The 57,671-nt window shown below is 38.8% G+C and carries 59 protein-coding genes and 1 pseudogene (1 of these 60 running past the window's edge); 48 read left to right on the top strand and 12 right to left on the bottom strand.

Translation table 11 applies throughout. From position 1 onward, the window contains the following. The 32 genes from J576_RS14740 to J576_RS14585 form a co-directional block, all read left to right on the top strand. Positions 1-904, top strand: the 3' portion of a protein-coding gene (locus tag J576_RS14740) for a minor capsid protein (RefSeq protein WP_033855665.1). Its footprint begins 200 nt before the window's first position; only the last 904 of its 1,104 coding nucleotides appear in the window; its start codon lies beyond the left edge, outside the window; its stop codon occupies positions 902-904. A gap of 8 nt (positions 905-912) precedes the next feature. Beyond that, positions 913-1,341, top strand: coding sequence for a hypothetical protein (locus tag J576_RS14735; RefSeq protein ID WP_005135095.1), 429 nt, complete (start codon positions 913-915; stop codon positions 1,339-1,341). Between the two features lie 98 nt (positions 1,342-1,439). Next, a complete protein-coding gene (locus tag J576_RS14730; RefSeq protein ID WP_000004361.1) occupies positions 1,440-1,682 on the top strand; it encodes a hypothetical protein in 243 nt (80 codons plus the stop codon). 217 nt (positions 1,683-1,899) lie between these two features. Further along, complete coding sequence (locus tag J576_RS14725; protein ID WP_001139861.1) at positions 1,900-2,091, top strand: hypothetical protein; 192 nt, start codon at positions 1,900-1,902, stop codon at positions 2,089-2,091. 113 nt (positions 2,092-2,204) lie between these two features. Continuing rightward, positions 2,205-2,972 (top strand): DUF6651 domain-containing protein, encoded by a 768-nt coding sequence (locus tag J576_RS14720; protein WP_033855664.1) that lies wholly within the window; start codon positions 2,205-2,207, stop codon positions 2,970-2,972. A gap of 27 nt (positions 2,973-2,999) precedes the next feature. Then, on the top strand, positions 3,000-3,956 hold the full coding sequence (locus J576_RS14715; RefSeq protein WP_000214189.1) for a major capsid protein: 957 nt from the start codon (positions 3,000-3,002) through the stop codon (positions 3,954-3,956). Positions 3,957-4,022: 66 nt separating this feature from the next. Next, complete coding sequence (locus tag J576_RS14710; protein ID WP_033855663.1) at positions 4,023-4,688, top strand: Ish1 domain-containing protein; 666 nt, start codon at positions 4,023-4,025, stop codon at positions 4,686-4,688. Between the two features lie 4 nt (positions 4,689-4,692). Then, positions 4,693-5,082, top strand: a complete 390-nt coding sequence (locus J576_RS14705) for a VHS/ENTH/ANTH domain-containing protein (RefSeq protein WP_033855662.1) — start codon at positions 4,693-4,695, stop codon at positions 5,080-5,082. Next, complete coding sequence (locus J576_RS14700; RefSeq protein ID WP_068967804.1) at positions 5,039-5,452, top strand: glutamate 5-kinase; 414 nt, start codon at positions 5,039-5,041, stop codon at positions 5,450-5,452. The genes J576_RS14705 and J576_RS14700 overlap by 44 nt, the downstream gene beginning before the upstream one ends. Before the next feature lie 8 nt (positions 5,453-5,460). Then, positions 5,461-5,874: a hypothetical protein gene (locus J576_RS14695; protein WP_033855660.1), complete on the top strand. Its 414-nt coding sequence runs from the start codon at positions 5,461-5,463 to the stop codon at positions 5,872-5,874. Further along, on the top strand, positions 5,840-6,208 hold the full coding sequence (locus J576_RS14690) for a hypothetical protein (RefSeq protein WP_004736755.1): 369 nt from the start codon (positions 5,840-5,842) through the stop codon (positions 6,206-6,208). Before J576_RS14695 ends, J576_RS14690 begins: the two co-directional genes overlap by 35 nt. Further along, positions 6,209-6,607 carry a hypothetical protein gene (locus tag J576_RS14685; RefSeq protein WP_001251835.1) on the top strand — a complete coding sequence of 133 codons (399 nt, stop codon included), beginning with the start codon at positions 6,209-6,211 and terminating at the stop codon, positions 6,605-6,607. Positions 6,608-6,724: 117 nt separating this feature from the next. Beyond that, complete coding sequence (locus tag J576_RS14680; RefSeq protein ID WP_000094303.1) at positions 6,725-7,654, top strand: phage tail tube protein; 930 nt, start codon at positions 6,725-6,727, stop codon at positions 7,652-7,654. A 51-nt stretch (positions 7,655-7,705) separates the two neighbouring features. Further along, positions 7,706-8,239: a phage-derived protein YdaY family protein gene (locus J576_RS14675; RefSeq protein ID WP_001185625.1), complete on the top strand. Its 534-nt coding sequence runs from the start codon at positions 7,706-7,708 to the stop codon at positions 8,237-8,239. A 570-nt stretch (positions 8,240-8,809) separates the two neighbouring features. Then, entirely contained in the window at positions 8,810-8,989 is a 180-nt protein-coding gene (locus tag J576_RS14670; RefSeq protein ID WP_000564460.1) for a hypothetical protein, read from the top strand. Then, positions 8,956-9,393 (top strand): hypothetical protein, encoded by a 438-nt coding sequence (locus tag J576_RS14665; protein WP_000503551.1) that lies wholly within the window; start codon positions 8,956-8,958, stop codon positions 9,391-9,393. Before J576_RS14670 ends, J576_RS14665 begins: the two co-directional genes overlap by 34 nt. Positions 9,394-9,483: 90 nt before the next feature. Then, entirely contained in the window at positions 9,484-10,008 is a 525-nt protein-coding gene (locus tag J576_RS14660) for a DUF4468 domain-containing protein (protein ID WP_000734557.1), read from the top strand. A 61-nt stretch (positions 10,009-10,069) separates the two neighbouring features. Beyond that, on the top strand, positions 10,070-14,236 hold the full coding sequence (locus tag J576_RS14655; RefSeq protein ID WP_033855677.1) for a tape measure protein: 4,167 nt from the start codon (positions 10,070-10,072) through the stop codon (positions 14,234-14,236). 87 nt (positions 14,237-14,323) lie between these two features. Next, positions 14,324-14,596: a hypothetical protein gene (locus tag J576_RS14650; protein ID WP_000536302.1), complete on the top strand. Its 273-nt coding sequence runs from the start codon at positions 14,324-14,326 to the stop codon at positions 14,594-14,596. Between the two features lie 57 nt (positions 14,597-14,653). Continuing rightward, a complete protein-coding gene (locus J576_RS14645; protein WP_031965414.1) occupies positions 14,654-14,980 on the top strand; it encodes a hypothetical protein in 327 nt (108 codons plus the stop codon). A gap of 9 nt (positions 14,981-14,989) precedes the next feature. After that, on the top strand, positions 14,990-15,355 hold the full coding sequence (locus J576_RS14640; RefSeq protein ID WP_033855659.1) for a hypothetical protein: 366 nt from the start codon (positions 14,990-14,992) through the stop codon (positions 15,353-15,355). Then, entirely contained in the window at positions 15,342-15,683 is a 342-nt protein-coding gene (locus tag J576_RS14635; protein ID WP_023188281.1) for a phage tail protein, read from the top strand. The genes J576_RS14640 and J576_RS14635 overlap by 14 nt, the downstream gene beginning before the upstream one ends. A gap of 75 nt (positions 15,684-15,758) precedes the next feature. Next, positions 15,759-16,082 carry a GrlR family regulatory protein gene (locus J576_RS14630; RefSeq protein WP_001204598.1) on the top strand — a complete coding sequence of 108 codons (324 nt, stop codon included), beginning with the start codon at positions 15,759-15,761 and terminating at the stop codon, positions 16,080-16,082. Positions 16,083-16,409: 327 nt separating this feature from the next. Further along, positions 16,410-17,585, top strand: coding sequence for a pyocin knob domain-containing protein (locus J576_RS14625; protein ID WP_033855658.1), 1,176 nt, complete (start codon positions 16,410-16,412; stop codon positions 17,583-17,585). Further along, positions 17,572-18,378 (top strand): phage minor tail protein L, encoded by an 807-nt coding sequence (locus tag J576_RS14620; protein WP_033855657.1) that lies wholly within the window; start codon positions 17,572-17,574, stop codon positions 18,376-18,378. Before J576_RS14625 ends, J576_RS14620 begins: the two co-directional genes overlap by 14 nt. 6 nt (positions 18,379-18,384) lie before the next feature. Beyond that, positions 18,385-19,140 carry a C40 family peptidase gene (locus tag J576_RS14615; protein WP_033855656.1) on the top strand — a complete coding sequence of 252 codons (756 nt, stop codon included), beginning with the start codon at positions 18,385-18,387 and terminating at the stop codon, positions 19,138-19,140. Continuing rightward, positions 19,124-19,789 carry a tail assembly protein gene (locus J576_RS14610; RefSeq protein ID WP_033855655.1) on the top strand — a complete coding sequence of 222 codons (666 nt, stop codon included), beginning with the start codon at positions 19,124-19,126 and terminating at the stop codon, positions 19,787-19,789. Before J576_RS14615 ends, J576_RS14610 begins: the two co-directional genes overlap by 17 nt. Positions 19,790-19,845: 56 nt before the next feature. Continuing rightward, positions 19,846-23,796 (top strand): TipJ family phage tail tip protein, encoded by a 3,951-nt coding sequence (locus tag J576_RS14605; protein ID WP_081404072.1) that lies wholly within the window; start codon positions 19,846-19,848, stop codon positions 23,794-23,796. Positions 23,797-23,808: 12 nt separating this feature from the next. Beyond that, positions 23,809-24,168 carry a hypothetical protein gene (locus J576_RS14600; RefSeq protein ID WP_033855654.1) on the top strand — a complete coding sequence of 120 codons (360 nt, stop codon included), beginning with the start codon at positions 23,809-23,811 and terminating at the stop codon, positions 24,166-24,168. Beyond that, complete coding sequence (locus J576_RS14595) at positions 24,161-25,000, top strand: hypothetical protein (RefSeq protein WP_033855653.1); 840 nt, start codon at positions 24,161-24,163, stop codon at positions 24,998-25,000. Before J576_RS14600 ends, J576_RS14595 begins: the two co-directional genes overlap by 8 nt. A 135-nt stretch (positions 25,001-25,135) precedes the next feature. Then, the gene (locus J576_RS14590) at positions 25,136-25,525 is read left to right on the top strand and encodes a hypothetical protein (protein ID WP_000433918.1); all 390 of its coding nucleotides are present in this window, start codon (positions 25,136-25,138) and stop codon (positions 25,523-25,525) included. Positions 25,526-25,566: 41 nt separating this feature from the next. Continuing rightward, the gene (locus J576_RS14585; protein WP_033855675.1) at positions 25,567-26,112 is read left to right on the top strand and encodes a glycoside hydrolase family 108 protein; all 546 of its coding nucleotides are present in this window, start codon (positions 25,567-25,569) and stop codon (positions 26,110-26,112) included. Positions 26,113-26,369: 257 nt separating this feature from the next. Here the strand turns inward: J576_RS14585 and J576_RS14580 are convergent, their stop codons facing one another. The 5 genes from J576_RS14580 to alaS all read right to left on the bottom strand — a co-directional run bounded on the left by J576_RS14580 (position 26,370) and on the right by alaS (position 33,261). Continuing rightward, the gene (locus tag J576_RS14580) at positions 26,370-27,128 is read right to left on the bottom strand and encodes a hypothetical protein (RefSeq protein WP_227505502.1); all 759 of its coding nucleotides are present in this window, start codon (positions 27,126-27,128) and stop codon (positions 26,370-26,372) included. Between the two features lie 46 nt (positions 27,129-27,174). Next, positions 27,175-28,473 carry a Y-family DNA polymerase gene (locus J576_RS14575; RefSeq protein WP_033855651.1) on the bottom strand — a complete coding sequence of 433 codons (1,299 nt, stop codon included), beginning with the start codon at positions 28,471-28,473 and terminating at the stop codon, positions 27,175-27,177. A gap of 3 nt (positions 28,474-28,476) precedes the next feature. Further along, positions 28,477-28,971, bottom strand: a complete 495-nt coding sequence (locus J576_RS14570; RefSeq protein WP_033855650.1) for a LexA family protein — start codon at positions 28,969-28,971, stop codon at positions 28,477-28,479. 161 nt (positions 28,972-29,132) lie between these two features. Continuing rightward, positions 29,133-30,338, bottom strand: coding sequence for a tyrosine-type recombinase/integrase (locus J576_RS14565; RefSeq protein ID WP_033855649.1), 1,206 nt, complete (start codon positions 30,336-30,338; stop codon positions 29,133-29,135). 286 nt (positions 30,339-30,624) lie between these two features. After that, complete coding sequence (alaS, locus tag J576_RS14560; RefSeq protein WP_025467901.1) at positions 30,625-33,261, bottom strand: alanine--tRNA ligase; 2,637 nt, start codon at positions 33,259-33,261, stop codon at positions 30,625-30,627. A 269-nt stretch (positions 33,262-33,530) separates the two neighbouring features. Here alaS and J576_RS14555 point away from each other — a divergent pair, with 269 nt between their 5' ends. From J576_RS14555 to J576_RS14535, 5 genes are all read left to right on the top strand, one after another. After that, a complete protein-coding gene (locus tag J576_RS14555; RefSeq protein WP_002156872.1) occupies positions 33,531-34,550 on the top strand; it encodes a type I glyceraldehyde-3-phosphate dehydrogenase in 1,020 nt (339 codons plus the stop codon). A gap of 311 nt (positions 34,551-34,861) precedes the next feature. Beyond that, positions 34,862-36,028 carry an ATP phosphoribosyltransferase regulatory subunit gene (locus J576_RS14550; protein ID WP_002156868.1) on the top strand — a complete coding sequence of 389 codons (1,167 nt, stop codon included), beginning with the start codon at positions 34,862-34,864 and terminating at the stop codon, positions 36,026-36,028. Between the two features lie 63 nt (positions 36,029-36,091). Next, complete coding sequence (locus tag J576_RS14545; protein WP_002156866.1) at positions 36,092-37,411, top strand: adenylosuccinate synthase; 1,320 nt, start codon at positions 36,092-36,094, stop codon at positions 37,409-37,411. 127 nt (positions 37,412-37,538) lie between these two features. Beyond that, entirely contained in the window at positions 37,539-37,856 is a 318-nt protein-coding gene (locus J576_RS14540; RefSeq protein ID WP_002156849.1) for a hypothetical protein, read from the top strand. 116 nt (positions 37,857-37,972) lie between these two features. Continuing rightward, positions 37,973-38,755: a M48 family metallopeptidase gene (locus J576_RS14535; RefSeq protein ID WP_017393664.1), complete on the top strand. Its 783-nt coding sequence runs from the start codon at positions 37,973-37,975 to the stop codon at positions 38,753-38,755. A 58-nt stretch (positions 38,756-38,813) separates the two neighbouring features. Here the strand turns inward: J576_RS14535 and J576_RS14530 are convergent, their stop codons facing one another. After that, complete coding sequence (locus tag J576_RS14530) at positions 38,814-39,863, bottom strand: NADP(H)-dependent aldo-keto reductase (RefSeq protein ID WP_002156814.1); 1,050 nt, start codon at positions 39,861-39,863, stop codon at positions 38,814-38,816. Between the two features lie 160 nt (positions 39,864-40,023). Beyond that, positions 40,024-40,731 (bottom strand): cAMP-activated global transcriptional regulator CRP, encoded by a 708-nt coding sequence (crp, locus tag J576_RS14525; RefSeq protein ID WP_002156798.1) that lies wholly within the window; start codon positions 40,729-40,731, stop codon positions 40,024-40,026. A 440-nt stretch (positions 40,732-41,171) separates the two neighbouring features. Between crp and J576_RS14520 the strand changes: the two genes are divergently transcribed. Both J576_RS14520 and J576_RS14515 read left to right on the top strand, forming a co-directional pair. Then, the gene (locus tag J576_RS14520) at positions 41,172-41,594 is read left to right on the top strand and encodes an OsmC family protein (protein ID WP_001195082.1); all 423 of its coding nucleotides are present in this window, start codon (positions 41,172-41,174) and stop codon (positions 41,592-41,594) included. Between the two features lie 92 nt (positions 41,595-41,686). Then, on the top strand, positions 41,687-42,112 hold the full coding sequence (locus tag J576_RS14515) for a GNAT family N-acetyltransferase (protein WP_002156834.1): 426 nt from the start codon (positions 41,687-41,689) through the stop codon (positions 42,110-42,112). Here J576_RS14515 and J576_RS14510 read toward each other — a convergent pair. Continuing rightward, entirely contained in the window at positions 42,109-42,915 is an 807-nt protein-coding gene (locus tag J576_RS14510; protein WP_025467902.1) for a peptidoglycan DD-metalloendopeptidase family protein, read from the bottom strand. The genes J576_RS14515 and J576_RS14510 overlap by 4 nt on opposite strands. Positions 42,916-43,214: 299 nt before the next feature. Between J576_RS14510 and clpB the strand changes: the two genes are divergently transcribed. Next, positions 43,215-45,794, top strand: a complete 2,580-nt coding sequence (gene clpB / locus J576_RS14505; protein ID WP_002156879.1) for an ATP-dependent chaperone ClpB — start codon at positions 43,215-43,217, stop codon at positions 45,792-45,794. A gap of 56 nt (positions 45,795-45,850) precedes the next feature. On the opposite strand, the gene J576_RS14500 is transcribed toward clpB, so the two are convergent. Beyond that, positions 45,851-46,339: a CinA family protein gene (locus tag J576_RS14500; protein ID WP_002156877.1), complete on the bottom strand. Its 489-nt coding sequence runs from the start codon at positions 46,337-46,339 to the stop codon at positions 45,851-45,853. A 268-nt stretch (positions 46,340-46,607) separates the two neighbouring features. Between J576_RS14500 and J576_RS14495 the strand changes: the two genes are divergently transcribed. Next, positions 46,608-47,024, top strand: a complete 417-nt coding sequence (locus J576_RS14495; protein ID WP_002156835.1) for a hypothetical protein — start codon at positions 46,608-46,610, stop codon at positions 47,022-47,024. 24 nt (positions 47,025-47,048) lie between these two features. Here the strand turns inward: J576_RS14495 and rlmKL are convergent, their stop codons facing one another. Further along, entirely contained in the window at positions 47,049-49,253 is a 2,205-nt protein-coding gene (rlmKL, locus tag J576_RS14490) for a bifunctional 23S rRNA (guanine(2069)-N(7))-methyltransferase RlmK/23S rRNA (guanine(2445)-N(2))-methyltransferase RlmL (RefSeq protein WP_025467905.1), read from the bottom strand. Between the two features lie 228 nt (positions 49,254-49,481). On the opposite strand from rlmKL, the gene J576_RS14485 reads away from it, so the two are divergent. The 5 genes from J576_RS14485 (at position 49,482) to J576_RS14465 (ending at position 54,729) form a co-directional block, all read left to right on the top strand. Further along, positions 49,482-49,826 carry a hypothetical protein gene (locus J576_RS14485; protein ID WP_002156855.1) on the top strand — a complete coding sequence of 115 codons (345 nt, stop codon included), beginning with the start codon at positions 49,482-49,484 and terminating at the stop codon, positions 49,824-49,826. Between the two features lie 123 nt (positions 49,827-49,949). Next, complete coding sequence (locus J576_RS14480; RefSeq protein ID WP_002156826.1) at positions 49,950-50,966, top strand: aspartate carbamoyltransferase catalytic subunit; 1,017 nt, start codon at positions 49,950-49,952, stop codon at positions 50,964-50,966. Positions 50,967-50,978: 12 nt separating this feature from the next. Next, positions 50,979-52,214: a dihydroorotase gene (locus J576_RS14475; protein ID WP_002156831.1), complete on the top strand. Its 1,236-nt coding sequence runs from the start codon at positions 50,979-50,981 to the stop codon at positions 52,212-52,214. A 213-nt stretch (positions 52,215-52,427) separates the two neighbouring features. Continuing rightward, positions 52,428-53,846 carry an OmpA family protein gene (locus J576_RS14470; RefSeq protein ID WP_002156815.1) on the top strand — a complete coding sequence of 473 codons (1,419 nt, stop codon included), beginning with the start codon at positions 52,428-52,430 and terminating at the stop codon, positions 53,844-53,846. 103 nt (positions 53,847-53,949) lie between these two features. Next, a complete protein-coding gene (locus J576_RS14465; protein ID WP_002156829.1) occupies positions 53,950-54,729 on the top strand; it encodes a Rossmann-like and DUF2520 domain-containing protein in 780 nt (259 codons plus the stop codon). Between the two features lie 14 nt (positions 54,730-54,743). Here J576_RS14465 and J576_RS14460 read toward each other — a convergent pair whose 3' ends face one another. Then, positions 54,744-55,370, bottom strand: coding sequence for a glutathione S-transferase family protein (locus tag J576_RS14460; RefSeq protein ID WP_002051077.1), 627 nt, complete (start codon positions 55,368-55,370; stop codon positions 54,744-54,746). A gap of 216 nt (positions 55,371-55,586) precedes the next feature. On the opposite strand from J576_RS14460, the gene J576_RS14455 reads away from it, so the two are divergent. Then, complete coding sequence (locus tag J576_RS14455) at positions 55,587-56,348, top strand: hypothetical protein (protein WP_033855648.1); 762 nt, start codon at positions 55,587-55,589, stop codon at positions 56,346-56,348. Positions 56,349-56,645: 297 nt separating this feature from the next. Beyond that, positions 56,646-57,395, top strand: a complete 750-nt coding sequence (locus tag J576_RS14450; protein WP_033855647.1) for a hypothetical protein — start codon at positions 56,646-56,648, stop codon at positions 57,393-57,395. Between the two features lie 37 nt (positions 57,396-57,432). On the opposite strand, the pseudogene J576_RS14445 reads toward J576_RS14450, so the two are convergent. Continuing rightward, positions 57,433-57,671 (bottom strand): annotated as a pseudogene (locus J576_RS14445) (IS5/IS1182 family transposase); the annotation flags it as partial.

The raw sequence follows: 57,671 nt of genomic DNA, 5'->3' as shown, positions 1-57,671 counted from the left end.
TTCAAATTTAAGGGAAATTAGGGATTTGATTGCCCAATGGTTTGCCAGTGTTAATTTAGCATTACCTGAAGCTTTTGCCGTTTCTGCTACGGCGCTGGCTGTTTATGAGGCCAATTACGTAGCTAAGCTCTATGGAGCAAAAATTAATAAGCCTGATGGGGAAAAACTATTCTTATCCGCTAAAAAAGTTCCGTTGGCAGGTGGCGCTCTTGTCGATGATCTGCTTTCAAGAATTGCTGAAAGTGCCCGTCAAAAGGTTGAGTATGCAATTCGAGATGGTATTAATTCAGGCAAAACTAACCAAGAAATTGTTCAGCGTATTCGAGGGAGCAAACGGCTTAACTATGAAGATGGGATCTTAAATGGTACCAAAACTGATATTGAGCGAACGGTAAGAACTGTGCGAAGTCATGTAGCTAATCAAGCCTATCTAAATAGCTTCAACCAAATTGGCTTTGAATATGTCCGATTTGTTAGCGTTTTAGATGGACGAACTTCTAAGCTTTGCGCTTCATTAGATGGTTCAGTGTGGGAAATAAATGATCCGGCAAAGCGAGTGCCGCCGTTACATCCTAACTGTCGCAGTATCTTGGTTCCGGTCGAGAAGGACGGTCAACTTGTTGGCGAACGGCCATTTGTAATGGACGAACGTAGAGTTAAAGACATCCCCAAAGAAGAGCGAAGCCAGTTAATAGGACAGTTAGATGCCAATACCACTTTTAAAGAATTCTTTAAAAAGACAGATGATTTCTTTCAAAAAGAGTGGCTAGGGCCGAAGCGTTACAAGCTCTATAAGGAAGGAAAATTTGATTTTGAAAAGTTCTTTGATCCTGAAGGCCGTTTCTATAGCTTAGATGATTTGAGAAAGTTGGATGAAAAAGCTTTTAAAAAGTTGGGTCTGTAATTTTTCTTATGTTATATTTTTTAAAACATCAGAATTTATACAATATGAAAACAATAGCTTTTGTATGTCTAACCCTAATTTCCATCACTTGTTTAGCTGAACCAAGTCAAAAATATCTTAAAGAATATGATCGATTGTCTGAAGCTTTGGAGTCAGCAATGGCAAATGCATATTCTTTTGATCCTACAACTGGTCAAGTAAAACAGGCTACTCAAGATTTAGAAGCTAAAAATAATTTATGTAGAGCTGCCCAGGCGAAACTAAACCTCACCACGTTTTTAAAAGACAATTTAGAGGAATCTAAAGAGCTTTATAAATCTATTGATGGTGCAGAGACTCTAGATAAAAATTATCTTAGTGGACAACAGCAGGAACAACAAAATCTCGTTTCAAATTTGAAAAAAGACCTTGTTGGAACTGGATTTAACTGTGAGTAATTATTGCCGATTACAGGTAATTCTAAACTCACTTAAGACACAATTTTCACCTATATAAGCGCCCAAACAGCGCTTTTGTCATTTATGGAGTTTGGCTTATGAGTGAATCAAAAGTTAGGCATTTAGTACTTAAAAGAGTTTCAGATAAATCTTCTCATCTTGCTCTTTGTGACGAGGAAACAGGTATTCCATTAGCTGGATTAACCGCTGTAAAAATGAATTGTAGTGTTTTTGAGGGTCCAGCGACTATCACGGCAACATTTGATGTAGGTGGTCCTCAAGGCATCCGCTTAGTTGGTGATGAACCTAGACAAAAGGTTTGGGGTGCAAAGGAAACGTAGCGAAAGGTACTACAAATGCCTGAAAAGCAAATCAATATGTCAGATGCTCAATATATTCTGAGCACAAAATGAATTCTGGTGCCATTTCTTCAAATTAAGGTTTCAAGCCATGGCAATTTATGGTTTTACTTTTGAAAGATTAAAAGCAATTGCACTCATCAAATAGAACTTAATTTTTAACCATAGCACCTTCGGGTGCTTTTTTTGCGAGAAGAAAATGCCAAGCCCTATTATCCAATATTTCCAATATGAACATTTACCTGAACATTTGCAGCAAGTTAGTAAGCCAATTGGTGATTTAGCTCGGCAAATGGATGAGCAACTTCCTGACGGGCCTGAAAAATCCACAGGATTAAGAAAGCTACTTGAAGCAAAAGATGCATTTGTACGCCAAGCTTTAAGTAAATAATCATTTATAGAAATGAAGCGTCCTAAAGGGCGCTTTTTTATTGCCTGCCGAAAGCGGATGCTAACGGCGAATCCGGGCGGATGCCCATTTTGTATATATAGGTTGGATGACCAATGAAACTTAAAACAGTAACAATCGACGGTAAAGTTTATGCGGAAGTAGACGGTGATAAGCCGATCTATATTCATGATGACGGCAAAGAAATGCCACATGATGCACCACACTCGGTAGCAACAATTGCACGCTTAAACAATGAAGCTAAAACACATCGTGAAGCCAAAGAAGCAGCCGAAAAAGCATTAAAAGCTTTTGATGGAATCGAAGACCCAGCGGCAGCTAAAAAGGCATTACAAACAATCCAAAATCTCGACGATAAAAAGCTGGTGGATGCCGGTGAAGTTGAGAAAGTTAAAGCTGAAGCTATCAAAGCAGTTGAGGAAAAATATGCCCCGATTGTTGCGCAACGTGATGCTCTAGAAGCCTCTTTACATAAAGAACTAATCGGCGGTGGTTTTGCTCGTTCTAAGTACATTCAAGACAACATTGCAGTACCTGTGGATATGGTGCAAGCGACCTTTGGCCATCACTTCAAAATCGAAGAGGGCAAGGTGGTTGCATACGATCAGAACGGTGAAAAGATTTATTCACGTGTACGTCCCGGTGAACTTGCAAATGTTGATGAAGCTTTAGAGTCATTGGTTGGTGGATACCAGCATAAAGACTTAATTCTTAAAGGTGGTAAAGGAACTGGTGGCGGTTTTCAAGGTGGGGGCAAAGGTGGAGCACCTACTGGAATGAAACGCAGTGAAATGTCTGTTTCTCAGAAAGCAGATTACATCAAAGAACATGGCAATGATGCCTTCCTAAAACTACCGAACTAATCATTAAATATTTGGAGATAAGTAGTTATGACTACGACAGTTAATTCCGACATGATCATCTACAACCAACTGGCTCAAACAGCGTATTTAGAACGTTTACAAGACAATTTGAATGTCTTTAATGAAGCTTCCAATGGTGCGATTATTTATCGTAATGAAATCATTCAAGGTGACTTCAATAAAAATGCATTCTACAAAGTTGGTGGTAGCATTAAACATCGTGATGTGAACTCCAATGCAAAAGTAACTCCGGAAAAAATCGGTGCAGGTGAGTCTGTAGGTGTAAAAATTCCATATAAATATGGCCCTTATGCATCTACTGAAGAGGCATTTAAGCGCCGTGCTCGTACACCAGAAGAATTTGCTATGGTTGTTGGTTACGATCTTGCTGATGCATTGGTTGCTGGTCGTTTAGAGTACAGCCTAGCTTCTTTAAAAGCTGCTATTTCTAGTAATCCCGATATGGTTGCGAAAGGAAGTATCGTTGTTGATGGCCGCAAAGCATTAACTCGTGGTATGCGAAAGTTTGGTGATAAGTTTGGCCGAATTGGCTTATGGGTGATGAACTCAGATACATATTTCGATATTGTCGATGATGCTATCACTAAGCAAATTTACGGTGAATCTGAAATCGTTATCTATGGTGGTTTACCAGGAACCTTAGGAAAGCCGGTATTGGTGACGGATGCTGTAGGTGATAACGATGCTTTTGGCTTGCAGTATGGTGCTGTAACAGTAACTGAATCACAAGTACCGGGCTTCCGAGCTTATGACATCAATGATGAAGAAAACTTAGCAATCGGTATGCGTGCTGAAGGTGCATTTAACCTAGATATTCTTGGTTATAGTTGGGATACATCGAAAGGTGAAAATCCTGATCTTACATTACTTGGTTCAAGTGCTAACTGGATTAAATATGCAACCAGCAACAAAATGACAGCAGGTACCTTACTTGATTTATCAGGTACAGCGACAACTGGTTAAAACCTAAAAATTAAAACCGTAAGAGGGCTAATAAGCCCTCTTTTTTATTATTAAGAGAAAAGCGCCATGAAGATTATCTATACACGCATTGCAGCACTGGCTGCATTAGAGACGGGCATTATTGCTAACCCTGACTATTATGAAACCCCAAATCTGAAAGCAAAAGAAGTAATTATTTACGGTGATTACCCGAAAATCCAAAATGATTACGAAGCTCTGGATATTCCAGTTGAAGTTCGTAAGTTGGAAGAGCCACAAAAAACGACTATGGCCACGGTAAATGTCGAGGTAGGAGTCATCCCTGAACTTCAAGCTGTGATTAATGATGCAAAAGCTGAATGTGAAAAGGTTATTGAAGAAAACGGGCAACTTAAACAGAAAATCGAAATCTTGGAACAAGCTAGTGGTGATAGTTCGGAGTTAATTTCTGAAAACTCACGTTTAAAAGATGCTGTACTCCAAGCTGACAATGCTGCTAAAGCGGCTGAAGGAAAGGTAGTAAGCATTCAAGCAGAGTTTGAGGCTTTTAAAAATGATGTTGCTGCTATGCAAGCGCGTATAGCTGAATTGGATGCTGGAAAGGCAGCAGAAAATCCAGCAACGGATACGGCGACAAATGATTTTGAAAATTGGTCAAATGATCAATTAAAAGAGTTTTTGGCCAGTAAAGATATTGGCTACAAACCATCTGCAACCAAAGCAGAACTCCTTAAATTAATCCCGAAGGAATAATGAAATGAGCTTTATTACTGTAGATGACGCAAATTCAATTTTGGGCAGCGATTTTGCACCAGACAGTGATAAAGCTCGTCTGGTTCAACTTGCAAATGTTTGGATGAAAAACAAAATAGGTTTTGTGCCAGATCCAATTGATCCACTTCTTAAAGATGCTGCATGTGAAATTATCAAAGGAATTCTGGCCAAAGTAATTTATAACGGCAAAGAGCAGTTGCTTAAACGAAAGAAAGTTAAAGCTGATTCAGTCGAATCTGAAAAAGAGTATCAAGAAGGTACTGAAGCGATTTCTAGCTTTGAACAGATAGCAATTGATTATATTGATTCGCTTGATTTGAAAGATCCAAATGCAAGTTTTAATGGCTTTGGCATACCACTTTACAGGGCATGATATGGGCTTACGTGACGAAATTCAGGCAGACATTGCTGAAGCATTTAATGATGATTTGGCGGACGCCGTTCATACCTTTACATGTGAGCGGGTTGTAAGCACAAAGTGGAATCCTAAAACGAATACTTCTGAAAATGTAATTGAGCATTATAAAGGGAGAGGCGTTTTGTTTGGTTCGTATAACCAATATGAGATTTTAACACTTGGAGTATTGGCAACAGATAAAAAAGCTATTGTGCTGCAGAATGAAGTTACCAAAGAGCCAATGATTGATGATGAATGGAGTACGGCGCAAGGTACCTTTCGAATCATGCATATTAAACAGGACCCAATTGGTGCAAGTTGGAAATGTCAGCTTCGAAAAGTATAGGGACTTAAATGATTAATCTTGATTATGTTCCTGAGTGGTACATTTCACCGTTTCAACATGTCAAATATGCACTTGCTAGAAATCAAATACATATGGATTTGTTATTTGAAGATATGGGCAAAGCTGATCAATTTTTAGATATGGGGGCAGATGCTCAGGTTAGTTCTTATTCAGACGGCGCTTATGCAATTGTCCAAATTGGTGATACAGCGGATAAGGACCAAATACAAGTTTATGGATTGCTTTTACATGAGGCTGTTCATATCTGGCAAATAGTAAAACGGCGAATGGGTGAGCGCGAGCCGAGTGTAGAGTTTGAAGCGTATTCGATTCAAGCGATCGCTCAAGACCTTTTTGAAATGTTCGAAGCAAGTGAGGTTAAAAAACATGGGGTGGAAGGGAGCAAGGCCGAGCAGCTTTAGTTTTGAAGTTGAGAAACAGGCAGATGAGCATGTAAAAAAAATCACCATGGATACAGTGCAATCACTCGTTGTTTCAAGTCCTGTCGATACAGGTGCTTATCGAGCTTCACATATTGTTTCTATTGGATCTGGTGATTACGGTGTGCGAGAGCCTTCTACTAATGCATTGCAAGATGCTGCGATTCAAGCTGTGAAATTTAAACTTGGTAGTTTGATCTATATTCAAAACAACCAGCCCTATGCTGAGCGCTTAGAGAATGGTTGGTCTGATCAAGCTCCGTTGGGTATCTACAGCACAACGTTTACTTACATTACTCAAAAGTATGGTGGCTAAATGGCAATGACTTTAGAGGAAGCTAGGCAAGCAATAGTCGACCGTATGATGAGCTTCACAGGAATTTCTCAAGACAGAATTAAATATCCAAATGCTCCAGGCTTTACGGTACCAACTAAAGGTTTATGGTGTAGTTTGACAATTAAATGGGGGCCAAGTTTCATTGCTGGATTAGCTGATAAGCCTTGCACTCGCCGCACAGGAAATATCCTGATCCAATGCTTTGCAAGACCGAATACTGGAGACGAGGAAATAACTGTATTAAGTGTTGAATTGCTTTCCCATTTTGAATATTTCAGATTCGAGCATTTAGAATGTTTTCAGGGTCAAACAATAGATGCAGGTAAAGATGGAGATTTTGTGCAGCAGAATGTGACCATTGGATTTACAGTCAATTGATATGAAAGATAGTTACTTAAATTAAATCACACCGCCCAAAAGGCGGTTTTTTTACGCCAAAAATTTAACGGCCACCTTCGGGTGGCTTTTTTTATGCCTAGTTAGGAGTAATAAGCCATGTCGAGTGGTGCGCGTCAGATAACGCAAATTGCAAGAGAAACAACGGTAGGTGTAACACCGACACCGTTTGCTCGGACTACATTTGAATTTACAGATAACGGCTTGGATGCAACAGTTTCTAAAGAAGAGTCAAAGTCTATCACTAGCGGGCGCATTGCTCGCTCATCAATGATTACAGGCGCAGAATATGCCGGTGAATTAAAGTGTGAGGCAAAATATAGCCAACTTGTGCAAGATTTAATGGCAGCGGCAGCCTTTAATAGCTGGTCATCCAATGTCCTTACTTTTGGTGGGGCACTTCGCCAAACATTCTCAGTACTTCGCGGCTTTGAAGACGTAAATGATTACCACGTTTTCCGAGGTTGTCATGTAAATACCTTTAGTATTGAAATTCCTGAAGCAGGCTTAATTTCGATGGCATTTGGCCTAATGGCTTTAGGTCGAACTAACTTCTCAACACCACCCGCTGGGGCAGTAACTCCAGCAGATAACAGTCCTAAGCTATCTAATGTTTCTGTTGGTGAAATCTTACTTGATGGGGTATCTCAAGCAGGTATCTCTTGCTTGACGCAATTCTCATTCAAATGGGATAACACTATGAAGTTGCAAAAATGCTTAGGTGAAGGAATCAATGCTAGAGCTATTTTAGAAACACTAGCAGCCGGCACAGGTTCATTTACTGCTGCATGGTCACGAAATACTTCAGACATGTACGAAAAACAGTTCACCAACACTTCAATTTCATTGAAGGTCCCAATTACAGACACTTTGGGTAATTCTTACGAAATTTTTATTCCTAAAGCTGAAATTACAGCACCATTACCGAGTGGTGGAAACAGCGACATTTTAAATGCTTCATTTGAATATAAGGTAGTTGAAGAATCGCCAATCATTACCCGTATTCCAGCACCAAACCCAAATCCTTAATTTAATTTTACTGATGGCAGCCTTTATGGCTGCTTTTTTTTGGAGTAGAAAATGGCTTTAAAAGTAACCATTCAAACAAGCAAAACTGTCAGTAAATGGCGAGAATATACAGACACGGAAGGAAATGTACTGGCTGAGTTTAAAATTCGCGGAAATGGATACAAACCATATCAAGTTGCCTTAGAGCGTGCGAGTAATCAGATTAACTCTAAAGGTTTTGATGTCAGTAAGGCAGGAAAAGATGACAAGCTTTACCACGAATTACTTCTCGAAGCTGCTGCATGTCATCTAATAGAAGACTGGAAAGGCGTAGTTTTTGAAGAAAAGATTGACGGCGGTGAAGTGGTTGAAACTGAACCTGAGTATTCACCTGAAAATGCAGTAAAGCTTTTAAATATGGGGGATATCGGCATTTCTATTTGGCTATATGTAAAGCAAGAAGCTGAAGATATCCAGAAAGAAGCAGATGCATTCAGGAATGAAGTGGTGGGAAAGTCACAGCCCTCTACAACTGGTGCAAGTTCAACTCAGAAGAAGAAGCGAGCGACTACAACGCGAAGCAAGCAGCGATCGCAAAAGCCTTAAATCTTCAAGCTGCCAAGGTCATTGAGAAACCCGAGTATTCTTATACATCAAATGCGATTCTTTCTGCTTATAACGTTATTTCACGGTCTAGACGATATGAGCAAGGTATTCCGCTGTCTTTGGATATTTCGGCTATCTCAGCATACTGTGAGCAGTATGAATTGCCAGTCGATAGAGACATCTTTAATGATTGTATTTTTGCTATAGATAACTTGTTTTTAGATGAGTCACAAAAGAAGTTTAAGGTGAAGAAATAAAACGTTTAAGGTTTTATTTCTTAAAACAAAATCGAGTGCGGGGTATTTTAAGAAATGCACAATATACCGCACTTTTAGCATAGTTTTTCTAAAATTCTTAAAAGTTACCTTTTTTAAGTTGTTGAATTATAATAATTTAAAATTAAAGGTTAAGGGTTTAAGAATGTAATTTCTAATTGACATAGATGTCATTAAGAAATATTATATTTTCAATAGTAAATGTTATTAGCCTTAGTTTGAATTGAAAGTATTGCTAATAATGATATTACTTTTATTTTAGAATTATTTATCTAATCCGTATTTGGAGATTTTCATGATCGATTGCGCTGTGGTTCATCCCGCAACAATCCATGCGGACAAAAATCATCATTTAGGTGTTGATATTCAGCATCTTATTGCCCTAACTAAGCAAAAATCGTATAAAATGCCTTCAGGATTAACTCGTGAAGAAAGAAGAGCATGGGCGAAGAAAGTTCAACAAACGACGGATTAGAAAAATCCACTTCTAACACTGACTCAATAAAGCCTTTTTACACTGCAATACTTAGTGATGAGTTTTTGTATTATTACGATAATGTTTTCACTGATGAAAAATTAGACTTGATTGATGATTTTTTAGAACATTATGAACAGAATGGCTTAACAGGTTGGAAGGGTAAAATTTCACCTTCTTGGAAAGTTCCTGAGTGTTACCAAGATCATAAAGAAAGAGCTAAATATGCTCAGGAGATGGATCTTTGGCATGCTCATATTGGTTTACCATCTTGGCAAACCAGAAAAGGTGCAAATTATTCTACATCTGATCAGGTTTTACATTTTCAAAGAACTAGTAAAACTGAAATCTTTGTTTTATCAATTAGTAAGCACAATCCAATGGATTTGCCTGATATTGAATGATAGAAACCACCTTCGGGTGGTTTTGCTTTATGTGACATTTAGTAACCAGTTTGTTAAAGTTAGTACACTTTATAACAAACGGTGAAATTCATGAAAAAATTATTGGCAACTGGATTATTGAGTTTGGGATTAGTTGGGTGTGCTACTACCCCTCAGCAACCATCAGAACCTGTAAAGTTTGAAAAGGTTTATCAAATAGATGGATTAAAGCAAGGCCAAATTTATGATGGCGCACGTCAATGGTTTGCAACAGCTTTTCGCTCAGCAAATGCAGTAATTCAGTACGAAGATAAGACTACGGGTTCAATTATTGGCAAAGGTAATATGCCATACCGTTGTTCTGGGTTTGCTGATTGTATGACTGTTACTGCTGGTGATCGAGTAGATTTCACAGTGCGCGTAGATACAAAAGATGGGAAAATGAAAGTAAGTTACGATAATCTTACTCACTATAAACCAGCACAGGTAATTAGCGGAGTTCGCTATAGTGAAACCAATCGTACTATTACCGAAAATTATCCATCAGCTAAAATAATTATGGATGAATTAAATAAATCATCTGATCAAATGGCTGAAAAGATCAAAACTCAACAAAAAGTTAATGCTGATTGGTAAAGCAACTTTATTCACAAACCCACTCATTGAGTGGGTTTTTTATTGCCTAGAGGAAAGTAAGATGGCACAAGAATCTCGTTTAGTAATTGTCATAGATTCAAAAAATGCTGAACGTAATGCGCGTAATCTAGGCAATGAATTAGATAGCATTGAGCGCAAGGGAGACTTTGCCACGAAGTCTATGGATGGTTTGTCTGTCGCTACGCGTCAGCTTGCTGGATATATGGCTGGATTAGTTACTGTAAGTGCTGCAATTTCTAAGATGGACACTTACACAGGGCTTCAGAACCGCCTTAAGTTAGTGACTAACAACCAAGTTGAGCTAAATAAGGCTACTGAGGACACTTTCCGAATTGCTCAAAAGACATATTCAGCTTGGGATTCTGTATTGCAGGTGTATCAACGTTTTAGTGATAATGCAAAAACACTTAATCTCACAATGGATGACACTGCTCGTTTAACTGAAACAGTGTCTAAAGCTGTTGCTATCAGTGGTGCAAGTGCACAAGCCGCAGATGCTGCTTTGGTTCAATTTGGGCAGGCCTTGGCAAGTGGAACGTTGCGTGGAGAAGAACTTAATTCTGTAATGGAGCAAACCCCAGCATTAGCTAAAGCAATTGCTCAGGGTATGGGTATTACTGTAGGCGAATTACGGTCAGTAGCTGCAGAAGGAAAAATTACTTCTCAAGAGATTGTAAAAGCACTTAGAAATGTAGAAAAAGATGTAGATGCACTTTTTGCAAAAACCGATATCACTATTGGACAGTCTTTGACGCTGCTCAACAACGAGATTACTAAATTTGTTGGGGAGTCAGGAAAGGGCTCAGGTGCAGCACAAGTTTTAGCGGGCAACATTCAGACTTTAGCCGGAAACCTAGATGTTTTAACTTCTGCAATGATGGTTGGTGGTGCTTATTGGCTTGGAACCTACATTCCTGCAATTTATGCCTCAGGTGTTGCTGTAGCTGCAAAAATTAAGGAATTAGCTGCTCAAACAGTTACGCAATATGCTGCAATTCAAGCCGAGCGCGCAGCTGCAGCTCAACAAGTAATTAGCACTCAAACAGTTGTTGCAAATACTCAAGCAACTTTAGCTGCTATTGCGGCTGAGAAAGCTCTAGAAGTACAGCGCCTTAAATCTCAAATTACTGAAAAAGGCAGAACAGCGACATTAACTCGTATGGCTGAGTTAAAGAAAATTGAGGCTCAAGTTACTAGAGAGTTGGCAGTAGCGGAAGGTGCACTGGCAACAGCACAAGCTAGATCGGCAGCGGCAGGGGCGGCAAGTGTAGGGATAGGATCACGGCTTTTAGGTTTACTTGGTGGTCCAGTTGGTATTGGGATTACAGTAGCAAGTTTAGCAGCTGGATATTTATTAATGCGAGACAACACAGCTGAAGCTAATAAAAAGCTTGAAGAACAAGCAAAAGTTGCTGAGAGAACAGATGAGGCTTTAAAAAAATTAGCTGGCAATGATAAGACAAAAGCTGTTAATGATCTAACAGCTGCATTTAATGCCCAGAATGAAGCATTAGAGAAATCGTCACGTTCTGTTGCATCTGCATTAATTGATATCGAAAACTATGCTCGTGGCAATTGGGAAGTTGAAAAAATTTCTCAAGAGGCACGTAAAGGTACTATCAGCTATACAGAAGCCATAGAACGCTTAAATAAAATTAAGTTGCCTACAGATCTATATGAAAATCTTAAAAAGCAAGCTGCCCAATATGATCAAAATTCAGTTAAAGCAGCTCAATCTGCTGACAAGTTAAAAATCTTCGGTGTTGAAGTAACTTTAACCGGTAATAAAGCCCAGAATGCAGCAGCTCAGCATCAACAGCAAGCGGATGCTTTGGGGAATACTGCTAGTGAGGCTGAAAAGGCAACAAAGGCTTTACAAGATTATCAAGCCAAGCAAAAAGATAGCGTTATTGACTCAATCTATAAATCAGGATGGCTTGATAAAGGTTACACCGTTGCTCAAGCTAATGCCATTTTAGAACTGCAAAAAGCTAAAGGAATGAGTGCGATTTTGTCTAAAGATGAAATTGATAGCGCACTTAGAAATCTCAAGATCATCGAAGAACAACAGGAGCGAGAAGATAAATTAACTGAAGCTAAAAGAAAGCAAACCAAAGAGTCTGCCAAACAAGCTGTTCTACTTGCAGGGAATAATGAGCGAGTGAGAAATATGCTTCGTGTATATCAGGCTTTCCGTAATGCTGGATTGGGAGATAAGCAAGCACGAGTAATAACAGCTCAAGTTGGGCGCGAGAATGATTTTAGAAATGAGGCAATGTTTGGTAGCCATAAGGATGAAAATAATGGTTATACAAATACTGGATTTATTTCTTGGCAAAAGACTCGCTCAACTAAACTCATGCAGTCCTTACAGGGACAAGGTGTTTTAGATAAAAATGGAAAAATCCAGCAAACCCAAGATGCTTTAGATGCGCAAGCTAAGTTTTTATTGCAAGAGGTTATGACTAATAAAAGTTATAGCAAATCTAAAGCCGCTCTTCTTAATGATGATTTAGACTATCGAAGTTTAGAAAAAATCGTGGGGAAAAATTTTATCGGGTGGGATTATGAAGGGAAAAAGCTTGGCAAAGATAAAGCTTCACAGCATTTAGCCAAACAAGACTCTTACTATAATCAGCTTAGTAAAATTTTAGGAGATAACCCCGAAGCAGCCTCAAAAGCAATCGGCGATCTTTCGAAGTTCGAAGATGAAGCATATAAGGCACGCGCTAAAACTCTTGAGGAAGTTAAACAGCTACAGGCAACATATGACTCAGAAACAGTTGCTAGAAGCAAAAGACGAGAGGAGGAAATCAACAAAGCAACCATTTTAGGTCAATCAAATTTAATCCCAAAAATTAATGAGCGTTTTGATGCTGAAGATAAATTAGCTCAAAAACAATTTGATTTTGAAGTAAATGGTTATAAGTGGACTGAAGAACAAAAGCTTGATTACACATATGAAACCAATTCATTACGTCTGGTTGCTGAGGGGAAATTAACAGAAGAACAGCGCAAAATTGCGATTGATTCGTTTAAGTTACAGCAGCAACAAGAATTAGGTTTACTAAAACTTGCTCAAGAGCAACGTCTTTTTCAGGCTAAACAAGCTCTACTGACAGAAACCCAAGCCATGCAGGAACGTTACAGACTCGAACGGGAGGAAATTCTTAAGAATACCAAGCTTTCTATAGAAGAGCGGCAAAAGCTAATCGCATTATCTAAAGCCAATCAGGATAAAGAGACACGCGATAAAGTGAATAATGCTGTTCAAAACTGGGATGGTATTCAGGCGAGTATCACTGGTAATAGTGGACAATTCGCTTTAGAACAGGAGCGCTTTAGCCGTTATGATGCTTCTCAAAAAGTATTTGATAGCCAGCTTGCTGATATTGAAACTCAGGAACAAGATCCAAATGCAAATATGGTAGCTCTAAATGCACAACGTGAACAAATCATGAAGGAACACTTTGAGCGTTTGAAATTGATTGAATCTACTTATCAAAATGATTCAATGAATCTCCAGTTGGGTTATGGAGCTAGTGTCACAGGGGCATTGGCTGGCATGTTTAAAAATATGCTTGGTGAGTCATCAAGTGCATACCGCATTCTTTATGAAAGTCAGCGGGCATTCGCATTGGCGCAGGCTGGAATGAACATGTGGAAAGCTGCTTCAGATGCTTACGCAAATGAGCCAGGTACTTGGTACCAAAAAGCGGCAGCAGCAGCGATCGCGACAATTAAATCAGGTACATTTGTATCTCTCATCCAAGCTGCAACCCCGCAAGGATTTGCGGATGGCGGTTATACCGGTAATGGTCTTAAACACACTCCAGCAGGGATTGTGCATAAAGGCGAAGTCGTATGGTCGCAAGAAGATATCAAACGCTGGGGTGGTGTTAGCGTTGTTGAAAGCATGCGTCAAAGTAAACCAAGTGGTTATGCAAATGGAGGTTATGTTTCTAATAATACTAGTGAAGCTATAGCAACACGACGGGAGGCACGACAATTTGATGCGATTAATTCAAATCAAACACAAAGCAGTTCGAGTCAAGTTCCAATCAATGTTTATGTAACAGTTAATCCGGATGGATCAAGCAAAACTGATACCCAAAATGACTCTAAGCAGCTTGGGCAATTGATCGGCAATGCGGTAAGAACGATTATCCGGCAAGAGCAGCGACAAGGCGGTTTATTGGCTAAATAGTGCCATAAATGGAAAATTATTAATTAATTGATTTTTCTATTTAAAGTGAGTTAAAAGTTAGTTCCCATTAACCAATAAGGAGGAGATATGGGAACTGATGTTAACCCAGTGGCATGGGAAAACGCTGAAATTACTGCTTACGCATTAATTAGGAACCCTAATAGTAAAAACTTACTGGATTATTATCTAGAGTTTGGTTCGTATTTAGATAAAAAACATGGTGAATTCTCTGTTAGTAGCGGAGAAAAACCGGTATTTAGGTTAGGAGATAGGTCATTTATTCTAAATGATTTAAATCAACCGTATTTAGAATCTCTAACTAGAATTCTTTACGAACTTTTCTACAAACACCAATTCTAAGTGTTTATAGAAACAAAACCCCGCTCTTGGCGGGGTTTTGTTTTATAAGGAGGAAATATGAAAGCAATTCAATTTAAGAAAACAGGCCAATACACTGGTAATCATGATGAAGTAACACGTTTACTGGGCGGCACAGTAACCTATGTTGGTCAACGTGGAAGAGAGGCAAATAAGACTTATGAACGAGATGGGGAAACTTTCCCTATCCAATTCGATAATTGGCTTGTAGATATTGATGGTGTAATTTTTGTTTTGAGCGAAAAGCAATATGAAGCTCTTAAATCGGTGGCTCATAAGCATATAGGGTTAGGTGAGGCGATTGCGCGGCATGTCAATGAGTACTTAAGTCAACAACAGCGACAAGGCGGTTTATTATCAAAGTAACCCACTCGAATGAGTGGGTTTTTTAATGGGAGTACAAAAGTGAAAAAGTACATTATGACTTTTCTGCTTGCTTTACTGATTGCTGTAGTTTTCTACATAAGTGCAAATTTAATTGATTTTAATCTAATTGAATATGCAACGGGTTTCGTCTTTGGATTGTCATTCACCCTCATTTTTCAAAAGGAATCTAAGAGTACTAAAATTGCTGACTTAATGGACAAGCAATTAAAAGAATGGAGAGTTCGTGAAAGTAGGCGGGCAGGTTTATTCGCTCCAGATCAAGATACGAAGGATCTAGAAAGTTGCAAAAAACGTTTTAAAGATAGTCCGGTAAGTATGAAAGTTGAGTGGTCAAAAAATCATGAGCAACCTTAAATTCACTTTCGAATGCGACTTAGACGGAAATAGTAATACTCAGCGCTTTAATACGTTATCAAGCAAATTTGGTGACGGTTATGAACAAAACATTGCTGTAGGTATCAATAACCGATCTGGTGAATGGACTTATCAAAGAACGGCTTATAAAGCCGAAATTATGCAAATCAAAGCATTCTTTGATGACCATAAAGGAGCTGACTCGTTTCTTTGGGATTCGCCTTTAGACGGTGAGGTTCGAGTTAAAACAGGTGAATATCAACCACGCTGTTTGGGCGGTGATGTTTGGCAAATCTCAACAACATTCACCCAAGTTTTTTACCCCTGATGACTCTTAACTTTTGACCATCAATGCCCTACTATCAAATGGCTGAATTTTCAGCGATTAATGCATGAGGTTAAAATGAGAGACGGAATTTACTTTGTGAAATTCAAAAGCACTATCCAAGATTTTGGTGAGGGTACGGTGGTGGTAAAAGATGGAGTGGTCAATGGTGGAGATTATGGATTTACATACCGTGGCAGGGTTGAAAACAATCTTCTCAAATTAAATGCAAAACAACATGATAGGAATGTTGTATCTGTATTTGGTGATATCAGTGATTACGAATTAATTTTAGAGGTTAAACCTACTGATACTGGCTATGATTTAGTTGGTAATACTGAAGCAATACCAGGTGTGGTTATTCAAGTAAAAGCTAAATTTATTGGTGATCAATTAGCTTAAATTATCCATTCTCAACAAAAGGACGCATTTGCGTCCTTTTTTATCATCCAAAGGAAATCAAAATGAAGCATTTTTCAACCGATATATTCATTAAGCTATGTGTAAAATATACAGGTAAAAGCAAGCAAGATCTTGCTAAAAAGTGGGGGCTTTACTACTTCTTGACCCGATCAAAAACAAAAGCCTATTGGTATACAATTTTCTCCTAATGTCGTGACCTCATGCAAGAAACTACGGCATGCACACAAGACGGAGTTGTGCCCGTCACCTAATTCTTAATAATTTTCATGCCCCACTCGCTGGGGCTTTTTTTATGCGAGTAAGAAAATGACAATTCAAACAGTAAATCTAGGTACGGCACCGACTGGCGCAGGTGGTGATACATTCCGCTCTACTGGCGCAAAAATAAATGAAAACTTTACGAATAACAACCATGCAGCTAGTCGTTATGTTGGGACTGCTGCTGGGAATGTGATGGAGGTTGGCGCTTTTGGAGTTGGAAAGTCAATCCGATTAGGTAGTCAAAAATTATCAACATTGAGAGGAAGTGGTAATGCCTTCTATTGGCAAAATAATGGTAATAATATTTCAAGTGCTGGAGACTACCCTGACAACAATTCTCAGGCAATTATTAGTTTAGATATTAACGACTCAACTGATGCTTGTGCGCAATTAAGCATAACGCATAACTCCGATTTTTATGTCAGGTCTGTAAACTGGAATGTAAATACGTTTCAGCCGTGGCGTAAAATCTTGTCATCAAAAAATACAACTGTGGATGCAAATGGTTTCATTAAGTCAGCATCACCAGTTGTTAAATTGTTTGCAGATAAAATTGAACCTAACGATGAAGCTGCTGAGCAACCCCTCTCTTTTGAGAAATTAGGCATTGGTCATTACCTTGTTAAAGGATCATCCGGTTTTGCTAAAGAAGGCTGGTGGATTGAAATTCCGACCGATACTCATGGCAATAAAATTTGTGCGGTTGAATATCAAACACTTAATAACGGTGATCTTGAAATTAAGACATTCAAGAAAAAGCTAAATGATGAAGGCGATATTGTTGCGAATCTCGATGCACCAATCGATATTCCGAACAATGCAAATGGTGAGCCGCGATGGATCGACATTCGATTAAACAGCATTAAAAAGACAATCGTTAGAAAAATTCCAAGAACAGAAAAACAACCGCGTATGGTCCAGCAAGTAAAATATGCTCCGCAGCTGACTTATATCACTAAATACGAAGATTTATTTGATGATGAAGGAAAAGCTGTAATTGTGGATGGCAAGAACTATAAAAAGCCAGTAACCCACATTCAAACTGATCAAAACGGCACACCCATCCTATCAAATCAACCAGTCATTAATGAAAATGGTGAGCCAGTTTTTGAATGGGTTCAAGCAGTTGATAGTGAAGGAAATCCTGTTTTTGATGAGGTGCCAGTCTTAGACAAAGATGGAAATCCAATCTATGACGAGGTGACTTATGACCCTGAATAGTGATTTCCAGAAGCTGTATGTAGATGGATTAATCCATTTGTATGAACTAGATGCCAGCTCACTTGGAGCTGGCATTTTACGTTTTCATGGTCATATTTCTTATGAAGACTGGGAAAAAATTTACTCATCAATTGGTTCCGAAGGTTTAATTGGTGCCGACTCTGGCAGTATTGGAAAGATTTTTGATACCGGTGATCAAAAAGTTTGGAACCGCAATATTATCTGGCAGGGTCAAGTTTTTGAGCCTATGGCTTTGGAAGTATCTGGGCTTGAAATGCGTTCAGATGGTAAAGCTTCAGCGCCAACTTTAAGCATGGCCAACAATATCAACGGCATTCAAAATGCTGTGTCTGCTTACTGTTTGCAGTTTAAAGACTTTGCTGGTGCAAAACTTAAAGTTATTATCACTCTTGCTAAATACTTAGATGCTGAAAACTTCACAGCAGGTAATCCAACTGCATCGAATGAATCAAAAGAGCAAATCTGGTACATCGAGCAAAAGACATCTGAAAATGCACAACAAGTAACTTTTGAACTTTCTAACCCGATTGATTTTGAAGGTTTGAAAATCCCAGTTCGACAAATTACTTCACTTTGTCATTGGTGCATGGTCGGGAAGTATCGGGGCGAAGAATGTGGTTACACAGGTGTAGCAATGTTCACTGATAAAGATGAGCCAACTGATAATCCAGCACTTGATCGATGCGGTGGACTTCTGCGGTCTTGCCGTATGCGCTTCGGTGAAAATAAACCGCTGCCATTTGGTGGTTTCCCGGCTTCAAGTTTATTGTGAGGTTTTATGAAACTTACAGCGAAACTAAAAAAAGCAATCATGGCGCATGCTGATGAATGCTATCCACACGAGTGCTGTGGGGTGATTATTGATAAGCAATATATTCCTTGTCGCAATATTTCTAAAAACTCTGATCAATTCGAAATCCATCCAGAAGATTTAGCTATAGCAGAAGACCAGGGCGAGATATTAGCGTATGTGCATTCACACCCTGACGGAACTACAAGAGCCTCAGAACTAGACTTAATTCAGATTGAGTTACATCAAAAGCCGTGGGTAATTTGTTCATATCCGGATCTGGATTTTCAAGTTTATGAACCTTGTGGTTATCGTGCTCCATTGGTCGGAAGAAACTATATTCACCATTATCAGGATTGTTATGCATTGGTTTGTGATTTTTATGACCGCGAACTTGGTATTAAATTGCCAGACTTTGAACGAAAAGATGGCTGGTGGGAAGATAAAGATCATCCATCACTTTACCTTGAAAATTACAAAAAAGCAGGTTTCTTTGAAGTTGATAAACCAGAATATGGCGATATGTTGGTTTGTCGGGTTGGACGTACCGAGCATCCTAATCATGCAGTTATATGGCTGGGTGATAATGGACAGCTTAAATCGGAGCAAACTGAGCAATGCATAGGTTCAAGCTTAATTCTGCATCATCCATATAACCGAAAGTCAGTACGCGAAATTTATGGCCAACAGTGGAAAGATCGCACGGTAAAAATTTTGAGGCATCGAGATGTTAAAAACAATTAAGTTGTACGGCATCTTGGGCCAAAAGTTTGGTCGTGAATTTAAGCTCGATGTCGCAAATACACGTGAAGCCATGCGTGCATTATCTGTTCAGATCGCTGGCTTTGAACACTTTATGTTGCATGCACATGAGCAGGGCCTACGCTTTGCCGTGTTTTTAAAATCAAAGAACTCAAGTAATAAGCGAGGCAAAAAACGCCCTGCGATTTATGACCATGAAACTAAGCGCCTAATCACTGGTGACAATATCGGTGAAGAACAGCTTGATATGAATACTGAAGCTGAGATTATTCATATTGTTCCACGTGTAGTTGGTGCAGGCGGTAATGGAATATTACAGACTGTATTGGGTGCTGTGATGGTCGTGGTGGGGGTTTTAGTAACTGTAGGCACATTGGGCGGTGGAGCACCACTCGGTGCTGCATTGATTGGCTCAGGTATTGGAATGATGCTTGGTGGAGTGGCCATGATGCTTATGCCAAAGGTTGATACTACTCAAGATCAAAACCAAGATGGAAACAGAGCGAATAAAGGCTTTGGCGGTGCAGTTACCACAGTTGCACAAGGTAATCCTGTTCCAATTCTTTATGGTCAACGGGAAATCGGTGGCTTCATTATCAGTGCTGGTCAATATCCTGAAGATCAGATGTAAATTTTAATTATTTAACAGGCGCTTTCTAGCGCCTTTTTTATTGCGTGAGATTTCTTATGAATGCAGTAGTAGGCGCAAAAAAAGGCAGTAAAAAACAACGGCAACCTGTCATTTCACCAGATTCTGCTCAATCGAAAACTTTTATCAAGGTTCTATATGGTTTAGCTGAAGGCGAGATTGAAGGTTTAGCTAATGGGCTTCAGTCAATTTATTTAGAAGAAACTCCACTTCAGAATGCAGATGGAAGCCTTAACTTTGAAAATGTAAAAGTTGATTTTAGAAATGGTACTAATGATCAGGAATACATTGAAGGTTTTCCTGCAGTAGAAAATGAAACTGCTATCGATGTGGAGCTGAAGTCTGAAACACCGTGGGTCCGCGCTTTTAGTAATCTTGATCTTGACGCAGTTCGTCTGCGCTTAAAATGGGGACCTTTACGTACTCAGAACGCTACAAATGGTGACGTATCTGGCGTAACAATCGAATACGCAATTGATTTACAGATTGATGGTGGTGTCTGGACTGAAGTACTAAAAACCAAAATTTCAGATAAAACATCTGCAAATTATGAACGTGCTCATCGGATTGATTTGCCTCGTGCAGACTCTGGCTGGCTTGTTCGTGTTCGTAGACTTACACCCAATACAACTTCTGAATATATCAGCGACAAGATGTATATTGCAGCTGTTACAGAAGTGATCGATGCGAAATTACGTTACCCAAACACAGCATTATTGGGCCTTCAGTATGATGCTGAGACTTTTGGAAACGTAGCAAAAGTTGCTATGGATACAAAGGGTAGGCTCCTAAAAGTTCCTACTAATTACAATCCAGCAACACGGCAATATGTTGGGATGTGGGACGGTACTTTCAAAGAGGCTTATTCTAACAACCCTGCATGGATCTATTACGACATCTGTACAGTTGATCGCTATGCGCTAGGTGACCGCTTAACTCCACTTATGGTTGATAAGTGGTCATTGTACCGATTAGCACAATACTGTGACGAAATGGTACCAGACGGTCTAGGCGGCCAAGAACCACGCTTTACTTGTAATGTTTATCTTCAGAGTGCAGAAGGTGCCTTTGAGATTTTAACTAAGTTAGCTGGTGTATTTCGTGCCATCACATTTTGGGATGGCAATAGCATTATTTGTGATGCGGATATTCCCCAAGATACTTACTTTACATATACCCGTGCCAATGTCATTGATGGCAATTTTGAATACTCAGGAACCCGTGCGCGTGATCGCCATAATGTTGTAAAAATTGCGTGGGATAACCCAGCTAATCACTACAAAACCGAATATGAGTTTGTTCGTGATGAGAAAGCAATTGCTGAAGCGGGCCAAGTTCGTATTCTTGAGCTTGACGCATGGGGATGCACTTCGCGTGGGCAAGCGCAGCGAGCAGGCTGGTGGGCATTAAAGTCTGAGCAACTTGAAACACGTACAGTGTCTTTCAAAGTTGGGCTAGATGGCCATATTCCGTTGCCGGGGAAAGTTATTGAAGTTGCTGACCCTTTATTTGCAGGTCGTGCAAATGGTGGTCGTGTATCTAAAATATCAGCAGATCGTAAAAGCATTACCCTAGATCGTGACGACGTTGTGGCAGTTGCTGGTGACCGACTGATTATTAATGGCGAGGATGGCAAAGCTCAAACGCGAATAGTTCAATCGATCTCTGGTCGAGTGGTAACTGTTACTCATGAATTTGATGCTATTGCCACACAAAACGTCTGGGTGATTGATGCTCAAGACTTGGCAACAATGAAGTTTCGAGTGATTTCTATTACCCAAGATGAGCATCATCAATTTTCAGTGACTGCACTTCAATATAACCCAGCCAAGTTTGATGCCATTGATAAGGGTGCTTATTTTGATGAGGTTCCGATTTCGATTGTGAACCCAACAATTCAGGATCCTGTAACTGATGTCGTTGTTACTAGTGAAAGCCGAGTTGATCAGGGCATCAATGTGGCGACCATGATAGTATCTTGGGCGCAGGCTAAGGGCGCGGTTAAATATCAAGTTGAGTGGCGTAAAGATGACGGGAGTTGGATTAAGCTTCCAATAACCGGCAACAACTCAGTCGAAGTACCAGGTATTTATGCGGGTCAATATCAAGCACGAGTAACAGCGATTTCAGCTTTTGAGATAGCTTCTTTACCAGTTTATTCAACTTTGACTGAACTCTCTGGAAAGCAAGGTTTACCGCCAAAATTGGCATTTATCCAAGCGACAGGAATCTTATTCGGTATAAAACTTGATTGGGGCTTCCCTGCAACTGGTGCTCTAGATACAGCTTATACAGAGATTCAGGTTTCACCGGATGGTACTAGCAACATTGCTCAATTGGGCTTATTCGCTTATCCAACAACGACTCATACTCTGCAAGGTTTACAGCCAAATCTGACTCAATTCTATCGTGGCCGTTTGATCGATAGGATTGGAAACATTGGATCATGGTCGGATTGGACTCATGCGACAACTTCTGCCGATGCAACAGATGTTCTTGAGCTTTTAAATGATCAAATCAGTGAGTCTCAGCTCAACCAGGATATTAAAACCAAGATTGATCATATTGAGACTATTGATGCTGAAATAGGTCCACTTAAGCAAGATATTCAGAATACGAAAGATCGGATTACACAAGAAGTCATTGATCGTCAAAACGCTATTCAGCAAGCTTCAGATGGCCTTTCACAGCAAATTATTGATGGTGATGAAAGTGTTCTTGAAGTTGTAGAAACGGTCAAGAAATCAAGTGATGATGGTCTTGCGGCGGTTCAGGAAGATATTCGTGTTGTTGCAGATGATCTTTCATTAGTTGCTGAAAAAACAGATGGTGTGTATGCACAACTGAATCCTGCATTGATTGGCTCTGAATCAGATCTAATTGGTAACGATCAAGGTTTTGCTGGCACATGGTCTGTTCAATCGGCAATGATCGAAGGAGACTTGGCACTTAGTAAGCGCATTGATACAACCGTTGTTGAAGTAAATGATTTACGTGCGTACGCTCAGCAAGAGGTTCAAGCGCGTATAGAGGGTGACAAAGTAACAGTTCAAAAGATTGATACTTATATTGCTAGCAATGATAGTGCTTTAGCCACGGTACGCCAATCTGCACAAGTCGCGGTAGATCAGTCTTCGGCAAATGCTGAAGCGATTGATTCAATTAATCTTGAGCTTGATGATAAGGCATCAACTGGTGCACTTGAGCAAGTTAAGTCTGATATTAAGAATGTAGATGACAAAGTTAATGCCCAAACTACAAGGATTGATGGAGTTTACGCGCAAATCAATCCTCCATTTATCGGGTCAGAATCTGACTTAATCGGAAATGAAGGAGGTTATGCAGGCGTATGGTCAGAGCAATCTGCTCGTATCGAAGGTGATTTGGCCCAAGCTAAACTTACTGAACAGCTTTCTGCTCAGATGAATGAGAACAATGCCGTATTCAAGCGCCAGCTCGAGGCAAATTCAAGTGCTATTTCTTCAACGATTAAAGTAACGGAAACGTTAAATACAAAAGTCGGTGAGAATAGTGCGTCTATTCAAAATGTCAGTGAAAGTGTTGATGGCATCTATGCTCAGCAGTTTACTAAGTTCGATGTAAATGGCCATGTTTCTGGTCATGGATCAATGAATGATGGTACGACTTCTACTTTCATTTTTAACTATGATTGCATCCAATTTGGCACACCTGTGGGTATTGACGGTATAGAGCCAAAGCCATTAATGACACTGCAAAACAAGCCAGTGACTTTGCCAAATGGCACTGTTATTCCGCGTGGTTTGTATGTCGATAATGGTAGTTTTGGATATATCAATGCCAATCGGATCTGGGCAGAAAACTTAAGCGTTATCACAGCAAACTTGGGTACTTTTATCTCACTTGCAGATGAAAACAAACCTAACGGTGCACGAACTGTTATTAGCGGCAAAAAGATTGAAGTCTATGACGACTTGAATCAAATCCGGGTAAAACTCGGTATTTTCTAAGGAGAAAAGTTAGTGGATGCTCAGTTCTTGGCTTCTATTGATGGAGCCCAATTAATACCATTTAAGCAATCATTGCCAATTTCTCATATGGTTGGGGAGGTAATAAATCCAACAGATATTAATTCTTATCAAGATAGAGCTTCATGGCAATTTACCATTCCTGATGGCCTGATAAAGCCTATTCTGATTGGTGAAATTAAAGGATGCCGATGTGCTTTTGAGCAAATTTCTACTTCACCTAATACTTGGAAATTTCAAGCTATGGGCTTGTGGATTCGACATAAACGGTATTCAGATTTAGATCAAAAGCAGTGGAAAGAACCCATGATTCCAGCAGGTTTTAAAATTCGATATGGTGGATATCGTGGTTAGTTATTTTGAACTTAAAAACGATAACTTCAATGTTGTTATTGATGATACATACAACTCAGCTAAGTTCTTGGGAAAGTATGATGTAACTTTAAATACTTTTATTGATCGTAATAATAGTTCTTATTATGTTGAAGGATATGATTATACATGGTCGGGTACCGTAACTGCCGCAACAGGTAATACTTTAAGAGAGCTAGGTTTTGATTATGATGAACCAAGTGATGCCGACTATGAAAAATTCTTAGCTAGTTTAAATAGTCAAATTCTTTCTTTTGCTCGGACGCTTTCAGGGCGTCCAATACGATCAAATTCAATATTAACTAAAATTAATGGTATATGGAATTTTAACTTTAATCTCTTTGGTTATCAGCAAGGAGATGTAGGAACAGTAGTAAGTTATACCATTGCAAAAATGATGCCGAGTAAATTCGGACTTCAGGTTTTTAATGCTGAAGGTACCTTAGTATTTGATGCTCTTAAAGGATATTTGCAATTGGCAGGTATTATGACAGGTGGCGTCAATACTTATACCAACCCTGCGGCAACCTATACCATTACATTGTCTGAAGAATTATCTAGCGAACATCTATTTATATCAGATACGATGTCATACCCCTGGCGTAATGGCATGAGAATTACATCAAGTGGTGTGCAGTATGGTGAAGCAAACTTTTATCCAGTTATGTCATTCCCGAACTTAACAACTATTGAAGTAAAATTGATGCAAAACGGAAATATTCCGGGAACTACAGGTTCAAGAAGCTTTAACTATTTTTATGAGGCAGTGATTTATTGCCCATATCCCAAAAATTTCTATACAGGTAAACAGTAACTCAAGATTAAATCTAATTTATTTTTGTACTTTAAAGCACCCAACCGGGTGCTTTTTTTATGGTCGGTCCAATGATGGATTGGACAACGAAAAACTACCGCTTCCTAGCGGTTTTTTTATTTTCTGGAGATATTAATGGAACCAGTTTCCACTAGTGGTTTAACAGCAATTTTAAAATTTTATGGTGCAGCAATTATGGTGACTTTAGCGGTTGCTTTAGTTGCAGCAGTTGTATTGATGACACGAATGCCACGCTCACCACAAGAGTGGGCAGTTGGTTTGATCTGTACGGTTGTATCAAGTTTGGCTGGCGGCTCATTCATTATTGTGAAGTGGGGACTTCATGAATGGGTTACTGATGTATGGGGGATGATTGCTCTAGGTGGGTTCTTCTTTGTTTGTGGTTTACCCGGTTGGGCTTTAGTCCGTTGGATTTTTAATTTCATAGATAAACAGGAAGGTAAAACGATCGTTGAAGTGATCAAAGAGTTTAAGAAAGCCAGAAAAGACATTGAAAACAGCTAATGCCGCCTTCGGGCGGTTTTTTACATCTGAAGGAAACCGAAATGAACATTGAACAATATCTGGACGAGTTAATTAAGCGTGAGGGCGGGTACGTAAACAACCCAGCAGATCGAGGTGGTGCAACTAAATACGGTATTACTGAAGCAGTTGCTCGAGCAAACGGATTTAAAGGAAACATGAAAGATTTGCCGCTTGAAGTGGCCAAAGCAATTTATCGCAAAAACTATTGGACAGCCCCACGTTTTGATCAGGTGAATATCATTTCTTCTGCTGTAGCTGAAGAGCTTCTAGACACTGGTGTGAATTGCGGTACCGGATTTGCAAAACCTCTTTTACAACGTGCTTTGAATCTCCTAAATAACAATGGTAAAGCAGGGTGGCCAGATTTATCAGTAGATGGGATATATGGTCCGGCAACTCTTAATGCACTCAAAACTTATTTGGTCAAACGCGGGAAAGAAGGAGAAAAAGTTTTAGTTCGAGTTCTGAACATTATGCAGGGTCAGCGCTATATTGAGATTTGTGAGCGTAATAAAAGCCAAGAGCAATTCTTTTATGGCTGGATCGCAAATCGGATTGTTATATGAAAGTCTTTCATTGCAGACGTTCAAATATTGCTTTCACAATTACATTGCTCTGCATTCTATTTTCAGGATGCACAGCGCATACGATTAATAATAATGTGAATGTAGGTATTTGTGTGAAAGTCATCTAAGGTGGATTTTTATTGAGAAAATATTTGCTCATTTTTAATAAGATCAATTAATTTTGAGCAAATTTATTCTCATTTTAAAAAACTGCTCATCCATGTATTTGAGATAGTAAAATAATTAAGATGAGACTTTTAAATCTGTTTTTTTAGTTTTATCAACTCTTTACCTAATTTATGAATAGTCTCATTAATTTCTTTTGTATAGTCGCGCCGGTCCACATTTTCTTTTCGCCCCATAATATAATTACAATAACTATCTAATTTGTCACATATTTGACGCATTTCTATCTCAGATTTTACTTCGTGGTTGCCACCATATCTTAGGTGTACCAATTCTTGGCGGAAACTAAGTAGGTCATCCATGTTATTTTCTAGAGTCTGTCTTATATTTTCATTAATTTTATCAAGCTCGCTGAAATCTAATTCAGCCTCGTAATATAATTTATCACTCAAAAACAATAAATCATTAAAAATTATAATGTTTTTTTGGTTTCTTTTTACTATATTTTGAAATAATTCCAAATCATCAAAATTCTTAGTGCCAAAAATATCCTTTGCACAATACTGCTGAAATAGACTGAAGTCTTCATAATCTCGGCTTGCATGCCAACTATTTTGTAAATCTCGAACTTTATCTAGAATCATTTCAATAAGTTCTTGAGATTTTTTGTATGTTTCTTGATTACGCCAGGAGAGAAAACCAATAATCGCGATGATAGGAGTTAAAATTGTAGCAGTAGTGGTAATGATTTTATTTATTCCATCTATACTAAAATTGCATTGTAATGACTTTCCTTGACATACCATCATATATTGAAAAAAACCGCAAACTATAAGAACACAAATATATACAAGCAAATAATATCCAACATATTTTTCAATTTCTTTCATATTTTTCTTCATAAAAGTAAACTCAATATCTCTAATATATTGTATTTTAATCTTTTATAGTTATTAGTCCATCAAAGCTAAACGGATTTCTACTCAATTTATCTCGCGACATTGACCAGTTACGTCCAGATATATAACAAGGGCCAACACCTAGTTTTTTCTTTCCAAATTTGTTGTGCACGTTATCCAGTGCTTTCATCAATTGTTCTTTCTTCTCTATGACTTCAAAATCGGTTAATAGGTCATAGGTATGACCAGCTTTAGGTTCTAAACCTGTTAATATGACACCGCATTTTTTATATTTGATACCTTCTTTATAAATATCAGACACCATCCTTACTGCTGCTTTTACGAAGTCCAGCGCGCTATCCGTAGGTTCTGAAAATGCGCCAGTAATAGACTTATTATAAAAAGGCGCACTTTCATCAAATGGACTTGATTGAACAAATACTAGTAGACAACCACAAAGTGACTCTTCATCACGCAACCGTTTACATGCTTCTTGTGCATGCATTGCTATAGCTTCTTTCAAATCATCTAGCTCAGTTACTTTTGTACCAAATGAACAAGATTTTATTATTTGTTTTTTTGAAGGTGGTGTATCTTCAATTTCAATGCATGAGATACCCTGCAATTCATTAATCGTTCTCGACATAACGATAGAAAATTGCCGCTGCATTTCGCGTGCTTCAGTACATGCTAAATCTAAAACAGTCTTAACTCCCATACCATGTAGTTTTTTTGCGTGCTTACGCCCAACTCCCCAAACCTCGGAAACGTCTATTTGAGCAAAGTAATATTCTTTATTACACGGATCCATATTAACGAGGTCACAAACGCTGTTAAATCCGGGATTTTTCTTTGCAATATGATTTGCAATCTTTGCCTCCGTCTTGCTGCGACCAATACCTACGCACACGGGCAAACCAATCCATTTCCAAATCTTCGCTCGCATATCGTGACCGACTTTTTCTAAATCAAAGTTTTTCTCATAAGCGGTGAAATCAACAAAACATTCGTCTATAGAGTAAGGTTCAACTTCTTCATCAGTAACGTAAGATGCAAGAATCGTATGAAAGCGCCGTGACATTTCTGCATACATTGCATAATTACTAGAAAGTACGATTACGTTATGCTGTTGAACAATGTCTTTGATCTGAAATAGTGGCACACCCATTTTTATGTTTAGAGCTTTTGACTCATTGCTACGTGCCACGGCGCACCCATCGTTATTGCTAAGCACAATAACAGGCTTATCATTCAAAGATGGGTCAAAGACTCTCTCACATGAAACGTACATGTTATTTACATCGATGAGAAAAAATACTTTGTTCTGATGTTTCATGACTTAATGCCGTGTCATTTTAATGATATGAGTGACAACACCCCAAATTATTAATTCTTGGCCATCCGCTAAATAAATATTTTTATAATCCGGATTCTCTGCTTTAAGCCATTGGCCTTTTTCATCGATCATTAAACGTTTAACTGTGAATTCATTGTCAATTAGTGCAATAACAATATCGCCGTGCTTTGCATCAAGACTACGATCCACAATCAATTCGTCATCAATATCTATACCTGCATTAAGCATTGATAGTGATGCAACTTTGACAATAAACGTTGAAGTTGCATTTTTGATTAAGTGCTCATTCATATCGAGCGCTTTATCGACATAATCTTGTGCTGGAGAGGGGAAACCAGCGGAAATCTTTTCAAGTGCGTAAGGGACAAGCATGTGAGTTGATGGTACAACTAGCTTGATAGACATAACCTCAGATAAAACAAAACCTTTTTGAAGGAGTGGCTTTATCTGAATAATGGATGGTGCAATTTCGCTCATATGTTTCCCCTAGCTTGATTTTGTAACATATTCAAGATGATATTCTAGAGATGAGCTTAAATTCAAATTTAAAAAGCTGTGGATAAACAAGTAGAAGTCAAAAATTGACGCAGTATCTGGCGCATTTGGTCGGAAATTCTGCAATTCTAAAAGGGTAAACCCTAATTATTGGTTAGAGACTTTAATTTATCCAACCACTTTGCATATGCTTCTGTTTGCTGAGGTAAATATTCATAATAATCATAAGTACCTTGTTCACCAGACATTACATGACCAATCATGAGTTGTGCAACATCACGCGATGTAAATGCACTGAAATTAGTACGAGCAGTTCTTCGTAGATCATGAAGCGACCAATGTTTCATGTGATAATCATGATGTCTTCTAAGGCGTTCCATTACATAACCAGGCAATGAATTTGAAGAACCATGGCTCATAGGGGTTGCTTCACTGTCATTAGTTAAGAAGTACTCACATGTGCTGTATTCAAAAGCCTCGACAATTAATGCCTCCATTTCAGGCAAAATAGGGCGAATAATTTCACGGCCAGTTTTCTTGCCAGTCTTATTGTTTACTACAGGAACAATCCAAACCTTTCTATTTAAATCGAAATCTGTCTTTTTGGCTTTTCTGAGTTCGCCATTTCTACAACCAAACATTAAACATAGTTTTAAGAAAATTTTGTTTTTAGGCAAAATATTTGATTCTTCAATAGCCATCAAAACCATTTTAATTTCTTCATCAGAAAGAAATCTGGTTCCTCTATTTCTCTCTATGCCTAAATCTTCCTTGGCATAGATGTCAGATAAAACATTTACTTCAAGTAACTGTCTCTTTTTAGCCCACTTAAGAACCTGTTTTGCATTCGTTAAAACCCGATCTGCAATAGAAGGTACTTCATCAGCTAGTTCCTCAAGTAAAGCTAACCATTGTTGCAAGGTGATTCTGTCAACTGGTAAATCGCCAACCTCAGGAATTACATGTTGTTCAAAGGTATTCTTAATTTGTTGGGCAGAAGTTTTCTTTTTCAGGCAATAACTTTCATACCAATCATTAAAAACCTCTTCAAATGTGCTTGCATCAATATATTTTTGCTGCTGTACACGAACCTCAACTTTAGGATTCATTCCCTTGTCTAATAGTGAACGCATTTCACTAGCTTTTATACGTGCATCTTTGAGAGAAATATGAGGGTAGGTGCCAAGGTCTAAACGTTCAGCTTTACCAGCAAAACGGTACCGAAGCTGAAAAACAATTTTACCTTTAGGTGAGACTCTGACACTCATTGAGTCCCGATCTGCTATTTCTTCAACTTTATCACGTGCCTTGCCGTTATTAGCTTTCAGCCACACTTCAGTTAAAGCCATAGTCCACCTGTGTACATAATTTTTGTCAATTAAGATATAAGTACGAATATGTACACGTATGTGTACATAATTGATGAGGCTTATTCTGTCCTAAAATGTCTTAGTGTGTCTATATTTTAAATGGGAGAAATATTGAGAAATAAGGCTTTTATTGTAGTTTTTGTCTTAGTGTGTCTTGGAGTGGCTAAATGGCATTAATTCTTTTGAACGATTAATGCCATAGTTGTTCCATATAAGCCATGACCCTGAGAGGCTTTTCAGGGTCAGTTACACAAAAAGTGAAGTCTTATTTTTGTTCAAGCCATGCAGGCAATGCTGCGATCACTTGTCCAAACTTCTCGTTAAGTGGCGCGCCACCTTGTGCTAAGTCAGGTTTACCACCACCTTTACCACCTAGTTCAGTTGCTAGATGTTTGATGATGTCACCTGCTTTTAGATTTGCAGTGTATTGTGACGCGACTGATGCAAGCAGGCTGACTTTGTCACCCTCTACACCTGCTAACACAATCACTGCGTTCTCTAATTTTGATTTTACACTGTCATGTAAGTTGCGAAGCGCTTTGGCATCAACCCCTTGAACAGTAGTAATAAGCGTTTGACGACCAGCAATGGTTTGAACTTGGTCAATCAAATCAGCCGCTTGGAAGTTTGCCAATTTCTGGTTGAGCTGTTCAATCTGCTTTTGTAATGCAGAAACCAATTCTACATTGGCTTGTACACGCTCAACTGTTTGGTCTTTCTGTGCTTTTAGTAAGCTATTAATGTGCTGAATATCATGATCAGCTTTTTGTACCACTTCTAATGCTTTAGTGCCAGTCACTGCTTCAATACGACGTACACCAGCAGCTACACCACCTTCAGAAGTGATTTTGAATAAACCAATATCACCTGTACGTTTTACGTGAATACCGCCACAAAGTTCGATTGAGAAGTTTTTCTCATCAATAACTGAACCCATAGAAAGTACACGAACTTCATCGCCGTATTTTTCACCGAACAGCATCATTGCGCCTTTTGCTTTTGCTGCTTCAATGTCGAGAAGCTCAGTCGTCACTGGAGTATTGGCAATGATTTCAGCATTTACGAGAAGTTCAACTTGTTGTAATTGTTCAAATGAAACAGGTTGGTCATTTGCAAAGTCAAAACGTAAGATGTCGCTTGCAACTAAAGAACCTTTTTGCTGTACATGTGAACCTAAAATTTGACGAAGGGCAGCATGTAACAAGTGGGTTGCTGAGTGGTTACGCGCAGTAGCTTCACGAATGTCTGCTTTAACAATCGCTTCTACATTTTGATTTGCTTTGAGGTTACCAACAGTCACAATACCTTGATGAACAAAGGCACCACCAGACTTTTTAGTGTCTTGAACTTCAAAAATACCTGTTTCATTTTTGAAGATACCAGTATCACCAATCTGACCACCGCTTTCAGCATAGAAAGGAGTTTGGTTTAAAACGATAAGTGCTTCGTCGCCTTCAGAAACTTCGTCAACTTGTACGCCATCTTTATAGATCGCTACAATCTGACCTTGACCAGTTGTGTTGATATAACCGTCAAACTGAGTTTCGCCTTCGACTTTTACAATGCTGTTATAGTCAACTGCAAACTTACCAGCATCACGTGCACGTTGACGCTGTGCAGCCATTTCAACTTCAAAACCGGCTTCATCAATAATAAAGCCACGTTCACGTGCAATATCAGCCGTTAAGTCTGTCGGGAAGCCATAAGTGTCGTAAAGTTTAAATACAGTCGCACCCGGAATAGTTTTATCTTTTAACTGAGCAAGTTCACCTTCGAGAAGTTTTAAGCCTTGCTCAAGTGTTTTAGCAAACTGTTCTTCTTCACGAATTAAAGTTGCTTCAATCACATCACGACGAGCTTCTAACTCAGGGTAAGCCTGACCCATCACTTCAATTAATGGTTGCAACATTTTGTAGAAGAACGTACCTGTTGCACCAAGCTTGTTACCATGACGAACAGCACGGCGAATAATACGACGTAATACATAACCACGTCCTTCATTGCTTGGATTTACACCATCAGCAATTAAGAAGCAGCAAGAACGCGCATGGTCTGCAACGACACGTAAAGAAGGCTGACCTTCATCTTCAATACCAATAATGTTTGCAGCAGCTTTTAATAAGTGTTGGAACAGGTCAATGTCATAGTTTGAATTAACATGTTGCAATACTGCAGAAATACGCTCTAAGCCCATACCTGTATCTACAGATGGCGCTGGAAGAGGGTGAAGTACGCCATCAGCAGTACGGTTAAACTGCATGAAAACGTTATTCCAGATTTCAATGAAACGGTCGCCATCTTCTTCAGGAGAACCAGGTAAGCCACCCCAAATGTGGTCACCGTGGTCAAAGAAAATTTCAGAACATGGACCACAAGGACCTGTATCACCCATTGCCCAGAAGTTATCTGATGCGTATTTTTCACCTTTGTTATCACCAATACGGATAATACGTTCTGGTGCTAAACCAATTTCTTTATTCCAGATGTCATAAGCTTCGTCATCGGTATGATAAACCGTTACATATAAGCGATCTTTCGGTAAAGCTAGCCATTGTTCGCTGGTTAAAAACTCCCAAGCAAACTTAAGTGCATCACGTTTGAAATAGTCACCAAATGAGAAGTTACCTAACATTTCAAAGAATGTATGGTGACGAGCTGTATAGCCGACGTTATCTAAATCGTTGTGTTTACCGCCTGCACGTACACATTTTTGTGATGTTGTTGCACGTACATAATCACGTTTTTCAAGACCTAAAAAACAGTCTTTAAACTGGTTCATCCCAGCATTTGTAAATAATAAAGTTGGGTCGTTGGCAGGAACAAGAGAACTCGATGCAACACGTGTATGCCCTTGCGTTTCAAAGTAGCGCAAAAATGCTTCACGAATTTCAGCAGATGTCATTAAACGAGTACTCACAACCAAGTCACTCCATATTTTCGAATTTGGCTAAAAGCATCACCACAAGTTTGTTTGTTCACAAATCTTGCATGTGATACGGGGCTTATTTTTAAAAAACGCTAAATTGTAACGGAAAAACCCCACCGAACCAACGATTTTAGAGGGAATATCTTACAAAACTGTGATTTGGCTAAAAATCTATATTCAATTGGCCTTCACGTGTTTTACTATATGCCTTCTTTCGTTTCTGGTTTTGTAGATAAGGATAGGTCATGCAACGTATCGCCATTAATGGGTTTGGCCGGATTGGACGTAATGTTTTACGTGCATGGTTTGAAAGCCCGAAACAATTTCATTTTGAAATCGTGGCGATTAACGATATAGCAGATGTACAGACACTGGTGCATTTATTTAAATATGATTCAACCCATGGTCGTTTTAATGGCAAAGTTGACATAGCGATTGAAAATGAAAAGATTTATTTAAATATTCAATCTAACCAAAGAAATTTGAAAGTTGAAGTTTTGCAGCAAAAACAGCCAGAACTTTTACCGTGGGCAAGCTTGCAAATTGATGTTGTACTCGAATGTACAGGTTTGTTCCGTTCTCATGCTGATGCAACCCGCCACTTAGAAGCAGGGGCAAAAAGAGTCATTATTGGGGCTGCACCTTTTGACCATGTCGATGCTGCAATTGTCTATGGCGTTAACCATGCCGATGTAAAAGCGTCTGATCAAATCATATCAAGTGTGTCATGTACGACACAGGCTTTAGTGCCGTTAGTAAAAATCATTGATGATGCATTTGGGATTGAAACTGCGCTCATGACAGAAATTCATGCCGTAACAGCAGATCAGTCTGTGCTTGACCATGCGCACCGTGATTTACGTCGTGCCAGAGCTTCTGGTCAAAATATTATTCCAACTACTTCTAGTGCACTTGGTGCATTAAAACGTGTAATGCCTAAAATGGAAGACCGTATTGATGGCTATTCAATTCGAGTTCCCACCATTAATGTGGCTGCTATTGATTTAACTTTTATCGCACAATCTCCGATTACTGTTCATCATATTAATGAATTGTTGATTAAGGCTTCTCAAACAGATTATGCGGAAATTATGGCAGTGACTGATGAGCCACTCGTTTCAAGTGATTTTAATCATTCGCCTTATTCACTTATTGTTGATTTAACTCAAACTATGGTTGTTGGGCATCAAGCTAAAGTATTTGCTTGGTACGATAATGAATGGGGCTATGCAAATCGATTATTAGATTTGTGTGATTCTTTCTAAATTTGAAATAACTTAGGAAAGCTGTTCAGCAGTTAAGGTTGGTTAACTGGAAACAAGGCGATAGTTCAGATATTGGCCCATTCTTTGGTTGAAGAACTTTTGATTATGATATAAGCAAAGCGCAGTAAGGTATTGAATGTTATTATTAATTGTTTAAATCTTCTTTTTGACTTTTGAGTTTATTCAGAAAGATTTATGCAAATTGTCAGGTGCATGGCACAAAGTATCATGCTACACTAAGAGAAATCGGGTGTGTTCCCGATTTTTTTATGTGGGGTCGTTCCACGTTGATCAGATTTTAGGCTTGAAATATGACCATTTCAGAGACATGGTTGCTGCCTGACGGGGTAGCAGATGTATTGCCGGAACAGGCGCAAGTCATTGAAAAACTTCGCCGTGAAGCTATAGATTTCCTCTCAGTAAGAGGTTATCAACTGGTATATACACCATTTATCGAATACATCGAATCGTTGTCTTCATTATCAGAATCAAATCAAGACCTGGATTTAGTAACTTTTAAGGTGATTGATCAGCTTTCAGGCCGTTTACTCGGTATCCGTGCTGATATGACGCCTCAAGTTGCACGTATTGATGCACATGTAAGACCTGTTGAAGGGGTTGCACGTTACTGTTATGCAGGGACTGTATTACATACAAAACCACAAAATTTCAATGCGACTCGCGCACCTTTACAATTAGGTGCAGAGCTATATGGCCACGATAGTATTGAAGCTGATGTTGAAATGGTCGATGTAATGCTTGGGCTCATTGAAAATGCTTATACATTGCAAGGCGCACATTTAGACTTAGGACATGTAGGGCTATTTCGCAGCTTAGTAAAATATGCCGGACTTTCTAAAAATGAAGAGCATGAGTTATCTGATCTTTATCAAAGAAAAGCATTACCTGAGTTAGCTGAATTTACTCAAAATTTAAATATGGGTTCAGACTTCTATGCACTTGGTCGCTATGCAAGTGATTTAGAAGCATTACAAACTCATTTAAGTACAGATATTTTAAAAGATGTTGAATTTGATGCTGCATTAAATGCGCTCAAAACTACACTTGAACAAATTAAAAACCGTTGGCCAGCACTGAATGTTGGGATTGATGTTGTCGAACTTCGCAGTTACCACTATCACACTGGTTTGATGTATGCAGTTTATGCACCGAACCGTGCTGCACCTTTAGCGCAAGGTGGCCGTTACGATGGTATTGGTGAACATTTCGGTCGTGCACGTCCTGCTACTGGTTTCAGTTGTGATTTATATGCCTTAGGTGCAAATCAGTTTGCCGAAATTGAAACTGTAGTGGCGCCTAAAGGTACTGATGCAGATTTACTTAAGGCAATTGCAAATGCACGTTCAGAAGGCTTACGTGTAGTCCAATTGTTAGGTAATGATAATTTAGGTTCTATTCCTTATGCGACGCATCAGCTTGTATCGCAAAACGGTCAATGGAATATTGAAAAGATTTAAACGCCAGCGGTAAGTTTTTACTGATGGTTTCCAATTTTAACAGCATGATGTAATGAGGCTATTATGGGCAAAAATGTTGTGGTACTTGGTACCCAATGGGGCGACGAAGGTAAAGGTAAAATCGTCGACCTGCTCACAGATCAAGCGGCTGCGGTAGTACGTTATCAAGGCGGACATAACGCAGGTCATACTCTTGTCGTAGGTGGTAAAAAGACTGTATTGCACCTCATTCCATCAGGTATTTTACGTGAAAACGTATTGTGCTTAATTGGTAATGGTGTGGTGCTTTCACCAGCAGCATTAATTGAAGAAATGGGAATTTTGGAAGCTGAGGGTGTTCCAGTTAAGGAACGTCTACGTATTTCTCCAAACTGTCCTCTTATTTTACCTAACCACATTGCTCTTGATCAGGCTCGTGAGAAGAAACGTGGTAACGCTAAAATCGGTACTACAGGTCGTGGTATTGGCCCTGCTTACGAAGATAAAGTTGCGCGCCGTGCAGTGCGTGTTGCTGACCTTGTTCGTGGTGGTGCAGCGTTAGAAGAAAAACTCCAAGAAATGCTTGAGTTACATAACTTCCAATTAACTCAGTTCTACGGTGTAGAAGCAGTTAAATTTGAAGACGTATTGGCTCTTTGCAACGAATGGCGTGAAGTGCTTGCTCCGTTAGTGATTGACGTGACTAAAGTGTTACATGACTACCGCAAAGAAGGTAAGCCTGTAATGTTTGAAGGCGCTCAAGGCTCACTTTTAGACATCGACCACGGTACTTACCCGTATGTGACTAGCTCAAATACAACTGCTGGTGGCGTAAGCTCTGGTTCTGGTATGGGGCCTTTACATCTTGATTATGTATTAGGTATCACTAAAGCTTATACAACACGTGTAGGTGCAGGTCCATTCCCAACAGAATTAGTTTACGATGCAGCAACTGATTCTGGTGACCCAATTGGTAAACACTTGGGTACAGTAGGCCATGAATTTGGTGCTTCTACTGGTCGTCAACGTCGTTGTGGTTGGTTTGATGCTGAAATCTTACGCCGTTCTGTGGATGTTAACTCACTTTCAGGTATTTGCTTGACTAAACTTGATGTTTTAGACGGTTTAGAAGAAGTGAAAATCTGTGTAGGTTATGAAAACACTGATTCAGGTTGCGTAGGTTCTTCTGATGCGGTTTCTTTTGAATGTTTGAAACCAATTTATGAAACTATGCCAGGTTGGAGCGAGTCAACTGTTGGCTTAACGAGCATTGACCAATTACCTGCAAATGCTTTGGCTTATGTGAAACGTATTGAACAATTAATCGAATGTCCGATTGATATCGTTTCAACTGGTCCAGACCGTGCAGAAACAATTGTTTTACGTCACCCATTCTCTGCTTAATTTGCAAAGATGATAAAAGCCTCCTGAAAAAGGGGGCTTTTTTTATATCCGACTAAAGTGCAGTTTCTGTTTTGTCTAATTCAGATTAAAACAGAAATATAAGTGATGTCATGGATGATGAACTAAAATGAAATTGCAACCCACTATTTCAAAAACCATTTTTTATTCTTTTTTGTTTGCGATCGGTGGTTCGCCAACGTTAGCTATGTTAGTCATTTATGGCCAAAATTATAACCCTGACTTCTTCATGACAGCATTTATGAGTCTTTCTGTTTTGATTGCTTGTGTCTTAATTCCGGTCGTTTTTATACAAAACAGTTATCTCTTATGGAAAAGGACAAGTCCCTCTCTTGAAGAGAAAGTTAAGCCTTTAAGCCATGTCTATCTTGTCCTAAATATAATATGTTTACTGTTCTGGATTTATTTGATGACTTTATCTGCTTGATCGTTACATAAATACTATGATCGTGAAGAAATGAGAGATTCAAAGCTTATGTGCTATTTCTTATAATAAGTGCAAAAGAATAAACAGTTTTTTTAAGATTTAGGTGACCCATGTTGATGAATAAGAAACTTTTTTTAAGCTTGTGTGCTGCAGGTGTTGTAACAATCTCTGGTTGCGCAACAATGGCTGACATGGCTGGTGCAGATACAGCAACATTAAATGCGCAGTCTGCACAAGGTTTTACTAAAATGGTGCAGGAAGCACGTGCTAAAGGGACTTTAGATACAAGTTCAAGTACCTATAGCCGTATTAATGCTGTTTTCAACCGTTTAAAACCTTATGCTGACCAAGTAAATCAAACAGGGCAGCCATTTAGCTGGCAGTTGGCTGTACTGAAATCAGATACTGTTAACGCCTACGTTGCACCAGGTGGTAAGGTCGTGTTCTACACAGGTATTGTGAATAAGCTCAACCTAACGGATGCTGAAATTGCAGCTGTTATGGGCCACGAAATGACGCACGCTTTAGAAGAGCATGCTAAAAGTAAAATTGGCGCACAAGCTTTAACTGATTTGGCATTAAATATTGGCTTAAGCTATGCAGGTGGCGGTAACGTTAACCAATTAGGAGCGGCTGCTGCACAACTAGGTTCGCAAGTAGGGGTGGGCTTACCATATTCGCGTAGTTTAGAGAGCCGTGCTGACCAAGGGGGCTTAATGTTAATGGCACGTGCAGGTTATAACCCAAATGCTGCTATTACCCTCTGGGAAAAAATGAACAAACTTGAAGGTGCTGGTGGTTCATCTTTCTTGTCTACTCACCCATCTAACGCTCAGCGTATTAATGATATGCGTAAAAACTTACCTGCAGCATTAGCTATTTATAATGGCCGTAGATAAGTTTTAAAACTTTAATGTAAGTATAAAAACGGATGCTTAAGCATCCGTTTTTTTGTTTTTAAGGGGCAGGATTAGGCTGTTGTACATGAATGGCTTCAATGCCCTGTAAAATTTCTGGTGAAAGCTCAATTTCAAAAGCCTGAATATTCTCTTTGAGCTGATCTAAGCTAGTCGCACCAATAATTGTACTCGTCACAAAGAACTGCTGTTTAATAAAAGCCAGAGCTAATTGAGTCAGGCTTAAACCATGCTTTTCAGCGAGCTGTGCATATTGTTCCGTTGCCCATTCACTTTGTGGATTGCTATAGCGGCTAAAGCGTGGAAATAGAGTAACGCGAGCATTTGCAGGTCGTGCTCCATTTCTGAACTTACCAGTTAAGTAACCAAAAGCAAGAGGAGAGTATGCAAGTAATCCTACACCTTCATATTTAGCAATCTCAGACATACCGATTTCATAAGTACGATTAAGCAGGCTATAGGGGTTTTGCACACTCACAAATTTACTTACACCTAAATTTTCAGCAAGCTGTAAAAACTTCATAGTGCCCCAAGGCGTTTCATTAGATAAGCCGATATAACGAATACGTCCTCGATTAATCTCTTTTTGAAGAGCGAGTAATGTCTCTTCTAAGGGAGTAGTATCGTAATCATTTTGGGCCTGCTGATTACCATAAGCGAGCGTGCCAAAAAAGTTGGTATGACGTTCTGGCCAGTGTAATTGGTAGAGATCAATATAGTCTGTTTGGAGGCGTTTAAGAGAGCCATCAATCGCTTGTGAAATATGTTCACTATTAAACTTGGTATGACCTTCTCGAATATGAGTTCCACCAAAGCCAGGACCTGCAATTTTTGAAGCAAGGAATACTTTGTCACGTTGACCATGTTGTGCAAACCAATTGCCTAAAATGGTTTCAGTCGCACCATATGTTTCTGGTTTAGGGGGTACGGAATACATCTCTGCCGTATCCCAAAAATATAAACCGTGCTCTAAAGCGTAATTGAGTTGTTCGAAAGCTTCTTGTTGAGTGTTTTGCTCACCAAATGTCATAGTACCTAAGCAAATTTCTGGAAGATTAATGCCAGTGTGACCAAGTGGTTTGAATTGCATACTGCGAAATCCTTGAGAAATTTTAAGTTAGCCTAACGGAAAATATGTATTCAACTTAAATCATAAAAACAGAATAGTTTGTAAGCTTTGTGTATTAACTCATTGTTGCATATAAAAAAAGCAAACCGAAGTTTGCTCTTTATTAAATCATTACGAATAATTATTCTTCGTCATCATAGTCTTCGTCAGTGACCGGAGTTTCTTCTAATGATGCATCAAAAATAAGAATAGCCTTACCATCTGTTTGGATCATACCTTGATCTTCTAAGGTCTTTAATACACGGCCAACCATTTCTCGTGAACAACCGACAATACGTCCAATTTCTTGACGGGTAATACGAATTTGACGACCATTCGGCAAAATCATTGCCTCTGGTTGTGAAGATAAGTCGATTAAGCAACGCGCAATACGACCAGACACATCAATGAAGGCAAGGTCAGTCATTTTACGAGTTGTATTTTTTAAACGACGAACAAGTTGCGCGAAAACGGCATAGCTGAGATCTGGATACTGTTTGCTCAGTTCATGGAAGTTGTCATATGAAATTTCTGCAATTTCACAGACATCACGGGTACGAACTTCAGCTGTACGTTGAGGGTTCGGTTCGAAAAGCCCCATTTCCCCAAAGAAGTCACCAGGATTCAAATATGCCACAACAATTTCACGCTCATCATCTTCACGTAAAATAATTGAAACTGAGCCTTTTAAAATTAAATATAAAGATTTTGACTCTGTTCCGGCATCAACAATTGTGGTTCGTTTTGGATATCTGTTGATGTGAGCACGCTTTAACAATGCTTTAACGGATTCAGGTAGTTGCCCCGGAGATAAAGCATCTGTGCTGAGTTGTGAAAAATTTGAAGTCATGCTTGATATGTTCCGAATAGGGTAAACAATTCACACAAGCTCGAGATGAGCTATTACACAGAAGAGATGAAATTCCTTATCAACTCATTTTATGTTAGTGTACAAAACAAGGGCCTGTTGACATTTCACAGATGGTTGCGACATAAGACGATTTTTCTAGACGTTACGAAGCAAGAACTATGGAATTTAGTCATTCTAAATAAATAGAGCTTAACAACGAAACGCACAAAAAAATCTGGTCTTGCGCTGCACCTAAGATGCTTAAATCGCACCTCAGATTTTGGCTGAAATTTAACAAACTTTTTTACAAAACGGGACAAAGGATTGCCCTTGTCTGTGTTTTGCGTTTTTATTTGGATTAATTTTTAGCTATTACGCAATCCATAGATGAAATGTCAACAGACCCTGCTTAAATTTATAATTTTTTTTGGGTAGTTGCAATGCAAACAAGTGTACATTGGCTAGAGAATGTTGCTTTTGAAGCGAAATCAGAGAGTGGTCATAGTGTAGTGATGGATGGCTCACCTGAGTATGGTGGCGAAAACCGTGGACCACGTCCTATGGAATTGATATTAATGGGACTTGGTGGGTGTGCTTCGTTTGATATTGTGACTATTTTAAAGAAATCTCGTCAAGATGTGACGAATGTCGTATGTCAGCTTAAAGCTGAGCGAGCAGATGCAATTCCAGCCGTTTTCACTAAAATTCATTTGCACTTTGTAGTGACAGGTAAAGCCGTAAAAGAAAAACAGGTTGCAAAAGCAGTAGAGCTATCAGCTGAAAAATATTGTTCAGCAAGTAAAATGCTTTCTGATGGTGGCGTAGAAATTACCCACGATTTTGAGATTATTGAAGCTGCATAATTTTATGTGGAACACCTGAAAAGAAAAGCTAACAGTCATGTTGGCTTTTTTTATGATAAGAATAATTCAAAAAATAAAAAGGAGAATGTTGGGTGAATATCCGTTTAGCTCAATCAAAAGATACCGAATTCATATGTCACTTACTGAAACAAATGGGATATTCACAGCCATTAAGATTGATTGAGGAACAATTCCAAAGATTAAGTAAAGATTCTAACGCAATTACATTGGTCGCAGCCGACGATTTAAATGTATATGGAGTTTTATCACTTTATTTTATTCCGCAAATTGCCTTAAAAGGGGACTTTGCCAAAATATGTTATTTGTGTGTTGACGAGAATATGCGTAGTAAAGGAGTGGGGCATTTGCTTGTACAAGAAGCAGAACGGTTGGCAAGGCAACGTGGTTGTGACCGGATGGAACTGCACTCAGGATTGCAAAGGTCTTTAGCGCATCAATTTTACCTAAGAGAAGGTTATGTCGAGGCGCCAAAGTACTTTCGTAAAGCTTTAAATTAATGAGCTGGATTTAAAAAAAGTTGAGGGTCTACCCGAGCATTGTTAAGGCTCATTCCCCAATGTAAATGTGGCCCTGTTACACGGCCTGTTTTACCGACTAAGCCGAGTACTTCACCTTGATGGATACGCTGACCTTTTTCTACTTTTATCTCGCTTAAATGGCAAAACATGCTAATTAAGCCTTGGCCGTGATCAATTAATACAGTTTGTCCATTAAAGAAATAGTGTCCTGTTTGAACGACTACACCATCTGCTGGAGCAACTACTTTTTGACCTATTGGTGCTGGAATATCCAGACCTGAATGAGGTGCACGTTCTTCACCATTGAAGAAACGTTTTCTTCCAAAAGAATTGGTAAATTTTCCCGAAGTTGGACGTATAAATTTAGGCAAGCTTTGCCATGAACTTGTGGTGAAAGAACTATAAACCTCATTTTGTTCTTTCGCTTCTTGAGCATAGCGGTCTAATTGACTTTGGTTGGGGTTTACATAGTCTTGATTAGTAACTTTAATCCGTTGCTCAGCATAAGGATAAGACTTAACTTCTATTTGAATAGGCGCTTTATTGGTATCAAGCTGAATGCTGCCGAGTGGTGTAGATAATGGAATACCTACTACAGCATAACGTTGATGGCCTTCTTGACTGATTAAAACGGATTTGTGTTGAAAAGTCACTTGAGTAATATCGGTCGATAATGGAACGACTGCAATTCCACCGGGTCTTCTTGAGTCTTGGGGTAACTCTGCCATTGCTAGAGTCGAGCTAAAAAGACAAATTGTTAATATAATATGTTTTAAACTCATTTTAATTTCAAAAACAGGATGGAATTAGCCTAATAAATTAATTCCTATTTTTGGAATTCTCAATGAAGACTTTGTGAAAAGAGTGGAACAGACGAAACCAAATATAAATATTTAAGCGATTTAATAAAATGTAGCTGAAGTGTACTTGAAATATATACAAAACAAACCCATATTATAATCGAGTTTTGCTCATAGTATTTTTTATAAGATCATGAAAAATATATAAAAAATTATTTGAAATCCGAAAAAGTGTTCCCATCTATTACACAAGTACGAATTTGTTGTGAGGAATAACAAGAATGCGATTTGAAAAATTTACGAACCGCTTGCAGCAAGCCCTCTCAGATGCTCAATCCTTAGCAATGGGTAAAGACCATACGGCTATAGCAGGTATTCATATTTTGAGTACTTTATTGGAAGAGCCGTCTAATATTAGTTTGTTGCAACAAGCAGGTGCACGGTTACCTGAACTTAAACAAAAGCTAGAGCAGGCTTTAAAAGATGCTCCGACTATTGCTAACCCGACGGGCGATGTCAATTTAAACCCTGAAGCAGTTAAAGCGCTTAACTTGGCAGATCGATATGCGCAAAAAGCTGGCGATGAATTTTTGTCGACTGACTGGGTTTTATTGGGCTTAGCAGAAACTGGCGAAACAAAAAATATTTTAAGTGCCGTAGGTGTAACTCCCGACAGCTTACGCAAAGTAATTGAACATATTCGAGGTAGTGACAAAGTCATGAGTAATAATCACGAAGACCAACGTGACTCACTTAATAAATATACAATTGATTTAACTGAGCGGGCTTTATCGGGGAAACTTGATCCGGTCATTGGACGTGATGATGAAATTCGACGCACTATTCAGGTCTTGTCACGTCGTACAAAAAACAACCCTGTACTCATCGGTGAGCCGGGTGTTGGTAAAACCGCTATTGTTGAAGGCTTAGCACAGCGTATTGTCAATGGTGAAGTGCCAGAAGGCTTAAAGAATAAACGTGTTTTATCACTAGATTTAGGTTCATTACTTGCAGGTGCTAAGTATCGTGGTGAGTTTGAAGAACGTTTAAAAGCTGTTTTAAAAGATTTGGCGAAACACGAAGGCGAAATCATCTTATTCATTGACGAGTTACATACACTCGTTGGTGCTGGTAAAGGTGACGGCGCGATGGATGCAGGGAATATGTTAAAACCTGCGTTGGCTCGTGGTGAGTTGCGCTGTGTGGGTGCAACAACCTTAGATGAATATCGTCAATACATTGAAAAAGATGCCGCTTTAGAACGTCGTTTCCAGAAAGTTCTGGTGGATGAACCAAGCGTTGAAGATACCATTGCGATTTTACGTGGTCTAAAAGAAAAGTATGCTACTCACCATGGTGTACAAATTTTAGACTCAGCGATTATTGCAGCAGCGAAAATGTCTCATCGTTATATTACAGACCGTCAATTACCAGACAAGGCGATTGACCTGATTGATGAGGCAGCTTCTCGTATCAAAATGGAGATTGACTCTAAACCTGAAGCACTTGATAAACTTGATCGCCGTTTAATCCAGTTGAAAATGCAGTTGGAAGCGGTGAAAAAAGATGAAGACGCAGGTAGTAAGGCCGAAGTTACTCATCTTGAAAAACAGATCGCTGAAGTTCAGAAAGAATATAACGATCTCGAAGAAGTATGGAAATCTGAAAAAACTTTGGTAGAAGGCACTAAACAAGCTCAGGTTGAACTTGATAAAGCACGTATTGCTTTTGAGAAAGCTCAGCGTGAAGGCGATTTGGCCGAAGCAGCACGTTTACAATATGGCGTTATTCCAGAATTGCAAAAGCAGCTTGAGCAAGACGAAGTTGCTGAAGAAAACGAAGAGCCAAAACTCATTCGTACTAAAGTGACTGAAAATGAAATTGCCGAAGTCGTTAGTGCTGCAACGGGTATTCCGGTTGCGAAAATGATGCAAGGCGAGCGTGAAAAACTCCTTCATATGGAAGAGTTCTTGCATGACCGTGTTGTAGGGCAAGATGAAGCAGTTGTTGCAGTATCGAATGCAGTACGTCGTTCTCGTGCCGGTTTGTCTGACCCGAATCGTCCTAGCGGATCATTCTTGTTCTTAGGACCAACAGGTGTTGGTAAAACTGAGTTGACTAAAGCTTTAGCTAACTTCTTGTTTGACAGCGATGATGCCATGATTCGTATCGATATGAGTGAATTCATGGAGAAACATTCTGTCAGCCGTTTAGTTGGTGCGCCTCCGGGTTACGTAGGTTACGAAGAGGGCGGTGTTTTAACCGAAGCTGTTCGCCGTAAACCATATAGCGTAGTGTTGTTTGATGAGGTTGAAAAAGCGCATCCAGATGTTTTCAATATCTTGCTCCAAGTGTTGGATGACGGACGCTTAACCGACTCACAAGGTCGAGTAGTGGACTTTAAAAACACGGTTATTGTGATGACATCAAACTTGGGTTCACAAGATGTACGTGAGCTTGGCGAAGGTGCCACTGATGATGAAGTACGTACAGTCGTGATGAATGCGGTAAGTCAGCATTTCCGTCCGGAATTTATTAACCGGATTGATGAGCTTGTAATTTTCCATTCACTCAAGAAAGCGCAGATTCGTGGTATTGCGGATATTCAGTTAGATCGTTTACGTTCACGTCTTGTTGATCGTGATATGAGCTTAACTGTAGATGACAGTGCATTTGACTTATTGATTGATGCTGGTTTCGATCCTGTATACGGAGCACGTCCATTAAAACGTGCAATTCAACAACAGGTTGAAAACACTTTGGCTCAAAAAATCTTGTCAGGTGAGTTTGTTGCAGGCGATACCATTTTAGTTAAAGGTGAGCATGGTCACTTGGTCTTTGATAAAATGAAACTCAGCTAAGTTTGTTCTGCTAAAACCGAAAAGAGAATATGGAAACATATTCTCTTTTTTTATATTTAACTTTTATGCTGATTTGAAGATATAAGTGCAATAATTGAGTCTGCCACTTTTTGCGTGAGAGTTTTAAGTTTTTGTTCGGCATGCCCTGATAAAAAATAATGGTAATGATAAATACGTTCTAGATAAGAAATGCAGATAAAAAAAGTACCTACGGGTTTTTCCGTGGTTTCACTTCCGCCATGTTTGAGTAAACCTGTACAACTTACAATAATATCGGCTTGTTGAAATAGGGTTTGACCAAGCCTGCACATTTCTTCAGTTACTTGTGGTGATTCTGCTGTGTAGGTTTCGATTAACTTTGGATCAACTTTTAAAACACTGATTTTAATACTAGGGTCATAACTCACTAATCCGCCCAGTAAAATATCAGCACCACTATTTTTATGAATCGAAAACTGACTGGTTAAGTAACCTGAACTGGCACTTTCAATAAATGCAACTTTAAGTTGAAGATCTTCTAATAATTGACAGCATTGCTGAAGCATTATTCCACCTCGTATGGTGTTTATTTATGAATAAATCTAAATGCAAATACATTATAAAATCACAGTAAGTGATCTGGAGTTATGGTGCAAGTCTGAGATAATAATCTATAAAACTACTTGAATATTCACGAAAGGCCTGTGAAGAATTTCAGATTTTAAAATGATTAATGCTAATTATCGGGAAGTTTCTTTATAACATTGCGACAAGGTTAAAAAGTTGCTAGTTTGATTCGATATAACGAACAATAACAATTTTAGGAAGTAGGTAATGAATAATAAGCAAGGGTATATGCTGGGAGCTTTGAGTGGTGTGTTTGTATTATTATCAAATGCCTGGGCAGCACAACCAATGACAGAAAGTGCGCTAGCCACCCAAACAGGTGCGGTAACCACATCTTTACCCGTCATTATTGCTAAGGCTCAAGATGATGCACAAAAGCCTGAAATAGAGCAGCACCAAGCTCGCAAAGAATTAGGCGATAACTATTTACAAGAAGTTCGCTGGAACTCATTAAGATCGAGTGTGTTATCACCTTATCAAGAACAAAAACAAAATCAGGTAATAGATATTAAAGAAAAGAAAAAATTAGAAATGGTTGCACTACCAGACCGAGCGGACCGCTTTACACGTTATGAGTTTGAGCCAAAAAATGTACATGGTGAAGTTATCATTACCGTAAAGTAATGATAACTTTCTACCAAATTTATATTAGTTCAGACCTAAATGTTGAATTTTCCAAGCGCGGTGGATTTTTTGATTACGTTTAAAATCTGGTCCAATTGTTTCAGAAGTAATTTCTTCAACATTGTATAGCGCTTCAATTTCTTCATCCATCTCAAAGCCACGGTAATTATTTGAGAAGTAAAGCGTACCTTCACTTGTTAAACGGTTCATGGCACGTTTAATAAGAGACACATGGTCGCGTTGTACGTCAAAAGTACCGTAGAACTTTTTAGAGTTAGAGAAGGTAGGAGGGTCAATAAAGATAAGATCGTATTGTTCGTGACCTTCTTTTAACCATTCAAAACAGTCACTTGCAAAGAACATGTGTTGTTCATCTGCATGATCTACAGTTAAACCATTTAAAACGAAGTTTTCTTTAGACCAGCTCAAGTACGTGTTCGATAAGTCGACACTTGTAGTACTTGCAGCACCGCCTAAAGCCGCATGTAAACTGGCTGTAGATGTATAACTATATAAGTTCAGGAAGTGTTTACCACGAGCTTCTTGAGCAATACGTAGACGCATTTGACGGTGGTCAAGGAATAAACCTGTATCAAGATAGTCAGTCAGGTTTACTAAAATTTTAGCCTTACCTTCTTGAACGATAAAACGTTTTGAAGCTGTGCTTTGTTTCGTATATTGGTTAGTACCTGTCTGGCGAGCACGTGTCTTAATAAAAATGGCATCGCGGTTTAAACCGGTAACAGCACGAATTACGGCAAGCGCTAAATTAAAACGTTTTTTTGCTTTCTCAGGATCGATTGTTTTTGGTGGTGCATATTCCTGAACATGTAAGCGATCGCCATATAAATCTACAGCGACATTAAAGTCAGGTAAGTCGGCATCATATAAACGTAAGCAATAGATATTTTCTTTGGTAGCCCATTTTTTTAAGGCAGTCATATTTTTTTGCAAACGGTTCGCAAAGTCTTGAGCTTCTTCCATTTCAACTGGTTGAGCTTGCCAAGTTGCTAAGAATGGCTGTGTTACTTTTTCTGGTTTAATTGCACCGAAACGAATGTAAATTGGTAACTTACCATTCATTAAACGTAAAGTTTCAGGCGCTTCAAAAGCTAAAACGTCTGCTTGTTCAATTTGAGCTGCAATAATAGCTGCATATTGATTTGGGAAATGTTTTTGTAAAAGTGCAGATAGACCTAAATAAAGAGAGCGGTTTGATGCTTTATCACCTAAACGTTCGCCATATGGAGGGTTGGTTACAATAAAAGCTGTTTTCTTTTCAGCAGCAAAATCTGGCCAGTCAGCTAAAGTACGTTCTTCAATTTGGATTTGGCCTAATAGCTTTTCAAAGCCTGCTGCAATAATATTTTCACGAGTTGCTTTTACAGCTTCCCAGTCAGCATCAAACGCATAGAACTTAGGTAGTGGTTGCTCAAGAGCTTTTTCATGACGTTCTGCTGCTTCAGCTTTGAGAGAAAGCCAAAGTTCACGGTCATGACCATGCCAGCCATTAAAGCCAAAACGGCGAACAAGACCAGGTGCGCGGTCAGTTAAAATCATTAATGCTTCAATGATAAATGTACCTGAACCACACATCGGGTCGAATACAAGCTCTGGATTACGTTCTTTAAGTTTGGCTTTTTGTAAAATTGCGGCAGCTAGGTTTTCTTTAATCGGTGCATCTGTCATGTAACGACGGTAGCCGCGTTTATGTAATGAGTCACCAGATAAATCTAGACAATAAGTATGTTCAGTCTTGCCAGCAAGTACATATAACGTAATTTCCGGTTGTTTAGTATCAATACTTGGACGACGGCCGACAGCTTCCATAAAGGAATCGACTACACCGTCTTTTGCTCTAAGCGTTGCAAATTGGGTATTAACTTTAATTTCACGCTCTGCATGTAAGCGAATAGCAAAGGTACTTTGTGGTGCAAAAATAAGTGACCAGTCAAAGCTCATTGCACCTTCGTAAAGCTCTTCCGCTACATCACGTGCATCATGTGTGTGTTCAAGTTCATAAGTATGGATTGGAAGTAAAACACGAGAGGCAAGACGTGACCACATGCAAATGCGATAAGCATGTTCAAGTGTTCCTTCAATGATTAAACGTCCAGCTTTACGTTCTGTCACTTTGGTGCCAAGCTGTTCTATTTCTTCTTGTAAGAGGCTTTCTAAACCATCAGCACAAGTAATCCAATAGTGGTTTAAACGTAAAGAGGTATTCATAAACTCGATTGACCAAAACATATAAATATTAACGATGCAAAGTTTAACTTATTTTGATGTGTAAAGGTTTTTAAATTATTGCAACCTATCACTTGGCAACCAATAAACTGATTTTTAAAGCTTAAATCCTATAAACTGGTATGTATTTTGCTAAACCTCTATGAGTAAAGCTTATTTATTAAATGGTTTTTAACCAATTTTATGATTTGAAAGCATAGGGGAATATAAATGAAAGATATGATGGGGAATGGTTTTGTAGCCAATGCGGAAGCTTTTTCAGTGTCCACACAAATATATGTGCGTATGCGTAGGGTCACAGGACGGGTCATAGATGCATTGTATGTGGTCCAAAATAAAGATTACGCAAAGTATGTAATAGCGCTGGCTTTGGAAACAGATGACGATGAATTAAAACGTTATGTTGAACGATTAAATTCATTGACTGACTCCATACCAGAGCTTCCTCAAAAACAAATCGCGGAAAATGTTCAATTAAACGAAGAAAAAGAAATCACGGCTGAAGACATTTATCGGGCACAAGTTCCGCACCATTATATTGGTGCTTTAAGGTAATATCGGCATGGCCCTAAATTTTCTGGTCAATTTAGGGTCTTATCCTGTAAAGTTCTTCTGCGAAAAAGATGGAATTCAGCTACACTATGCACGTTTTCGCGATTCGACCCATAGGAATCCATTATGCATATTGCAGCATTGCATCAACCGAGCCAGGTTCAGCTCAATCAAGACGGAAATTTAAAACATTTTTTAACGATTGAGGGCCTTTCAAAAGAAAACCTCACTAAGATTTTAGATACCGCTCAAAGCTTTTTAGACGATAATAATAATTTAATTAACCGCCCGCTTTTAGAAGGACGGACGGTGATGAATCTCTTCTTTGAAAACTCCACACGTACCCGTACTACTTTTGAAGCAGCAGCAAAACGTTTGTCTGCCAATGTATTAAACATTGATATTGCACGATCAAGTACTTCAAAAGGTGAGACTTTACGAGATACACTTTGGAACCTCGAAGCAATGGCTGCCGATATTTTTGTAGTTCGCCATTCATCTTCGGGTGCTGCACATTTCATTGCTAAAGATGTATGTCCAAAAGTCGCAATTATTAATGCCGGAGATGGACGTCATGCCCATCCAACGCAAGCGATGCTCGATATGCTCACAATTCGCCGTGAGACGAAAAAACCATTTGAAGATTTGAGTGTTGCGATTATTGGTGACATTAAACATTCTCGTGTGGCACGTTCAGATGTGGCTGCACTTCAAACTCTTGGATGTAAAGACATTCGTGTAATTGCACCAAATACATTATTACCAGTTGGCTTTTCAGAATACGGTGACCATGTTCGTTTGTTCAATAACATGGATGAAGGCGTCACTGGTTGTGATGTGATTATTGCGCTACGTATTCAAAATGAGCGTATTGATTCACCAGCGTTATCTTCGCAATCTGAATTTTATAGAATGTATGGCTTAAACAAAGAGCGCCTAAGTTTAGCTAAACCGGATTGTATTGTTATGCATCCGGGACCAATGAACCGCGGTGTAGAAATTGATTCGAGTATTGCCGATGGTGACCAGTCTGTAATTTTAAAACAGGTTACTAACGGTATTGCAGTTCGTATGGCTGTACTGGCGTTGTCTATGCAAGGGCAACTTCAAGAACAAGGTTTAATTGAAGCGATTGCGTTGTAAGGAATGGATCACATGAGTATTGTAAAAATTGAAAATGTACGTGTGTTAGACCCAATCCAAAAAACAGACAGCGTACAAACTGTATATATTCAAGACGGTAAGCTCGTTGCTCCAGTCGAACAAGTTGAACAAACCATTGATGGGCAAGGCAAATGGTTAATGCCGACCATGGTTGATTTGTGTGCACGTTTACGTGAACCGGGTCAACAGCAGCATGGTACGCTTAAGTCTGAAGGAAAGGCTGCACGTGCTAATGGTATTTTGCACGTGATTACCCCACCAGACTCAAAGCCAATTGTGCAAGACAATGGTGCCCTCATTCATGGCTTGATTGAAAAGGCTTGGCATGACGGCGGTATTCATCTGCATATTATTGGTGCTCAGACTCAAGGCCTAAATGGTAAACAACCAGCAAATATGGCAGGTCTTAAAAAGGGTGGGTGTACTGCTGTTTCAAATGCAAATGCTGCTTTTGAAAATGATGATGTTGTTGTCCGCACGCTTGAGTATGCTGCGGGTCTCGGTCTAACAGTAGTGTTCTATGCTGAAGAGCCGCAACTTGCTAAAGATGGCTGTGCTCATGAAGGCTTTATCGCATCGCGTCAAGGTTTACCAATGATTCCTGCAATTGCTGAAACTGTAGCGATTGCAAAATACTTGCTTATGATTGAAGCGACAGGTGTCAAAGCTCACTTTGGCTTATTATCTTGCGGTGCGTCGGTTGAATTAATTCGTGCAGCAAAAGCGAAAGGTTTACCTGTTACTGCCGACGTCGCAATGCACCAGTTACATTTAACTGAACAATTAACGGATGGCTTTAACTCACTTGCACATGTTCGTCCACCATTACGTTCTGAGCAAGATAAAGAGCTTTTACGCCAAGGTTTAAAACAAGGTGTAATTGATGCAATCTGTACGCATCACGAACCATTAAGCAGTTCAGCGAAAATGGCTCCATTTGCTGAAACCCAACCTGGTATTACTGCATTTGATACTTATGTAGCTCTAGGTATCCAACTCATTAATGAAGGCTTATTTGAGCCACTTGAGTGGGTTACTAAAGTAACAAGTGCTCCTGCACAGGTAGCAAACATGACTGCGCGTTGGCAAGCTGAAGCTGGGTGGGTGTTGGTAGATCCTGAACTAAACTGGACATTAACTAAAGACACTATTTTGTCTCAAGGAAAAAACACGCCATTACTGGGTCAAAACCTTACTGGTAAAGTAGTACAGACTTTTGCTGTATAGTTTTTAATAGTTAAAAGCTTATTCAAAATATAAACAGGCAGATCATAATGATTTGCCTGTTTTGTAAATACTAGATGGAAAATTGTATATAAATTATTTAAAAGACAACAAAAGATTTCGAGCGCATTAGAATAAAAAACTATCAGCAAAGAGAAGTATTTGAATAATCAAAAAATTGCTGGTTACGACGTATAAGATTCGGGAGAATAAACAATGTCGATAAACCCTATAGAACTGCTTAAAGAAAAAGTATCATCAACAATATTGAATAATCAGGATGGATTCCTAGGCGAAAAAACTAACGCGCTCTCTAAGTTTTATCCAATTCTACTTTCATTATTAGCTGCTAAACCTGATCTTATTGGACAGTTAAAAAACAGTTTAACTCCATCATTATCCGATCTTTTTTCTCATAATGACCAAATTAAAAATACGGTACTAACACACCTAAGTGGCACTGCACCATCTGCCGAGATTGAAAGTACACTCAATAGTGCGATCAAACCCAGTCTTAATACGATTTCTGAAGTCGCTGGAAGCGATCAACAAAGCATTGTGAACTATTTACGTCAACATGCGGAAACGATTCGTTCATATTTACCAGGGTGGGCAGTCGGCTTATTAGCTCCATTGGGTATTGGTGCGGGTTTATCATCAGTAACTACATCAACTGCACCTCCGCTTGCAGCGGCAACGGAAACGACTGGTAAATCTCGTGGTTTTTTACCGATTATTGCGCTTATTATTCTTGGTTTATTAATTGCTTGGTTATGGCGCTCTTGCCAGCATAAAGAAGCTACACCTGTACCCGAGAGTACTCCTGCAAGTGGTGTAGCGGCCGCAGCAGCTGCACCTGCTACTTTAACTTTAAGTACGGACGATAAAGGGGCAGTAAGTCAATGTCAGGCAGGCATTGGTGATCAGGGCTTCTTGGCAACTTTACAAACGCAAGTTAAAAAAGTTCTTTCAGGGACTAAAGACTGTAATGTTGATACCAGTCAAACTTATGCTGCTGCATTTACCGATAAAGATGCGTTAGCAGGTGTCCTGGGTGCATTAAAAGGAGTTCCAAACGCGTCTTTAGAATGGGTTGGTGACAAAATCACTTTGAAAGCAGGTGATGCCGCAGCTTTAGAAGCTTTAACTGCAAAAGTAAAAGCACTCGTTCCTCATACTGAAGTTGTTTCAGCTGCACCACAAACAGCTGAGCAATCTGTAAGTAATAGCTTAACTGCTTCACAAACTGCTTTAGGCTCAATTGACCCGAACAATGTAGATGTAAATGCTCTAGTTAAAGCGCTTAACTTGCAAATCATTAACTTTGCGAGTGGTTCAAGTGAAATTCCAGCAGACAATAAAGCCATTCTTGACCAAGCTGCAACACTGTTAAATAAAGTGACTAGTGTGAAATTAAATGTAGGTGGTCATACAGACTCAACAGGTAATGCTGCTGCCAATAAAGCACTTTCTCAACGCCGTGCTCAAGCCGTTGTAGATTACTTAGTTTCTAAAGGTGTAGATGCATCTAAACTTGTTGCCGAAGGCCATGGTTCAGAAAACCCTGTTGCAGAAAACACAACTGAAGAAGGACGCTTTAAAAACCGCCGTATTGAGTTTTCAGTAGCTCAATAATCAATAGACTCACAAAAAAGTTTGATTTTATTGAATTCTGATTTGAAAAAAGCTTCTCATTTTGAGAAGCTTTTTTTATAAAGATCAATATTGTTGGGTTGGTATGAAAATCAGTTTGTTAGGAAGTGGCCGTGTTGCTTTTCATTTGGCAAAGGCACTTTTGGCTAAAGGGCATAACATCGCACAAGTCTATGCGCGTGATTTTGAGAAAACCCAGAAATTTGCAGAACAAATTCAAGCAAAAGCATGTCAGTCTCTTCAAGAGTTTCAAGCGAGTGACTTAATTATTTTAGCTGTTTCAGACAGTGCTATTAGTGAACTTACAATGCAAGTACACGCGTTATTTCCAGAAACGCTTATGGTTCATACTTCGGGTAGTACCAATATTGAAGTTATTAGTAATATTCATAAAAAAGCTGGGGTGTTTTATCCTTTACAGACTTTTAGTTTTGAAAGAGACGTTGATTGGAAAGCCACACCATTATTTGTAGAGGCGACTAATAAAAACGATTTAGTCATACTTTCTGATTTAGCAAATAGCCTAAGTAATCGAGTATATCAATACACCTCAAAACAGCGTTTAACTTTACATTTGGCGGCTGTATTTGCTTGTAATTTTAGTAACTACTGTTTTGATATGGCTAAACAGATTGTAGATGCAGAACAAGTCGACTTTAGCTTGCTTTATCCATTAATTGTGGAAACAGCAAAAAAAGCCACTGAAAATGATCCGAAACAAATGCAAACTGGGCCTGCAGTAAGGGGAGATCAGAATATCTTGGCAATGCATGAGGGGCTATTAGCCCAAGCAGAACGGGATGATTTAAAACAGGTGTATCAACTTTTAAGTGATGGCATCGTGAAGCGCCATCACTCGGACTAGAACTGATTTTAAAATTAAGGTTCGCCGTTATTTCCCCATTTTAAGAAACCCGCACGTTGATTTAAACGTTCAAAATATTGGTCGACATGTTTAAGTGTTGGATGGTCAAAAGGAGTGGCCTTCCAGCGTTGTACAGATAGACCAATTGGAATATCTGCTAGAGTGAACTCAGTACCTGCAACATAGGCTTGAGTTTTTGCAAGTTGTTGATCGAGAATCTGCATATGATGATTCCAGTTATTAATACCTTGTTGTAATAAGTTTGGATCTTGATGATCTGGAGAATGTCTAAGTAGAGACATAATCGTATAGGTCCAGCTGTTATTTAGCTCGATCGCTTGCCAATCAATCCATTGGTCAACAAAGAACCTTTCTTTTGCTTGAGTAGGGTAAAGTTTATGCTCTTTATCGTAAGCATTGGCGAGATAACGGATAATACTGTTGGACTGCCAAAGGACTAAATCGCCATCTAAAACAACAGGAATTTGACCATTTGGGTTTAATTGCAAATATTCTGGTGACTGTGCAGAACGAAAGCCTCGACCCCAGTCTTCTCTTTCATATTCAAGATTTAATTCTTCACATAGCCATAAGACTTTGCGAACGTTAATTGAGTTATCGCGCCCTAAAATTTTTAACATATTGTTTTCTGACTATGGTGAGTTTCAGTAAATTGAATGTAATACAGATTCTTTGATTTTTTAAGATTTAATAATAAAAAAAGATAAGTGAACAAAGAGCGCTTATCAAAGCATAATTTTCTTGATATTTATCATTCTGTTGCGCTAGAAATATACAGACAGTTTTGTATATTTAGTGTTAAGATAATGTGTTTAAAATGAAAATATAAATTCTTAATGTTTCTTAATTTTACAATTGATGATCAAGACAAGATCATAGGGGAAGGCGTAATCCAGGTAGGTTGGTTTCTGGTAGATGATAAGTCTGCATTACTTTATGAACCACCTTATCGAATGCGTTCAAAATCTGAAACCAAGCATGCGAAGTCAGCGAGTCGCTGTCCTGCGGTATTACAACTTGAAAGTCGCTACTTCGTAGTGAATTGTCCTTTTGATTTTCATTTAAGATTTGCCCGAGATGCAAACGGAAAACCGACTTTAGTTAATGTATTAGGCGATCAGTCACCTGTTCGATCCAATAAATTACGCGAGTTGCTAACGTTGGTAAATGAAAATGAATGGCGGACACCCCAAGTGCCAATTCTTCAGCTTAAATTGCCTTACTGTTTTATAGCTGATGAAGTCGTGTATTTAACTCAACTCGATGCATTTGCACATTATCGTAAAAATCCCTTACCTGGAACTATTTTTGGTGGGCGTTTCCCAATTCATATTTGGCCTAGACCATTAATGTGGGCATTTGAATGGCACGACACATCAAAGGATTTAATATTAAAACGTGGTGACCCTTTATTTTACTGCCAGTTTGATGGTTTTGATCCATCACGAACGGTTAAGTTAATTCAAGCAGAAAAAACTCCTGAGCTTATGCATTATATTGAACAAATATCTGGTGTTGTAAATTATATGAATCAAACATTTAATTTGTTTAATGAAGTAGAGAAAATAAGGCCAAGAAAAATATTATATGAAAAATAAATATAGAAATTATTTTAAAATTTGATGAAATTGGTGCTTTTGTATTCAAAGTAATTGCCTTAATTTAAATTTATTCTTATTAATATTGTGAGGATTGTTTTATGTGGAGATTGTAATTTCGTTCTTTGTTATTTTGAATTTAATTAGTTTAATGAGGAAATTTAATTATTTTTAATAAATTTATATTGGAGGTTTTTATTTTAAATTGGTTTGTAGGTATTGATAAGATTGGTGTGATGAATGGTATGTTTGAAGAGAATCATATTAACTGTGAGCTTTTTATTTTTAGGGGGATGTATGAATAAAGAAAAATCTAATATACCTCAAGAAGGGGATATTGTTATATGGAAACAAAATAATAATTTAATTGTTAAAGCAAAATTAGGAGAGCGTAGAATACATATTCCTGATCAATTTGATTCAGAATTTTATCGCCCAGAAAGAGAGCATTATTTAGGACAGTTTCCAATAAATTATATACCTGAAAAATTTGCTTCAATCACTCAAAAAGAGATAGATAGTTTACCAATGCCTGATTCAAATCGGCAATTACAATTTAATTTAATTTTAAGAAACTCAAGTTTTCAGGCTACAGATGGGTATGTGCCAGATCATAAAGATCAAGTGCGAGTTAAGATTGAAGGTCTAACTATAGATATGCGAGAGCAGAAATTAGATACTCATAAAATAATGCTAAATAATTTTAATTCTAAATATGTAGATCTTGAATCTAAGTTCAAAAAAAATGGTTTGGATTGTTATAAAAGGAATATATCTGATAACGCTTTTCTTTGTTATGGATATTCAAAAAATAAGGATGTTACTGGAGTGCTTTTAGAAGTTTTTACTTTGGAAAATACAGTTGATAATCGGTTTGTTCAAATTCGTGGAAATAGTTATGAACCTAATAAATATGGTGGAGTATGGGTTAAATGGGAAACAAATGTAAATAATTGGGAAGAGTGGCAAGAGATTGATAATGCAATTTGGCGTTTATTAGATATCTGGAACGTAGCTCCTTTAGAAGTTAATGGCTTTGTTGCATAAAGCCTTTGACGGCAGAGTTTTCCTAAGTTGCTAAAATTTAGGTTACAACTTGGGTATGAGGTCTGCCTAATTCTGTAAATTTATTTAATACGGCTACGCGTGCATGGATCTCATTCACTTGGCTGTCAAAATTCCTAGCACTGAGTTTATCGCCTAATAACTTGATGCAATGCATCTTAGTTTCAACCAAACTTCGCCGATGATAGCCTGACCATTTTTTCCATAGTGTGCTGCCTAAACGTTTAACTGTTCGAAGTAATTCATTTCGCTCTAGCG

Origin of the sequence: Acinetobacter sp. 766875 (assembly GCF_000582055.1) — a bacterium.
GTDB classification, from domain to species: Bacteria; Pseudomonadota; Gammaproteobacteria; order Pseudomonadales; family Moraxellaceae; genus Acinetobacter; species Acinetobacter nosocomialis.
This window is presented reverse-complemented; position numbering and strand designations above follow the sequence as displayed.

What these genes read in the sequence shown, in the direction of transcription:
- J576_RS14735 (WP_005135095.1), top strand. Translation starts at nt 913, where the DNA reads ATGTTATATTTTTTAAAACATCAGAATTTATACAATATGAAAACAATA.
- J576_RS14730 (WP_000004361.1), top strand. Translation starts at nt 1,440, where the DNA reads ATGAGTGAATCAAAAGTTAGGCATTTAGTACTTAAAAGAGTTTCAGAT.
- J576_RS14725 (WP_001139861.1), top strand. Translation starts at nt 1,900, where the DNA reads ATGCCAAGCCCTATTATCCAATATTTCCAATATGAACATTTACCTGAA.
- J576_RS14720 (WP_033855664.1), top strand. Translation starts at nt 2,205, where the DNA reads ATGAAACTTAAAACAGTAACAATCGACGGTAAAGTTTATGCGGAAGTA.
- J576_RS14715 (WP_000214189.1), top strand. Translation starts at nt 3,000, where the DNA reads ATGACTACGACAGTTAATTCCGACATGATCATCTACAACCAACTGGCT.
- J576_RS14710 (WP_033855663.1), top strand. Translation starts at nt 4,023, where the DNA reads ATGAAGATTATCTATACACGCATTGCAGCACTGGCTGCATTAGAGACG.
- J576_RS14705 (WP_033855662.1), top strand. Translation starts at nt 4,693, where the DNA reads ATGAGCTTTATTACTGTAGATGACGCAAATTCAATTTTGGGCAGCGAT.
- J576_RS14700 (WP_068967804.1), top strand. Translation starts at nt 5,039, where the DNA reads ATGCAAGTTTTAATGGCTTTGGCATACCACTTTACAGGGCATGATATG.
- J576_RS14695 (WP_033855660.1), top strand. Translation starts at nt 5,461, where the DNA reads ATGATTAATCTTGATTATGTTCCTGAGTGGTACATTTCACCGTTTCAA.
- J576_RS14690 (WP_004736755.1), top strand. Translation starts at nt 5,840, where the DNA reads ATGGGGTGGAAGGGAGCAAGGCCGAGCAGCTTTAGTTTTGAAGTTGAG.
- J576_RS14685 (WP_001251835.1), top strand. Translation starts at nt 6,209, where the DNA reads ATGGCAATGACTTTAGAGGAAGCTAGGCAAGCAATAGTCGACCGTATG.
- J576_RS14680 (WP_000094303.1), top strand. Translation starts at nt 6,725, where the DNA reads ATGTCGAGTGGTGCGCGTCAGATAACGCAAATTGCAAGAGAAACAACG.
- J576_RS14675 (WP_001185625.1), top strand. Translation starts at nt 7,706, where the DNA reads ATGGCTTTAAAAGTAACCATTCAAACAAGCAAAACTGTCAGTAAATGG.
- J576_RS14670 (WP_000564460.1), top strand. Translation starts at nt 8,810, where the DNA reads ATGATCGATTGCGCTGTGGTTCATCCCGCAACAATCCATGCGGACAAA.
- J576_RS14665 (WP_000503551.1), top strand. Translation starts at nt 8,956, where the DNA reads ATGGGCGAAGAAAGTTCAACAAACGACGGATTAGAAAAATCCACTTCT.
- J576_RS14660 (WP_000734557.1), top strand. Translation starts at nt 9,484, where the DNA reads ATGAAAAAATTATTGGCAACTGGATTATTGAGTTTGGGATTAGTTGGG.
- J576_RS14655 (WP_033855677.1), top strand. Translation starts at nt 10,070, where the DNA reads ATGGCACAAGAATCTCGTTTAGTAATTGTCATAGATTCAAAAAATGCT.
- J576_RS14650 (WP_000536302.1), top strand. Translation starts at nt 14,324, where the DNA reads ATGGGAACTGATGTTAACCCAGTGGCATGGGAAAACGCTGAAATTACT.
- J576_RS14645 (WP_031965414.1), top strand. Translation starts at nt 14,654, where the DNA reads ATGAAAGCAATTCAATTTAAGAAAACAGGCCAATACACTGGTAATCAT.
- J576_RS14640 (WP_033855659.1), top strand. Translation starts at nt 14,990, where the DNA reads ATGAGTGGGTTTTTTAATGGGAGTACAAAAGTGAAAAAGTACATTATG.
- J576_RS14635 (WP_023188281.1), top strand. Translation starts at nt 15,342, where the DNA reads ATGAGCAACCTTAAATTCACTTTCGAATGCGACTTAGACGGAAATAGT.
- J576_RS14630 (WP_001204598.1), top strand. Translation starts at nt 15,759, where the DNA reads ATGAGAGACGGAATTTACTTTGTGAAATTCAAAAGCACTATCCAAGAT.
- J576_RS14625 (WP_033855658.1), top strand. Translation starts at nt 16,410, where the DNA reads ATGACAATTCAAACAGTAAATCTAGGTACGGCACCGACTGGCGCAGGT.
- J576_RS14620 (WP_033855657.1), top strand. Translation starts at nt 17,572, where the DNA reads ATGACCCTGAATAGTGATTTCCAGAAGCTGTATGTAGATGGATTAATC.
- J576_RS14615 (WP_033855656.1), top strand. Translation starts at nt 18,385, where the DNA reads ATGAAACTTACAGCGAAACTAAAAAAAGCAATCATGGCGCATGCTGAT.
- J576_RS14610 (WP_033855655.1), top strand. Translation starts at nt 19,124, where the DNA reads ATGTTAAAAACAATTAAGTTGTACGGCATCTTGGGCCAAAAGTTTGGT.
- J576_RS14605 (WP_081404072.1), top strand. Translation starts at nt 19,846, where the DNA reads ATGAATGCAGTAGTAGGCGCAAAAAAAGGCAGTAAAAAACAACGGCAA.
- J576_RS14590 (WP_000433918.1), top strand. Translation starts at nt 25,136, where the DNA reads ATGGAACCAGTTTCCACTAGTGGTTTAACAGCAATTTTAAAATTTTAT.
- J576_RS14585 (WP_033855675.1), top strand. Translation starts at nt 25,567, where the DNA reads ATGAACATTGAACAATATCTGGACGAGTTAATTAAGCGTGAGGGCGGG.
- J576_RS14580 (WP_227505502.1), bottom strand. Translation starts at nt 27,128, where the DNA reads ATGAAAGAAATTGAAAAATATGTTGGATATTATTTGCTTGTATATATT.
- J576_RS14575 (WP_033855651.1), bottom strand. Translation starts at nt 28,473, where the DNA reads ATGAAACATCAGAACAAAGTATTTTTTCTCATCGATGTAAATAACATG.
- J576_RS14570 (WP_033855650.1), bottom strand. Translation starts at nt 28,971, where the DNA reads ATGAGCGAAATTGCACCATCCATTATTCAGATAAAGCCACTCCTTCAA.
- J576_RS14565 (WP_033855649.1), bottom strand. Translation starts at nt 30,338, where the DNA reads ATGGCTTTAACTGAAGTGTGGCTGAAAGCTAATAACGGCAAGGCACGT.
- alaS (WP_025467901.1), bottom strand. Translation starts at nt 33,261, where the DNA reads ATGACATCTGCTGAAATTCGTGAAGCATTTTTGCGCTACTTTGAAACG.
- J576_RS14555 (WP_002156872.1), top strand. Translation starts at nt 33,531, where the DNA reads ATGCAACGTATCGCCATTAATGGGTTTGGCCGGATTGGACGTAATGTT.
- J576_RS14550 (WP_002156868.1), top strand. Translation starts at nt 34,862, where the DNA reads ATGACCATTTCAGAGACATGGTTGCTGCCTGACGGGGTAGCAGATGTA.
- J576_RS14545 (WP_002156866.1), top strand. Translation starts at nt 36,092, where the DNA reads ATGGGCAAAAATGTTGTGGTACTTGGTACCCAATGGGGCGACGAAGGT.
- J576_RS14540 (WP_002156849.1), top strand. Translation starts at nt 37,539, where the DNA reads ATGAAATTGCAACCCACTATTTCAAAAACCATTTTTTATTCTTTTTTG.
- J576_RS14535 (WP_017393664.1), top strand. Translation starts at nt 37,973, where the DNA reads ATGAATAAGAAACTTTTTTTAAGCTTGTGTGCTGCAGGTGTTGTAACA.
- J576_RS14530 (WP_002156814.1), bottom strand. Translation starts at nt 39,863, where the DNA reads ATGCAATTCAAACCACTTGGTCACACTGGCATTAATCTTCCAGAAATT.
- crp (WP_002156798.1), bottom strand. Translation starts at nt 40,731, where the DNA reads ATGACTTCAAATTTTTCACAACTCAGCACAGATGCTTTATCTCCGGGG.
- J576_RS14520 (WP_001195082.1), top strand. Translation starts at nt 41,172, where the DNA reads ATGCAAACAAGTGTACATTGGCTAGAGAATGTTGCTTTTGAAGCGAAA.
- J576_RS14510 (WP_025467902.1), bottom strand. Translation starts at nt 42,915, where the DNA reads ATGAGTTTAAAACATATTATATTAACAATTTGTCTTTTTAGCTCGACT.
- clpB (WP_002156879.1), top strand. Translation starts at nt 43,215, where the DNA reads ATGCGATTTGAAAAATTTACGAACCGCTTGCAGCAAGCCCTCTCAGAT.
- J576_RS14500 (WP_002156877.1), bottom strand. Translation starts at nt 46,339, where the DNA reads ATGCTTCAGCAATGCTGTCAATTATTAGAAGATCTTCAACTTAAAGTT.
- J576_RS14495 (WP_002156835.1), top strand. Translation starts at nt 46,608, where the DNA reads ATGAATAATAAGCAAGGGTATATGCTGGGAGCTTTGAGTGGTGTGTTT.
- rlmKL (WP_025467905.1), bottom strand. Translation starts at nt 49,253, where the DNA reads ATGAATACCTCTTTACGTTTAAACCACTATTGGATTACTTGTGCTGAT.
- J576_RS14485 (WP_002156855.1), top strand. Translation starts at nt 49,482, where the DNA reads ATGAAAGATATGATGGGGAATGGTTTTGTAGCCAATGCGGAAGCTTTT.
- J576_RS14480 (WP_002156826.1), top strand. Translation starts at nt 49,950, where the DNA reads ATGCATATTGCAGCATTGCATCAACCGAGCCAGGTTCAGCTCAATCAA.
- J576_RS14475 (WP_002156831.1), top strand. Translation starts at nt 50,979, where the DNA reads ATGAGTATTGTAAAAATTGAAAATGTACGTGTGTTAGACCCAATCCAA.
- J576_RS14470 (WP_002156815.1), top strand. Translation starts at nt 52,428, where the DNA reads ATGTCGATAAACCCTATAGAACTGCTTAAAGAAAAAGTATCATCAACA.
- J576_RS14465 (WP_002156829.1), top strand. Translation starts at nt 53,950, where the DNA reads ATGAAAATCAGTTTGTTAGGAAGTGGCCGTGTTGCTTTTCATTTGGCA.
- J576_RS14460 (WP_002051077.1), bottom strand. Translation starts at nt 55,370, where the DNA reads ATGTTAAAAATTTTAGGGCGCGATAACTCAATTAACGTTCGCAAAGTC.
- J576_RS14455 (WP_033855648.1), top strand. Translation starts at nt 55,587, where the DNA reads ATGTTTCTTAATTTTACAATTGATGATCAAGACAAGATCATAGGGGAA.
- J576_RS14450 (WP_033855647.1), top strand. Translation starts at nt 56,646, where the DNA reads ATGAATAAAGAAAAATCTAATATACCTCAAGAAGGGGATATTGTTATA.